The organism is Bacillus sp. SIMBA_031, assembly GCF_046535225.1.
Lineage (GTDB): Bacteria > Bacillota > Bacilli > Bacillales > Bacillaceae > Bacillus > Bacillus velezensis.
The window spans coordinates 461,373-518,902 of the sequence record NZ_JAWRXC010000003.1 but is presented as its reverse complement, the minus strand read 5'-3'; the positions used below and the strand labels follow the sequence as shown (position 1 = coordinate 518,902).

58 protein-coding genes, 1 other RNA gene and 1 riboswitch (2 of these 60 cut by a window edge) are annotated in these 57,530 nt (G+C 48.0%); of the genes, 21 read left to right on the top strand and 38 right to left on the bottom strand.

The window, feature by feature from the left end:
* Together SB724_RS12530 and SB724_RS12525 are read right to left on the bottom strand one after the other, a co-directional pair.
* Positions 1-429: the 5' end (the start) of a FecCD family ABC transporter permease gene (locus tag SB724_RS12530; protein WP_022553761.1), read on the bottom strand. It extends 582 nt beyond the left edge of the window; only the first 429 of its 1,011 coding nucleotides appear in the window; it begins with the start codon at positions 427-429; its stop codon lies off the left edge, out of view.
* Entirely contained in the window at positions 429-1,466 is a 1,038-nt protein-coding gene (locus SB724_RS12525; protein WP_029973587.1) for a FecCD family ABC transporter permease, read from the bottom strand. Before SB724_RS12525 ends, SB724_RS12530 begins: the two co-directional genes overlap by 1 nt.
* Positions 1,467-1,713: 247 nt before the next feature.
* Between SB724_RS12525 and SB724_RS12520 the strand changes: the two genes are divergently transcribed.
* On the top strand, positions 1,714-2,652 hold the full coding sequence (locus SB724_RS12520; protein ID WP_095060560.1) for an iron-hydroxamate ABC transporter substrate-binding protein: 939 nt from the start codon (positions 1,714-1,716) through the stop codon (positions 2,650-2,652).
* 146 nt (positions 2,653-2,798) lie between these two features.
* Positions 2,799-3,713 carry a class I SAM-dependent methyltransferase gene (locus SB724_RS12515; RefSeq protein ID WP_410571350.1) on the top strand — a complete coding sequence of 305 codons (915 nt, stop codon included), beginning with the start codon at positions 2,799-2,801 and terminating at the stop codon, positions 3,711-3,713.
* Positions 3,714-3,763: 50 nt separating this feature from the next.
* Here the strand turns inward: SB724_RS12515 and SB724_RS12510 are convergent, their stop codons facing one another.
* Together SB724_RS12510 and sspJ are read right to left on the bottom strand one after the other, a co-directional pair.
* Positions 3,764-5,176, bottom strand: coding sequence for an amino acid permease (locus SB724_RS12510; protein ID WP_007613722.1), 1,413 nt, complete (start codon positions 5,174-5,176; stop codon positions 3,764-3,766).
* A gap of 110 nt (positions 5,177-5,286) precedes the next feature.
* Positions 5,287-5,467, bottom strand: a riboswitch (Lysine riboswitch).
* A gap of 122 nt (positions 5,468-5,589) precedes the next feature.
* The gene (gene sspJ, locus SB724_RS12505; RefSeq protein WP_021494114.1) at positions 5,590-5,730 is read right to left on the bottom strand and encodes a small acid-soluble spore protein SspJ; all 141 of its coding nucleotides are present in this window, start codon (positions 5,728-5,730) and stop codon (positions 5,590-5,592) included.
* 183 nt (positions 5,731-5,913) lie between these two features.
* Between sspJ and SB724_RS12500 the strand changes: the two genes are divergently transcribed.
* Together SB724_RS12500 and SB724_RS12495 are read left to right on the top strand one after the other, a co-directional pair.
* Positions 5,914-6,396: a metal-dependent hydrolase gene (locus SB724_RS12500; RefSeq protein ID WP_095060550.1), complete on the top strand. Its 483-nt coding sequence runs from the start codon at positions 5,914-5,916 to the stop codon at positions 6,394-6,396.
* 42 nt (positions 6,397-6,438) lie between these two features.
* Positions 6,439-8,295: an LTA synthase family protein gene (locus SB724_RS12495; RefSeq protein ID WP_265973038.1), complete on the top strand. Its 1,857-nt coding sequence runs from the start codon at positions 6,439-6,441 to the stop codon at positions 8,293-8,295.
* Positions 8,296-8,325: 30 nt separating this feature from the next.
* Here SB724_RS12495 and SB724_RS12490 read toward each other — a convergent pair whose 3' ends face one another.
* On the bottom strand, positions 8,326-9,252 hold the full coding sequence (locus tag SB724_RS12490; protein WP_043020702.1) for a substrate-binding domain-containing protein: 927 nt from the start codon (positions 9,250-9,252) through the stop codon (positions 8,326-8,328).
* A 117-nt stretch (positions 9,253-9,369) separates the two neighbouring features.
* Between SB724_RS12490 and modA the strand changes: the two genes are divergently transcribed.
* The 7 genes from modA to SB724_RS12455 all read left to right on the top strand — a co-directional run bounded on the left by modA (position 9,370) and on the right by SB724_RS12455 (position 16,002).
* Entirely contained in the window at positions 9,370-10,167 is a 798-nt protein-coding gene (gene modA / locus SB724_RS12485) for a molybdate ABC transporter substrate-binding protein (RefSeq protein WP_410571346.1), read from the top strand.
* Entirely contained in the window at positions 10,148-10,831 is a 684-nt protein-coding gene (gene modB / locus SB724_RS12480) for a molybdate ABC transporter permease subunit (protein ID WP_007613732.1), read from the top strand. The genes modA and modB overlap by 20 nt, the downstream gene beginning before the upstream one ends.
* A 94-nt stretch (positions 10,832-10,925) precedes the next feature.
* Positions 10,926-11,573 (top strand): response regulator, encoded by a 648-nt coding sequence (locus SB724_RS12475; RefSeq protein ID WP_335495644.1) that lies wholly within the window; start codon positions 10,926-10,928, stop codon positions 11,571-11,573.
* 5 nt (positions 11,574-11,578) lie between these two features.
* Complete coding sequence (locus SB724_RS12470) at positions 11,579-12,682, top strand: sensor histidine kinase (RefSeq protein WP_259425645.1); 1,104 nt, start codon at positions 11,579-11,581, stop codon at positions 12,680-12,682.
* Positions 12,683-12,801: 119 nt separating this feature from the next.
* Positions 12,802-13,737 carry an ABC transporter ATP-binding protein gene (locus SB724_RS12465; protein ID WP_007613736.1) on the top strand — a complete coding sequence of 312 codons (936 nt, stop codon included), beginning with the start codon at positions 12,802-12,804 and terminating at the stop codon, positions 13,735-13,737.
* 23 nt (positions 13,738-13,760) lie between these two features.
* Positions 13,761-14,855, top strand: coding sequence for an ABC transporter permease (locus tag SB724_RS12460; RefSeq protein ID WP_410571343.1), 1,095 nt, complete (start codon positions 13,761-13,763; stop codon positions 14,853-14,855).
* Between the two features lies 1 nt (position 14,856).
* Positions 14,857-16,002, top strand: a complete 1,146-nt coding sequence (locus SB724_RS12455) for an ABC transporter permease (RefSeq protein WP_410571341.1) — start codon at positions 14,857-14,859, stop codon at positions 16,000-16,002.
* A 32-nt stretch (positions 16,003-16,034) separates the two neighbouring features.
* Here the strand turns inward: SB724_RS12455 and SB724_RS12450 are convergent, their stop codons facing one another.
* Positions 16,035-16,865 (bottom strand): aldo/keto reductase, encoded by an 831-nt coding sequence (locus SB724_RS12450; RefSeq protein WP_007410023.1) that lies wholly within the window; start codon positions 16,863-16,865, stop codon positions 16,035-16,037.
* A gap of 221 nt (positions 16,866-17,086) precedes the next feature.
* Between SB724_RS12450 and SB724_RS12445 the strand changes: the two genes are divergently transcribed.
* Positions 17,087-17,572: a hypothetical protein gene (locus SB724_RS12445; RefSeq protein WP_007613741.1), complete on the top strand. Its 486-nt coding sequence runs from the start codon at positions 17,087-17,089 to the stop codon at positions 17,570-17,572.
* A 36-nt stretch (positions 17,573-17,608) separates the two neighbouring features.
* On the opposite strand, the gene SB724_RS12440 is transcribed toward SB724_RS12445, so the two are convergent.
* The 5 genes from SB724_RS12440 to SB724_RS12420 form a co-directional block, all read right to left on the bottom strand.
* Positions 17,609-19,624 (bottom strand): Na+/H+ antiporter, encoded by a 2,016-nt coding sequence (locus SB724_RS12440; protein ID WP_410571339.1) that lies wholly within the window; start codon positions 19,622-19,624, stop codon positions 17,609-17,611.
* Between the two features lie 296 nt (positions 19,625-19,920).
* Positions 19,921-21,636: an assimilatory sulfite reductase (NADPH) hemoprotein subunit gene (gene cysI / locus SB724_RS12435; RefSeq protein ID WP_410571337.1), complete on the bottom strand. Its 1,716-nt coding sequence runs from the start codon at positions 21,634-21,636 to the stop codon at positions 19,921-19,923.
* Between the two features lie 27 nt (positions 21,637-21,663).
* On the bottom strand, positions 21,664-23,472 hold the full coding sequence (locus tag SB724_RS12430) for an assimilatory sulfite reductase (NADPH) flavoprotein subunit (protein ID WP_265973021.1): 1,809 nt from the start codon (positions 23,470-23,472) through the stop codon (positions 21,664-21,666).
* 174 nt (positions 23,473-23,646) lie between these two features.
* Positions 23,647-25,962, bottom strand: coding sequence for an RNA polymerase recycling motor HelD (gene helD / locus SB724_RS12425; RefSeq protein ID WP_410571334.1), 2,316 nt, complete (start codon positions 25,960-25,962; stop codon positions 23,647-23,649).
* A gap of 171 nt (positions 25,963-26,133) precedes the next feature.
* Positions 26,134-26,742, bottom strand: coding sequence for a trimeric intracellular cation channel family protein (locus SB724_RS12420; RefSeq protein WP_007410017.1), 609 nt, complete (start codon positions 26,740-26,742; stop codon positions 26,134-26,136).
* A 222-nt stretch (positions 26,743-26,964) separates the two neighbouring features.
* Between SB724_RS12420 and SB724_RS12415 the strand changes: the two genes are divergently transcribed.
* Complete coding sequence (locus SB724_RS12415) at positions 26,965-27,765, top strand: zinc-dependent metalloprotease (RefSeq protein ID WP_007613764.1); 801 nt, start codon at positions 26,965-26,967, stop codon at positions 27,763-27,765.
* A gap of 33 nt (positions 27,766-27,798) precedes the next feature.
* On the opposite strand, the gene SB724_RS12410 is transcribed toward SB724_RS12415, so the two are convergent.
* The 6 genes from SB724_RS12410 to csoR all read right to left on the bottom strand — a co-directional run bounded on the left by SB724_RS12410 (position 27,799) and on the right by csoR (position 34,358).
* Entirely contained in the window at positions 27,799-28,218 is a 420-nt protein-coding gene (locus SB724_RS12410) for a disulfide oxidoreductase (RefSeq protein WP_014305812.1), read from the bottom strand.
* Positions 28,208-28,879 carry a disulfide bond formation protein BdbD gene (gene bdbD, locus SB724_RS12405; RefSeq protein WP_265973017.1) on the bottom strand — a complete coding sequence of 224 codons (672 nt, stop codon included), beginning with the start codon at positions 28,877-28,879 and terminating at the stop codon, positions 28,208-28,210. The genes SB724_RS12410 and bdbD overlap by 11 nt, the downstream gene beginning before the upstream one ends.
* A gap of 117 nt (positions 28,880-28,996) precedes the next feature.
* Complete coding sequence (locus SB724_RS12400; RefSeq protein ID WP_410571330.1) at positions 28,997-31,108, bottom strand: heavy metal translocating P-type ATPase; 2,112 nt, start codon at positions 31,106-31,108, stop codon at positions 28,997-28,999.
* Between the two features lie 149 nt (positions 31,109-31,257).
* A complete protein-coding gene (locus SB724_RS12395; RefSeq protein ID WP_410571328.1) occupies positions 31,258-33,687 on the bottom strand; it encodes a heavy metal translocating P-type ATPase in 2,430 nt (809 codons plus the stop codon).
* An 83-nt stretch (positions 33,688-33,770) separates the two neighbouring features.
* Positions 33,771-33,977 carry a copper chaperone CopZ gene (copZ, locus tag SB724_RS12390; protein WP_015240581.1) on the bottom strand — a complete coding sequence of 69 codons (207 nt, stop codon included), beginning with the start codon at positions 33,975-33,977 and terminating at the stop codon, positions 33,771-33,773.
* Positions 33,978-34,052: 75 nt separating this feature from the next.
* The gene (gene csoR / locus SB724_RS12385) at positions 34,053-34,358 is read right to left on the bottom strand and encodes a copper-sensing transcriptional repressor CsoR (RefSeq protein ID WP_013353610.1); all 306 of its coding nucleotides are present in this window, start codon (positions 34,356-34,358) and stop codon (positions 34,053-34,055) included.
* Positions 34,359-34,496: 138 nt separating this feature from the next.
* Between csoR and SB724_RS12380 the strand changes: the two genes are divergently transcribed.
* The gene (locus tag SB724_RS12380; protein WP_410571326.1) at positions 34,497-35,537 is read left to right on the top strand and encodes an oxidoreductase; all 1,041 of its coding nucleotides are present in this window, start codon (positions 34,497-34,499) and stop codon (positions 35,535-35,537) included.
* 45 nt (positions 35,538-35,582) lie between these two features.
* Here SB724_RS12380 and azoRB read toward each other — a convergent pair whose 3' ends face one another.
* Both azoRB and SB724_RS12370 read right to left on the bottom strand, forming a co-directional pair.
* Positions 35,583-36,218 carry an FMN-dependent NADH-azoreductase AzoRB gene (azoRB, locus tag SB724_RS12375; protein ID WP_003151719.1) on the bottom strand — a complete coding sequence of 212 codons (636 nt, stop codon included), beginning with the start codon at positions 36,216-36,218 and terminating at the stop codon, positions 35,583-35,585.
* A gap of 357 nt (positions 36,219-36,575) precedes the next feature.
* Positions 36,576-37,427: a helix-turn-helix transcriptional regulator gene (locus tag SB724_RS12370; protein WP_308826131.1), complete on the bottom strand. Its 852-nt coding sequence runs from the start codon at positions 37,425-37,427 to the stop codon at positions 36,576-36,578.
* A gap of 103 nt (positions 37,428-37,530) precedes the next feature.
* On the opposite strand from SB724_RS12370, the gene SB724_RS12365 reads away from it, so the two are divergent.
* Genes SB724_RS12365 through SB724_RS12355 form a run of 3 tightly spaced genes read left to right on the top strand, consistent with a single transcriptional unit; the run spans position 37,531 to position 39,941 of the window.
* Positions 37,531-38,748, top strand: a complete 1,218-nt coding sequence (locus SB724_RS12365; RefSeq protein WP_308826132.1) for an MFS transporter — start codon at positions 37,531-37,533, stop codon at positions 38,746-38,748.
* Entirely contained in the window at positions 38,748-39,164 is a 417-nt protein-coding gene (locus SB724_RS12360) for a carboxymuconolactone decarboxylase family protein (protein ID WP_015418217.1), read from the top strand. Before SB724_RS12365 ends, SB724_RS12360 begins: the two co-directional genes overlap by 1 nt.
* A 3-nt stretch (positions 39,165-39,167) precedes the next feature.
* Positions 39,168-39,941: an amidohydrolase family protein gene (locus tag SB724_RS12355; protein ID WP_410571323.1), complete on the top strand. Its 774-nt coding sequence runs from the start codon at positions 39,168-39,170 to the stop codon at positions 39,939-39,941.
* 164 nt (positions 39,942-40,105) lie between these two features.
* Here the strand turns inward: SB724_RS12355 and SB724_RS12350 are convergent, their stop codons facing one another.
* The 9 genes from SB724_RS12350 to SB724_RS12310 are packed head-to-tail and all read right to left on the bottom strand — an operon-like array spanning position 40,106 to position 47,164.
* Complete coding sequence (locus tag SB724_RS12350) at positions 40,106-41,434, bottom strand: LLM class flavin-dependent oxidoreductase (RefSeq protein ID WP_410571321.1); 1,329 nt, start codon at positions 41,432-41,434, stop codon at positions 40,106-40,108.
* A complete protein-coding gene (locus SB724_RS12345; protein WP_003151715.1) occupies positions 41,431-41,718 on the bottom strand; it encodes a glutaredoxin family protein in 288 nt (95 codons plus the stop codon). Before SB724_RS12345 ends, SB724_RS12350 begins: the two co-directional genes overlap by 4 nt.
* A gap of 11 nt (positions 41,719-41,729) precedes the next feature.
* Positions 41,730-42,737, bottom strand: a complete 1,008-nt coding sequence (locus tag SB724_RS12340; RefSeq protein ID WP_410571319.1) for an LLM class flavin-dependent oxidoreductase — start codon at positions 42,735-42,737, stop codon at positions 41,730-41,732.
* Entirely contained in the window at positions 42,734-43,513 is a 780-nt protein-coding gene (locus SB724_RS12335; protein ID WP_410571317.1) for an amino acid ABC transporter ATP-binding protein, read from the bottom strand. Before SB724_RS12335 ends, SB724_RS12340 begins: the two co-directional genes overlap by 4 nt.
* Positions 43,510-44,217 carry an amino acid ABC transporter permease gene (locus SB724_RS12330; RefSeq protein ID WP_052827850.1) on the bottom strand — a complete coding sequence of 236 codons (708 nt, stop codon included), beginning with the start codon at positions 44,215-44,217 and terminating at the stop codon, positions 43,510-43,512. Before SB724_RS12330 ends, SB724_RS12335 begins: the two co-directional genes overlap by 4 nt.
* Positions 44,218-44,232: 15 nt before the next feature.
* Positions 44,233-44,955 (bottom strand): amino acid ABC transporter permease, encoded by a 723-nt coding sequence (locus tag SB724_RS12325; RefSeq protein WP_007613792.1) that lies wholly within the window; start codon positions 44,953-44,955, stop codon positions 44,233-44,235.
* Positions 44,956-44,977: 22 nt separating this feature from the next.
* Positions 44,978-45,790 carry an amino acid ABC transporter substrate-binding protein gene (locus SB724_RS12320; RefSeq protein ID WP_021494133.1) on the bottom strand — a complete coding sequence of 271 codons (813 nt, stop codon included), beginning with the start codon at positions 45,788-45,790 and terminating at the stop codon, positions 44,978-44,980.
* Positions 45,791-45,815: 25 nt separating this feature from the next.
* Positions 45,816-46,628 (bottom strand): amino acid ABC transporter substrate-binding protein, encoded by an 813-nt coding sequence (locus SB724_RS12315; protein WP_410571314.1) that lies wholly within the window; start codon positions 46,626-46,628, stop codon positions 45,816-45,818.
* On the bottom strand, positions 46,625-47,164 hold the full coding sequence (locus SB724_RS12310; protein ID WP_003151702.1) for a GNAT family N-acetyltransferase: 540 nt from the start codon (positions 47,162-47,164) through the stop codon (positions 46,625-46,627). Before SB724_RS12310 ends, SB724_RS12315 begins: the two co-directional genes overlap by 4 nt.
* Positions 47,165-47,315: 151 nt before the next feature.
* On the opposite strand from SB724_RS12310, the gene SB724_RS12305 reads away from it, so the two are divergent.
* Entirely contained in the window at positions 47,316-48,206 is an 891-nt protein-coding gene (locus tag SB724_RS12305; RefSeq protein ID WP_410571311.1) for a LysR family transcriptional regulator, read from the top strand.
* A gap of 38 nt (positions 48,207-48,244) precedes the next feature.
* Here SB724_RS12305 and SB724_RS12300 read toward each other — a convergent pair whose 3' ends face one another.
* From SB724_RS12300 to SB724_RS12265, 8 genes are all read right to left on the bottom strand, one after another.
* Positions 48,245-49,039, bottom strand: a complete 795-nt coding sequence (locus SB724_RS12300) for an SDR family NAD(P)-dependent oxidoreductase (RefSeq protein ID WP_410563528.1) — start codon at positions 49,037-49,039, stop codon at positions 48,245-48,247.
* A 114-nt stretch (positions 49,040-49,153) separates the two neighbouring features.
* Complete coding sequence (locus SB724_RS12295; protein WP_410571309.1) at positions 49,154-49,459, bottom strand: barstar family protein; 306 nt, start codon at positions 49,457-49,459, stop codon at positions 49,154-49,156.
* 74 nt (positions 49,460-49,533) lie between these two features.
* Positions 49,534-49,896, bottom strand: a transfer-messenger RNA (tmRNA) gene (gene ssrA / locus SB724_RS12290).
* A gap of 167 nt (positions 49,897-50,063) precedes the next feature.
* Positions 50,064-50,534 (bottom strand): SsrA-binding protein, encoded by a 471-nt coding sequence (gene smpB / locus SB724_RS12285; protein ID WP_003151688.1) that lies wholly within the window; start codon positions 50,532-50,534, stop codon positions 50,064-50,066.
* A gap of 139 nt (positions 50,535-50,673) precedes the next feature.
* Positions 50,674-53,007, bottom strand: coding sequence for a ribonuclease R (gene rnr, locus SB724_RS12280; protein ID WP_021494134.1), 2,334 nt, complete (start codon positions 53,005-53,007; stop codon positions 50,674-50,676).
* Between the two features lie 18 nt (positions 53,008-53,025).
* Positions 53,026-53,766: an alpha/beta hydrolase gene (locus SB724_RS12275; RefSeq protein WP_007409986.1), complete on the bottom strand. Its 741-nt coding sequence runs from the start codon at positions 53,764-53,766 to the stop codon at positions 53,026-53,028.
* Positions 53,767-53,884: 118 nt separating this feature from the next.
* Complete coding sequence (gene secG, locus SB724_RS12270) at positions 53,885-54,115, bottom strand: preprotein translocase subunit SecG (protein WP_003151681.1); 231 nt, start codon at positions 54,113-54,115, stop codon at positions 53,885-53,887.
* Between the two features lie 123 nt (positions 54,116-54,238).
* Positions 54,239-54,424 (bottom strand): helix-turn-helix domain-containing protein, encoded by a 186-nt coding sequence (locus SB724_RS12265; RefSeq protein WP_087920807.1) that lies wholly within the window; start codon positions 54,422-54,424, stop codon positions 54,239-54,241.
* 195 nt (positions 54,425-54,619) lie between these two features.
* Here SB724_RS12265 and rghR point away from each other — a divergent pair, with 195 nt between their 5' ends.
* From rghR to catR, 3 genes are all read left to right on the top strand, one after another.
* Positions 54,620-55,030 carry a transcriptional repressor RghR gene (gene rghR / locus SB724_RS12260; protein ID WP_003151677.1) on the top strand — a complete coding sequence of 137 codons (411 nt, stop codon included), beginning with the start codon at positions 54,620-54,622 and terminating at the stop codon, positions 55,028-55,030.
* A 24-nt stretch (positions 55,031-55,054) separates the two neighbouring features.
* Positions 55,055-55,486 (top strand): helix-turn-helix domain-containing protein, encoded by a 432-nt coding sequence (locus SB724_RS12255; protein WP_410571307.1) that lies wholly within the window; start codon positions 55,055-55,057, stop codon positions 55,484-55,486.
* Positions 55,487-55,567: 81 nt separating this feature from the next.
* The gene (catR, locus tag SB724_RS12250) at positions 55,568-55,885 is read left to right on the top strand and encodes a catDE operon transcriptional regulator CatR (protein WP_007613812.1); all 318 of its coding nucleotides are present in this window, start codon (positions 55,568-55,570) and stop codon (positions 55,883-55,885) included.
* Between the two features lie 84 nt (positions 55,886-55,969).
* On the opposite strand, the gene SB724_RS12245 is transcribed toward catR, so the two are convergent.
* Positions 55,970-57,373, bottom strand: coding sequence for a sensor histidine kinase (locus SB724_RS12245; protein WP_163113466.1), 1,404 nt, complete (start codon positions 57,371-57,373; stop codon positions 55,970-55,972).
* Positions 57,364-57,530 carry the 3' portion of a response regulator transcription factor gene (locus tag SB724_RS12240; RefSeq protein ID WP_007613820.1) on the bottom strand. 496 nt of this gene lie beyond the right edge of the window, so 167 of the gene's 663 nt are visible here — the last part of the coding sequence; its start codon lies off the right edge, out of view; the stop codon is at positions 57,364-57,366. The genes SB724_RS12245 and SB724_RS12240 overlap by 10 nt, the downstream gene beginning before the upstream one ends.

Genomic DNA, 57,530 nt, shown 5'->3' with positions numbered 1-57,530 from the left:
CACATAGATGAGCAGAGCAGCCAGAAAAGCCCCCGCCAAAGCGCTCACCGGAAGCAGCCATGTACCGGCCATGCTTAAATCAACAGCTGATCCTTGGAAAAAGAAGATAAACAAAACGACCGCCAAAGACGCCCCGGCGTTAATACCGAGAATGCCCGGCTCCGCCAAGTCATTTTGAGACACGCTTTGAAAAATCGCGCCTGAAACCGCGATTCCGGCGCCGACCAGCAATGACAGCACCATGCGCGGCAGTCTGAATTCAAATAAAACGAGCTGATCCCGGGCATCCCCCTGTCCGAAAAAGACACGCAGCGAATCAAGAGGCGCAATCCGGATCACACCCATGTTTAAGCTGATAAAAAAGACGATGCATATGAGCAAAAACGTAACGGCCATGACCGCCAGCGGTTTTTTCGATTTTACATTCATTACAGCCCTCTCCTTTCCCTGCGCGCCAAATAAAAGAAAAAGGGAACGCCGATAAGAGCGGTTAAAGCGCCGACCGGTGTTTCAAACGGCGCATTGACGAGTCTTGCGGCAATATCACTGAAGACTAACAGAACGGCGCCGAATACCGCCGAACAGGGAATGATCCATCTGTAATCTACCCCGACTAAAAATCGGGTGATATGCGGAATCACCAAGCCGATAAAAGAAATGGCTCCGGCGACTGAGACTGAAGCCCCCGTCAAGAGGACAACGACAAACATTCCGATTACTTTCACAAGCGATGTGTACTGCCCGAGCCCTTTGGCCAGCTCCTCACCCAAGCTCAGCACCGTCACTGAGCGCGCAATCAGAAATGCCAGCAAAAGTCCGATAACCCCGACCGCCAACAGCAGCTGCACGCCTTCCCATTTCACGGAAGCGACTCCTCCGGCGTACCAGAACTTCACATCCTGGGCGACATCAAAACGGATCGCAATCGCACTTGAAAGCCCCGTTAAGAAATAGCCGACTGCCGTACCGGCCAGCGCGAGCTTCACCGGTGTCAGCCCGCCTTTTGAAAACAGGCCGATGCCAAACACAATAAGCGCTCCGATTCCCGCTCCCGCAAAGGACCACAAAACAAGCCCAGCGGCAGAGAGCCCCGGAAAAAAAGCAAATGCCAATGCGATCGCAAATCCTGACCCCGACGTCACGCCCATAATGGAAGGCTCAGCAAGCGGGTTCCGCGTCAGCCCCTGCATAATCGCCCCGGACACAGCTAAAAAAGCCCCGACGAGCGCGGCGGCGGCGGTTCTCGGCAGCCTCAGATCGCGTATGATTTGATGAGATGTATTTTGCGGCTGAAAGTGAAAGAGAGCATCCCACACCGTCCGCAGATGAATATCGGCAGCTCCGATGGAAACAGACAGAGCCGCGCCGATCAATAAAACCGCAATACCGGCACACAGCAGCACAGCCGCCCGGAATGAACGCGCCGTCCACTGGATTTCACTCCCTGATGCCCCTTGAGCCGTCATTGTCTGTTTCTTTTTCAATAGACCCAACACTCGTTCTTCCTTTCTCAAAACAAGAATGGTAATGATAATGATTATCAATGACTTGTTTCAGTATAGCACTTTTATCTTCTCTTTTAATAGACCTAATTTCATATAAAAAAAGAAAGTTTTTCTTAAAAAAGAGCGTGCTTCTCTATGAAAGCAGTGATATAATCACACTGATAATGATTCTCTTTATCACTAATTTTTATGAAAGAAGGAATGTCAGATGTTCCATACATACAAGAAAATCGGCGCAGCGCTGATTGCCATGCTGCTCATCGCCGCTTTGGCAGCATGCGGCAATTCTTCAGACACGAAAGGTTCTTCTGAAAAAGAAGAAACCATCACGTATAAAGCCGAAAACGGCAATATTAAAATTCCGAAGCACCCGAAACGGGTCGTCGTCATGGCTGACGGCTACTACGGCGACTTTAAACAGCTCGGCATCAATGTTGTCGGCGCGCCGCAAAACGTATTTAAAAACCCTTATTACAAAGGGAAAACAAAAGGTGTCACAAACATCGGCGACGGCACGTCCGTTGAAAAAATCATTGACTTAAAGCCGGATTTAATCGTTGTCTGGACGACACAAGGCGCCGATATTGAAAAACTGGAAAAAATCGCGCCGACAATCGCCATTAAATATGACAAGCTCAGCAATATTGATCAATTCAAAGAGTTTGCGAAAATGACAGGCACTGAAGATAAAGCAGACAAATGGCTGGCTGAATGGGATAAGAAAACCGCTGCCGCTAAAACAAAGGTTCAAAAAGCGGTCGGCTCAAAAACCATCTCCATCATGCAGACAAACGGAAAAGACATCTATGTATTCGGTAAAGACTTCGGCCGCGGCGGAAGCATCATTTATGACAAACTCGGGCTGAAGGCCACAAAACTGACGCGGGAAAAAGCCATTAATCAAGGGCCGGGCTACGCCAGCATTTCACTCGAGAAACTGCCTGACTTCGCGGGAGACTACATCTTTATGGGGCCATGGCAGGCCGGCGGTGACGACAAAGGTGTGCTTGACAGCTCAATCTGGAAGAACCTCGATGCCGTCAAACAAAACCATGTCTACCGCATTGATCCGATCGGCTTCTATTTCTCAGACCCGATCTCACTTGAAGGCCAGCTCGACTACATTACAAAAAGCTTAACGAAGTAACCCCGAAGCCGCTGTCACAGCGGCTTTTTATTATGCTTAAAACTTGACAAAAAAATTCATTTATGCTATAATTTACATTTTTGGATTAACATGTATAATAAGATTCTCCCGGCCGGAGATTGATGTAAATAACGGAGGATCTTTATATGAAAGAAAACAAGGCGAGTATGACTTCCCTGCTGTCCGCTTTCGGAAGGGCGTACCACAGTAAACACGACACCCCGGTGATATTTGATGATTTTATGGCACAAGATCTGATTTCTGAAAAAGAGCATTCGGATATCCGCGCTCATCTGATTCAAGGTATATCATTTTTCAGTAAAGACATGGCCCAGAAGCTTCAAGGCCAACCGGATGACATCTTAAAATGGGTGACTCAAGTCCAGCTGTCTCCTACACCGTTAGCCCGTGCCGCATATTGTGAAGAAGTGCTTTTGAATGAAGTGAAGCTCGGGGCCAAACAGTATGTCATCCTTGGCGCGGGGCTGGATACTTTTTGTTTCAGGCATCCTGAGGTGACAAACGCCTTAGACATATTTGAAATCGATCATCCCGCTTCACAGGAAGACAAAATAAACAGATTGAAACATCTGAACCTCGGCATTTCCCATCATCTACATTTTGTACCGATGGACTTCGCCGCTTCGCTTTCTTTCAGCCGTCTGTATCAGAAAGGTTTTTCACGCCAAAAAACCTTTTTCAGCCTGCTCGGTGTGTCATACTATCTTACGAAAAAGCATCTCGCCCGCCTGCTCACACAATTATTTGCCGAAGTCCCGCCGGGAAGCTCTATCGTGTTTGATTATGCAGATGAGTCCCTTTTTGAAGAAAGAGGACTGTCAAACAGAGTGGAAAACATGGTGAAAATGGCTGCTGCAAGCGGAGAACCGATGTTATCGTGTTTCAGTTATAAAGAAATCGAAAAAATATTAGAATCATCAGGTCTGCTTATTTATGAACATTTATCTCCGGCGGACGTCAATGACCGTTTTTTCAGCGGACGCACTGACCATTTAACCGCATTCGAGACCATTCATTATATACACGCCGTCAAAACGTAACCCGCCGCCGCAAACAAAAAGACATCTCACAGACGTGAGATGTCTTTTTGTCATACCGATTGTCTGTTGTTTGCAAATTTCTTTGAGACGAAAGGATATAACAGCAAACCGACGAAGAACAGCCCGATACCGAGAATAAAGGTCGTTAAATCGGCCGTTCCGGTAATAATGACATAAAAAGAATAAATGCAGGCAAGGATGGCGATGATACCATCTCTTACTCTTGAACCCTTTATCTCGTCATACGTTTCACCCGTAAAAATGAGCTTCAGGCTGTAAAACGCTGATACGAGATACGGAATCAGATAAGCGAGCGTCGCCGCCGTCGTTAAAAACGTAAATGCGTCACTGATCGTCCGGGAAATAACTGAAAAGATAAAGATCTGTGACATCACGTTCGTTACGATTAACGACACAACCGGGCTTCCCTGTTTATTCGTTTTTGCAAAAGCAGCCGGAAAGTCTCCTGATTTCGCCGCTTGATACGGAACTTCAGAGCCGAGAAGAATCCAGCCGAGCATCGTTCCGAACAGACACAAAATCGCCAGAATCGCCATGATGACGCTTCCCGCATTGCCGACGATCGCGTACAATACGTCAACAAACGGTTTTTCCGAGCCGACAAGCTTACCATGCGGAAGCACGCCCATCGTAATCAATGTTACGATGATATAGATGCCAAGCGCGATCAATAATCCGGTAATAGTGGCGCGTTTCACGTCGCGCTGCGAACGGGCGCGCCCTGATAAGATGACTGCCGATTCAATTCCGACGAACGCCCATAATGTTGAAATCGCCGCATTGTGGATCTGCCCGCCGATTCCCTCAACTGTGTGAGGACCTGTTTGAACCGGAAAATAAAAATGATCGAAAAACGACGTTTGAAACACAAATAAACCTGCAATGATAAAGAAGATAAATCCTAATACTTTTGAAAACGTCGTGACGAAATTTAATTTACTCGCACCGTTAATGCTGGTGACGAGAATCGTGTGAGTGCCCCATAATAAAACCGTACATACGGCAAACGTCAGCAGCTGGCCGAGCGTAACCGCCTGACCGCCGATCGAAAACATTTCACGCTTATCCGTTAAAATCGGGAAAAATGATGTTAAATATCCGGCAAGGCTCGTGATGATCGCCACGTTGCTGATCCAGCTCGCCACCCAGTAGCCCCACACCATCGTGAAGCCCGCTGCATTCCCTTTTTTCCGATCGCTGAACAGCGCACGCGCATAGCTTTGCGGCCCCGCCGTCAGCTCAGGCTTGCGGATGGATAAGTGGCCGAAGACCAGCGCGATCATTAACACACCGGCTCCCGTTAAAAGCCATGCCGATGTGGCGCCGAACGGGCTCGCGATTTTTGCGAGCGAACTCGGAAGCGAAAAGATGCCCGAGCCTACCATATTTCCTACGACAAACGCCGTTAATAACCAAAAACCCCATTTTTTCGTCTGTTCCATTCCTGTACCTCCTGGTTGTTCATTCGTACGGACCAGACCCCGAGATCATATTTACACGCAAAAAAAGCCTGAACAAAAGTCCATGCTTAAAGAAACACACACACCCTTGATCTCCGGATAGCCCTCCGCGAAAAAGCACGCGGCAGTCCTGCACTTATTCAGATACAGTCCCAGCATAAAGAAGGATCGGCTTTCTTTACACTTCGGCGCTGATGCCTTTAACACATGTTTTGCGGCCCCTATCAGCCTGGCATGTGCGACTCATCATCAAGCGCAACCTCTACCTCACCGAGAAAGAGTGAGGATTTTTATCATTCAATTCTACTCAGAGGTTATCAGAGATAAAAAGATCTGTCAAAGGGAAAAATTAGATGGAAAACGGATAGAGCGTTCGCCCTACCCGTCTTATATGGTCAGCGGTTGTTTTTTTTCTTTTGAACAGCTTCTTGAAGCGGATCGTCTTTCAGAGCTGCACCGGCGTCGTCAAGCGCGCCTTGAATGACGTTTTTGTTTTTATCGCTGTTTTTTCCTTTTTCTTTGTTAAAGAAAGCCATCTGTATCACCTCTTTATCAAATATAGGTACACCTATAATGTGTCTTTTTCCGCGGCAGAATATGCGGAATCCGCGTCTCCTTCCTTTTGGCGGAACAGGTAAAGTTTGTTGATCAAACATGCATTCTCTTGATATATTTGTAATTCAGGGGATTTTGGCAAAAATAAAAAGGAGAAGCGAAAAATGACAGGAAAAACACACATCATGGGAGGCATCGCTTCTTGTTCCGCAATTGCATATTATTACGGGTATGATCCGGTCCTTATGACCTCAGCGGGTGCCCTCGGGGCGCTGATTCCCGACATATGCCATACGAAAAGCAAAATCGGCAGAACGCTGCCCGTTCTGTCCAAAATCGTAAGCACGGTGTTCGGCCACAGAACGTTTACACACAGTCTGCTGTTTATGCTTATTATGTTTTTCATTACGGCAACCTATATTCCGAATCAGAGCATTTCCGCCGGACTGATGATCGGAATGGCGAGTCATCTTGTGCTTGACGCATGGACCGTCAACGGCATTAAACTGCTGTTTCCGGCCGCCATCCGCTTCCGTCTTCCCCTTTATATGAGAACGGGGAGCTTTTCGGAGCAGCTTGTGCTGGCCGGCTTAACGATTGTATCCTGCTATTATTTATACGAACTGGTTCACGGCCGCATCTCTTAAACAAAAAGCGTCTTTTCGCTTTTCGGGTGAGGAGTCATACATATGAAGAAAACCTTTTTCAGTAATCATCGGTTTTTATGCCTGTCCATCCTGTTCATGTGGATGAAAACCTATGCCGTTTATAAGCTCGGTTTTGATCTGCAGAACAATTCGGTTCTTGAGGAATGTCTGCTTCTCATTAATCCGCTGAGCTTCATTGTGCCGCTGTTCGGCATCGCCCTGCTGCTGACAGAAAAAAAACAGCGGATCTTTCTGCTTTCGGCAAATGTGATGCTGACGGGAATTTTAATCGCGAATACGGTGTTTTACGGGTTTTATATTGATTTTATCACCATACCGGTTTTGTTTCAGGCGAGCAATATGGGTGATATGGGAAGCAGCGTCCAAGAGCTGTTTCACCCGCTTTATATCGCTTTATTTTTGGATATTGCGGTTTTGTTTTACCTTGGTAAAAGGCATAAAGCCGATAAAGGAAAAGCGGGCGCCCGTACCGTTAAAGCGTATGCGTGGGCATCAGCCGGCCTCATGCTGTGCAACCTTGCACTGTCTGAGGCCGAGCAGCCGAAGCTGTTCAAGCACCCTTTTGATCGTGAAGCGCTCGTAAAAGGAATCGGCCTGTTCCACTTTCATTTGTATGACACCATTTCGCAGACGCTGAATGCAGGAGCTAAAGCGTTTGCCGATGAAGACAGCCTTGCGGCGGTCGCAAATTACACTCAAGCCGACTACAGCAGGCCGTCCGAATCAAAGTTCGGGCTCGCCAAGGGACGCAATGTGATTTTTGTTACGCTCGAATCAACACAGCGTTTTGTAATGGATGAGCGGGTCAACGGACGGGAGATTACCCCGTTTTTAAATAAACTGCGGAAAAAAAGTTATGACTTCACTCATTTTTATCAGCAGACTGAACAGGGAAAAACCTCAGATTCAGAATTCATTACTGCGAATTCGCTGTATCCGTCTTCAAGCGGCGCCGTTTTTTTTACAAAAAGCGGCCACCGGTTCAATACGATGTACCATATGTTAAAAGACCGTCAATACTATTCAGCCGTTCTGCATGCCAATCATAAGGCCTTTTGGAACCGGGATGAGATGTACGGGGCATTCGGAATCGACCGTTTTTTCGACGCGGATGAATTTAAGGTGACTCAGGAAAATTCAACAGGCTGGGGCCTGAAGGATAAGGAGTTTCTCGAACAGTCAGCGAAAAAATTAAAGAAGCTTCCGCAGCCGTTTTACGCTAGCCTGCTGACTTTGACCAACCATTTTCCTTTTGAAATTGAAAAACAGGATCAGCTCATTGAGGAACCGGACACAAGCAGCGAGTTATTAAACCGCTATGTGACGACGGTCCGCTATGAAGATGAGGCCCTGAAACACTTTTTCAAGAAGCTGAAAAAAGAAGGCCTGTATGACAACGCGATGATCGTCCTGATGGGAGATCATTACGGTATATCCGAAGCCCATAATCAAGGACTTGCCGAATTCTTAGGGAAAGAGGAAATCACTCCGTTTGATACGGTTCAGCTTCAGCGCGTGCCGTTTATCATTCATATTCCCGGGGTGACCGACCGTGCGCCGGAAACGATTGCTTCAACCGCGGGACAGGTTGATGTAAGGCCGACGCTGCTTCACCTGCTCGGCATTGAAACGAAAGGCAGCATTCAGTTCGGCAATGATCTGTTTTCCGGAGAGCGGACCCCGTTTGCGGTGCTGAGAAACGGCAGCTTTATCACGGATGATCATATTTATACAAAAAATACGTGTTACAGCCGTAAAACGGGCGAACCGCTTTCTGACATGAGCGCGTGCAGCGATGAGAAAGAAAAAGCGGAACAAGAGCTGATGCTTTCCGATAAAATATTAAACGGCGACCTGCTGCGGTTTTATAAGCAATAAAAAAATCCCTCCGTTATATGGAGGGATTTTTCACGTTTCATATATGAGCCGTCCGGTCATTTTCGTATCATATCCGGATAATTGAGAAAGCTGAGACTTGAATTCCTCAGAATTGAGGATGTCCTGCACGCTTTGAACAAGCTCCCGGTTTTGTTTTAAGACGACCACATCGTACTGCTCACTGATCACCGGGATAAAGTCCGTGCCTGCCATATGCGCCGCATGCTGCGACCCGACTCCGATATCCGCCTTTCCGCTTGATACTTGTGAAGCCGCTGACAGATGATCCGTGACAATGTCATGGTAGCCGGCGACATCAGACGGCGTAATGCCGAATGATCTGAGCTGTTCATCCAGCAGGACCCTCGCGCCTGATCCTTTTTCGCGATTGACGATACGGACATCCTTTCGGCTCAAATCCTGAAAGCCCTGAATGTTCAGCGGATTGCCCTTTTTCACATATAATCCTGCCTGACGAAGCACGACATGAAAAAGCGCAAACGGCTCCCCTGAAAGGATGCGCTTCACATACGGGATGTTATACTGCCCCGTCTCCCCATCGTACAAATGCAGACTGACGATGTCACAAGCCCCGCGGTACATCTCGATCAGGCTGTTCAAACTGCCGCTGTACTTACGGAGCGGAGCCGCCTGTATTGTTTGTTCCAGCTGTTTGCTGAGGAGGTCCATCGACACATCCTGCCCGCTGATGATAACGGACTGCCTTTTTTCCGGCTCCCGCCCGCGGGACGGGTCAGGCGCTTCTGCTGCGGATGGCTTTTTTGACATTCTCATGTTTGCTTTATATTGTTTTAAGTCCTCTTCATCGACCCTCATCTGTCTTCCGACCCTATACGCCGGAATGAGTCCTTTTTTTATCAAATCATATACTGTCAGTTTGGAGACCTTCAAAAGGCCCGCAACTTCTTCTATTGTATAGGAAGTGGCTTCTGTCATATTATCACGCTCCGTTTTTATTATAACTGTTCAGATATTGAAAAAAAACCGCACCATCACGTACAATTGCGTTATAATTAGTTTGATCTAATGATATTTAGCTATAAGGGGTGCACAATGTTGAAAAAGAAAGCGACACTACTCACAACTGCGGCTATGGCCGTTTTCCTCGCAACTGCGGGCTGCTCTTCCGGACAATCGTCCAAAGGCGGACAAAACGAAAAAGTCACGCTGACCGTTTCTGCGGCAGCCAGCGCTCAGGATGCACTTGAAGAAATCCAGACCAACTACGAAAAATCACATTCAAACGTAACCATTCAAGACAACTTCGGATCATCAGGCACATTGCAAAAACAAATTTCACAAGGCGCGGGAGCTGATTTATTCTTCTCGGCAGCCGAAGATAAATTCGAAAAGCTCGTTCATGACGGAGATATCGATAAAAAGGACAGCACGGATCTTTTGAAAAATGATCTCGTCATGATCGTGCCTGAGAAAAACAGCGCACACCTGACACACCTGAATGACCTGAAAAAAGACAGCACGGAAAAAATCGCGCTCGGCACGCCTGAATCCGTTCCGGCCGGACAATACGCCAAACAATCATTGACGGCATTATCCCTGTGGGACAAGGTAAGAGATAAAGTCGTCTATGCAAAAGACGTTCGCCAGGTGCTGTCTTATGTTGAAACCGGAAATGTCGATGCCGGGCTTGTCTATAAAACAGACGCGCTGATTTCGAAAAAGGTGAAAATCACCGATGAAGCGCCGGCGAAAACGCACGATCCGATCGTGTATCCGCTCGGCATCGTCAAGGATACAAAGCACCGTAAAGAAGCAGAAGCGTTTTATCAGTATCTGCAGTCGGATGAAGCGATGAAAGTGTTTAAGAAATATGGATTTACTGCCAAGTAACATTACGGCTTCGGAGTTTTTCACTCCCGTCGTACTGTCGTTTCAGGTGGCTTTGGCGTCGGGCTTCGCCGTCATCATTCTCGGGACGCTTGCCGGCGCCTGGATGGCGAAAGCGCGATTTCCCGGAAAAACGGCTGTGGAGACGCTGTTTATGCTCCCGCTCGTTCTTCCGCCTACCGTTGTCGGGTTCATTCTCATTATCATTTTCGGAAAACACAGCTTTATCGGCCGGGCGATTGAGCGGATTTTTCACCAGCCCGTCATTTTCACGTGGTCGGCCGCGGTGATCGCTTCGGCCATTGTCGCCTTCCCGCTTATGTATCAGTCCGCTAAAACGGGCTTCGCCGCGGTTGATGCCGACATCGAGGGAGCGGCGAAAGTAGACGGAGCCGGCAGGTGGCAGGTCTTCACCCGCATTTCCGTCCCGCTTGCCTTTCCCTCCCTCTTGACCGGAAGCATTCTCAGTATTGCAAGGGCGCTAGGTGAATTCGGGGCGACTTTAATGTTTGCGGGAAATATTCCCGGCGTCACCCAAACGCTGCCGACAGCGATTTACGTCGCGATGGACTCCGGCAATGAAACACTCGCCTGGGTGTGGGTGATCTGTATTGTGATCATTTCTTTTCTGATGCTGTTTTTCATCCAATTGAAAAAACCCGCTTGACCGATCCGCCTTCCGCGCACCTTTCGCCGGGAGGCTTTTTGATTTAAAATCGGATGGTATATAATGAAACAAAAAACACACAAAGGGTGCGGCCATGAAGATTAATGTCATTATCGCGGATGATAATTCTTTCATCAGAGAAGGAATGAAAATCATTTTGCATACATATGAGGAATTTACTGTATCGGCAACGTTGGAAAACGGATTCGAGGCGGCAGAGTATTGTAAACACAATCCCGTCGATATCGCCTTGTTGGACGTCCGCATGCCGGTGATGAACGGCGTCGAAGCCGCAAAACGGATCGCGGAGGAAACGGATACGAAGCCGATGATCCTGACAACATTTGACGACGATGAGTATATTTTAGAAGCGATTAAAAACGGCGCGAAAGGATATTTATTAAAAAATACCGAACCGGAACGGATCCGCGATGCGATCAAAAGCGTCTTCAACGGGCACAGCATTCTTCAGGACACCGTGCTGGATAAAATAAAAGACAGCCTTACCCGGCCGGCGGAAGCCGCGCATCAGATTGATGAAAGCCAGTTTACTGAAAGAGAGCTCAGCATCATGTCGCTTATTGCGAAAGGATTCTCGAACAGGGAAATTTCAAAACAGCTTTTCATTTCTGAAGGGACGACGGCCAATTATATTTCCTCTATTTTAGGGAAAACGGGGCTTGAGCACAGAACGCAGATCGCGATTTATTATATCACTGGGAAGGTGGATAACGGGCGTTGAACGGTATGGATTTTTGGATGCTGATGAGCAGACTGATCGCCATTTTTTATACGGCTTTTTTGTTCGTATCGGCAGACCGCCTTTACACACCGTACGCCGTCTTGTTTCTGCTGCTTTATCTGTCTTTGGGCATTGCGGTCTGCATGATCAGGCCGCCCGCTTGGAGGCGCGGGATCACCCTGCTGGCGCTGGCATTGACCGCCTGGCTTTCCGCCTTAGGCCATCCGGCGTTTCTGTTTCTTTTACCGCCCGCCATTTTTGCCGTTCTTGCCGAATATCCGGTTCACCGCTATGTGTTCTGCCTGCTCGTGTTTTTGCCGTTTTTATTTATCCCGTACGGCGACCTTCCGACTTATATCGTCATGACCTTGTTCTGCTTGGCGATATTCGTTTTGGCCGCCCGGTCCAGCGACCGGCTGAAAAAATATGAAGAGCAGTCAGACAGCATGCGCTCAAGCATTGAAAAACTGACGAAACAGCTGCACAGCAGCACAGAATATATCAAACAATCGGAGTATACCGGCAAACTCGAAGAAAGAAACAGATTGTCCCAAGCCATCCATGACAAAATCGGCCATTCCATGACAGGCGCGCTCATTCAGATGGAAGCGGCGAAACGGATGCTCGGCTCCCATCCGGACAAAGCGGCTGAACTGCTCCAAAACGCCATTACCATTTCCAAAGAGGGCATAGAGGATATCCGCATTACGCTGAAAAATATGAAACCGCCCGCTGAACAAATGGGCATTCACAGATTAAGAACGTTTATTGATGAATTTTCGGCCAAAAACGGGATGCCGGTTCCGTTTACGCATCAAGGCGATTTGGACAGGCTGACGCAAATGCATTGGAGAGTCATTCAGGAAAACGTAACCGAAGCCTTGACCAATGCAATGAAATACGCCGATGCCACGCAGATTTTCATTGATATCCATGTGCTGAATAAAGCCGTGAAAGCGGAAGTGAAAGATAACGGAAACGGCGCCGTCCGCTTTAAAAAAGGCCTCGGCATGCTCGGTATGGAAGAACGGGCGGCCGTCCTGCACGGAACCGTTATTTTTGACGGCACGGCCGGTTTTTCCGTCACGACATTGCTTCCGGTTGAATAAGTGAATGTTTTCATGTGAAAAATATGAAGATTCTCATGTCAAAGGAATGAACAGCTGCACTAACGGCTGTTCATTCTTTTTTTTATAATAAGAACATCACAAGACATAGAGGTGGAAACATGAACATTTTGGAGCTCAAACAGCTGAGTAAGAAATTCGGTGATTATACCGCCGTTGACCAAATGTCGCTTGCCGTAAAAGAAGGTGAGATTTTCGGGTTTCTCGGCGCAAACGGAGCCGGAAAAAGCACGACGATCAATATGATCTCAGGTCTTTTAAAACCTTCAGGCGGAGACATTCTGTTTCTCGGAAAAGATATTTTCAAATATAGCAAAGCAACGAAAATGAATATCGGCATCGTCCCTCAAGACCTCGCGATTTACGAAGAATTAAACGCCTATGAAAATGTGAAGTTCTTCGCCGGGCTGTACGGCCTGAGAGGGGCGGCTCTGAAAGAACGGGTCGAGGAAGCCCTGACATTCGTCGGCTTGAGCGATAAACACAAATATTTGCCGAAGCATTTTTCCGGCGGAATGAAACGCCGGCTCAATATCGCCTGCGCCCTTGCCCACCGGCCGAAATTGATCATCATGGATGAACCGACGGTCGGCATTGACCCGCAATCAAGAAATTATATTCTGCAATCAGTGAAAAAGCTGAATGAAATGGGCTGCACGATCATCTACACGAGCCACTACATGGAGGAAGTGGAAGAAATATGCACGCGCATCGCCATCATCGACCACGGAAAAGTCATCGCAGAAGGCACAAAAGAACAGCTGACCTCCATCATTACCGACACGAAGGACGTCGTGATTGAGCTGTCATCCGGAAACGGCATCAGCCTCGGCGATATTCAGGAGCTGCCCGGCGTCAGAGCCGCCGCACTGGAAGAAAACAGTGTGAAAATCAGCTCTGACACAGGGGTCAACAATTTAAACCGCCTGATCCGGTACTTCATGGACAAAGGAATTGAAATCCGCTCCTTGCAGGAACAGGCCCCTGACTTAGAAACGGTATTTCTCACGCTGACAGGCAGAAGCCTGCGCGACTGACCTCACTGAAAGGAGGATTGCAAATGAATATTCTGCACATCGCCGGGAAAGAAATCAAAATCAGTTTCCGCGACAGACGGACTTTTATTTTCATGCTTGCTTTTCCGATCGTCTTCATGCTGATTTTTACTGCGGCATTATCAAACGCCTTTGATTCAGAGGTGACGGTCGGGAACATCAAGGTCGTATATACGGACCAGTCAAACGGCCCTCTTTCTCATGATTTTACTGAGTTTATGAAAGCCGCCAAAAAAGAGCATGTCTATTTTCAAAAAGCGGACACGGAGGCAAAAGGCAAAAACGAGGTTCGAGAAAATCAGGCGGATGCTTTCGTCACTGTAAAAAACACCGGTTTTCAAGTCTTTACAAATGACCGGAGCGGCATAAACGGCACGATCGTCCAAGGCATGCTGACCGCTTTTACCAATCAATACAAAGCAGGCGCCGCCGCTTACAAGGCGCATAAGGCGCCTTCCGCCGGACAAATCAAAAGCGATTATATGAAGCAGACGTCTTTACACAAAGCGAAAGAACCGAAAGCGAAAGATTTTTACGCAATATCCATGACGACGATGATCGGGCTGTACGCCTCGATTTTTGCAAGCAGCTTATTCCGCGGGGAAAGAATACGGCACACCGCAGATCGCCTGATCGCCGCCCCGCTCCGGAAAAGCGATATCTTTCTCGGAAAGATGCTCGGCATTTTGGCTGTGAATGTTCTGACGATTCTTGCCGTTGTCGCCTTCAGCAAATTTATCTTAAAAGCGAATTGGGGCAGCCACATGGGCCTTGTGCTTTTGATTCTCGTTTCTGAAATTCTTTTGGCCGTCAGCTTCGGGCTCAGCCTGAGCTATTTGACCAGAAAACCCGAAAGCGCCAGATTAATCACCGTCATCATCGTTCAGGTGATGTCCATTATCGGCGGCGCCTATTACAAATATGAAGGCGGAGGAATTTCCGCCCTGTCGCCCTTATCCTGGATCAATAAGGCGATTAACAACATCATTTACGCAAATGATGTATCAGCGGCATGGCCTGCACTCGGTTTAAATACAGCATTGGCGGTACTCTTTTTGCTGATCGCCGCATTTACGTTTCAAAGACGGGAGGGACTGTAATATGAAAAACTTCTGGTGGCTGTTTGCGCACACTCTCAAAGGGATTACAAAAAGCAAAAAACAGCTCATTCTTTATATCGGGGCTCCGCTGATCGGCGTCTTCCTCTCCTTCATGACCAATGCCAACGGCGGAGCCGAAACGCTCAATATCGGCATTCTCAATCAAGACGGCGGAGAAGTGGCACAGGATACGGTCACGTTTTTAAAAGGACTGGATCATGTGAAGATTTCGGAGGAAACGGCTGCGTCCGCCACATCCAAGATCGCTTCAGGAAAAATGGAGGCGCTCATTACGTTTGAAAAAGGCTTCTCCCAAAGCGTAAAAGACGGGAAACCGGCTCACATCGGCATGACCTCGCTGAAAGGCGCCCAGGTCACCGGATATGTCAGCTCTTATTTGTACAATTATATGAACAGCGCCGCCTCAATCGGCAAATCTTCCGGCGGAGACGCAAAAGCCTTTCAGGCGATGTACGCCGATTTCAAGCATTCTCCGATTCAAACGGAGTCCGCTGTTTTACAAGATACATCGAACCATAAAGAAATGACCTACTCAGTCATCGGGTATCTCATTATCATTATGCTCTATTCCGCCGGCAACCTGACGGAACTGATGATTAAAGAGCGGGAAAACAGGACGTACTACAGGCTTCTGTCAACGCCGATCACATCAAAGCAATATGTACTGGCAAACGCGGCGGTGAATATCATTATCATGGCCGTCCAAATTCTATTCGCCGTTCTCTTTATGGGCGCCGCTTTTCATATTCATCCGTCATTCCCGCTGTGGCAGCTGTTCATCCTGATGATGCTGTTTGCATTAAGCGCGATCGGGATCGCCTTTATTACCGTCGGTTTTTCCAACAGCAGCGCTTCGGCATCGGCGCTTTTGAATTTGATCGTCGTGCCGACATGCTTGCTCGCCGGCTGCTTCTTTCCGGGCAATATTATGCCGAAAACGGTGCAGACAATCGCCGAATTTCTGCCTCAGCGCTGGGTGCTCGATACGGTCGATCAATTGCAGCACGGCCGCACGTTCCAAAGCCTGATGCTGAACATCATCATTTTGGGAGCCTTCGCCGCCGCCCTGTTATTAATAGCCGCATACAGGTTCAGCGTAAAACGTCAGACACAGACATTTATGTAAAGAAAAACAGCCCCGTAAAGGGCTGTTTTTTCTTAGAACAGAAGCTCGTCCGGATTCGGGCCGACACGCTCGTCTTTGTTCAATGCGCTGATCTTTTCCATTTCTTCCTGTGACAGTTCGAAATCAAAAATATCGGCATTTTCTATGATGCGGTGCTCTTTAATCGATTTCGGAATGGTAACGACTTCGTTTTGAAGATCCCAGCGCAAAATCACTTGAGCAACCGATTTGTTATGTTTTTCCGCAATTTGAGACAGCACTTCGTTATCGAGGAGCTGTCCCTGCATCAATGGAGACCAAGCTTCCACTTGAATGCCCTGCGCTTTGCAGAAATCTCTTACTTCTTTTTGAGTCAGGCGCGGGTGGAATTCAATCTGGTTGACCATCGGCTTGATTTCAGCATCTTTCAGCAGTTCTTCTAAATGATGCACTTGGAAGTTGCTGACGCCGATGGCGCGGATTTTGCCGTCTTTGTACAGCTTTTCAAGAGCGCGCCATGTGTCTTTATATTTATCCTTGCCCGGCCAGTGAATCAGGTAAAGGTCGAGGTAATCGAGGCCGAGGCGCTCAAGGCTTTTCTCAAACGCGTCAAGTGTCGTTTCGTATCCTTGATCTTCATTCCACACTTTTGACGTGATGAACAGCTCTTCTCTGGCAACGCCCGCGGCTCTGATGCCTTCGCCGACACCCTCTTCATTTTTATAAATAGCCGCCGTATCAATGCTGCGGTAGCCGTTTCTGATTGCCGCTTCGACGGAGTCCGCCGCTACGCTTCCGTTTTCCACCTTGAACACGCCAAGGCCGAACCACGGCATTTCAACGCCATTATGAAGCTTTACAGTATCTTTTAAGCTTTTTGCCACGTTGAACCATCCTTTCTAGTCATTATGTAAACGGTTATTATTATCTCACATTTCCGCCGTAAGAAACCAATTATACGCTCATCGTTATCATAAAAACCATCTTTAGTGCCCAAGCACCACTGACGTTATTATTTTCCTATTTTTCAAAAATTACGGTTAGTTGGGTAACTGTCCGGGTAAATCGCTACTGTAGCCACCACACAATTGAAGGAGGAAATCATATGAAACGTATGCGTATCCCGATGTCCGTTGCCCTTGGCGCCGCTTTGTCTCTGACTCCTCTGTCCTTTGTATCCGCAAAAGAAACCCCGGTCCCTCAAAACATGGCACAGCAATCATCAGATGTCTCAGCAAAAGATGTCGGATTAAACATTGATGTTGACCTGCTCGGCATCGGCAATTCGATTGCTGACGCGATTAAGTCGGCGCAAAACCGTGACGGCTTCGTCAAAAACTTAATGGAATCTTCATTCTACGCTTCCGGACAAAAATATAACGTCATGGTGTTTAATTTAAGCCAGGAATATGAAGATCATTTTAACGGTGTTCAGTTTTACGGTTCCGCCGTTTATGACGGCATCACGTACGGCATTTGGGTGTTTGAAGACGGAAGCTTCACCAACAAAGGAGATGGCGGCTGGATCAACTGGGCCTTCAGAGGCTGGTTTGACCGCGACGGCGATCACGTCGAATTCCATCGTCCGTAATCAAAAAAAGTCCGGCGAACAGATGCCGGACTTTTTTTATTCACCTCCGTCAAGCATGGCCGCTTCCACATCATTGATGTATTGGCGAAGCTCATGTGACATATCGCGGGAAATTTCCCGCTCTTCGAATAATGTTTGGATTTCGTTGCGGATGGCCTGCACGGCCCGCAGTTTGATTTCGAGTTTTTGATTTTCAAAACGGCGGCTCGGACTCTGTTCGTGATACGAGTGCCCCAGCCTGAAAATCAAGTGATTGTAAAAGGAAATGACGGCAAGCGTCACATCTTTATTTTCTTCAGTCATGTGTTTTTTCAGGCTTTCAATGGCCGCTTTTGCCGTTTTAACCCTTGTGGTGCGGATGAGGCCTTCTTCATTTAAAATCGACATTTCCGGCTTTTTTTGTTCACCGAAAAAGATCCAGTACATCAGGCGTTTCAGCTTTTTCTTAGATAAGCCGACTTTAAACGGATTCGTATACAGCACTTCCAGTTCATCAAACCGTTCCTGAAGGCTGTCTGCCGTTTCTTCCGGTATTTCGCCCCGCTCAATCAGCCGCAGCAATTCTTCCTGTTCAGCCTGTATCCCTTGGGCGCGGACTTTCCGCTCATCTTTTTTCGTGCGGTTTTTGACGGTGGACTGCTGAAATCTGAGATTTTTCATTTTCTCATTGTATTCGGCAATAACCGCAAAAGAAGCCGTTTTGTTTGTCTCATTCATATTTTCTTTAATGGCCGTTAAGGCAGCCTTTATCAGCTTCCGTCTCGCTGTCAGCAATTTGACTTTCTTCTCTTTCACATTGTCTTCCGGCTTATCTGTCAAAATCGGCAGTACGATTGTCGCCAGCACCAATGTGCACATAATAACACCCGCGGCTAAAAAGAGAATCAAATTCCGTTCAGGAAACGGTGAGCCGTCAGAGAGCACGTAAGGAATGGAAAAGGAACCCGCGAGCGTGACCGCTCCCCTGACGCCTGAAACCGAAATCAGCAGGGTCGAGCGCAGGCCGGGTTTATAAATGCTCTGATCCTTGTTAAAAAACCACTTGCCGTTCCAAAAAAACAGCACCCACAAAAACCTGAGAATCATTAACGTCAGCGTAATGACGATAATGTACCCGATGACCATCATATTGTTAAACGCGGTATCATTAAAGATGACAGAAACCACATCCGGTATTTGCGCACCTAAAATAACGAAAACAAGACCGTTCAGAATGAACAAAATAATATTCCACGTACTTGAAGAGACGATTTGCAGTTTGACCATCGTTGATTCAAGACGGTCTTGCTCCACCGCATGCGTGATGCCGCCGGCCACAACGGCTAAAATGCCGGAAACGCCGATTTCTTCAGCCGCGAGATAGATGACAAACGGCGTCAGAATTTGAATCAGCATATGCATCGTGACATCCTGCATGCCGAGGCGGCGCAAAAACAGCCGGAAACGGATAATCAAAAAAGAAATGACGACACCGCTGAGTAAACCGCCGGCTGAAATCAGAACGAAACTGAAGGCGGCCTGTGCCAGCGAAAATGCGCCCGTCACGGCAGACGCAATCGCAAATTTAAAAGCGACCAGGCCGGATGCGTCATTCATCAGTCCTTCTCCTTCAAGGAGACGCAGAATGCCTTTTGGCATCTTCACTCGCCCTGACAGCGCGCTGACCGCGACAACGTCAGTCGGTGACAGTATCGCCGCCAGCCCGAACGCGGCAGCCAGCGGAATGCTCGGAATCATCCAATGAATCGTGTAACCGCCGACAATCACCGTGGCAAACACGAGCCCGAGCGCAAGCAGCAAAATCGGCGCTCTTAAATTCCAAAGTTCCGCACGCGGCGTCCGTTTTCCATCGTTAAAAAGCAGCGGAGCGATAAACAAAACAAAAAATAATTCGGTATTCAGTTCAAAATGAAGCCCCTGCGGAAATGACGCCGCAATGATACCGAGCGCCACCTGAATCAGAGGCACCGGGATAAAGGGGACAAACCGATTTACGATATTTGAGATCGCGATGATGGTTAAAAGTACGAGTACGACTAAAAATATGTCCAAAGCATGACCTCCTTCATCTGCTGCATCATATCATTATTGCCTGTTCTCTGCCTTTGCCAAAGGCCGGAGCCGATGATCGGGCAGATTCAATATATTTTCCGCACGCAACCATTCTTCTTTTATTTTACCCGTTTTTATTTAAAATTTCTCATAACGTGCTCACGGCGAACTTTTTTTGCCTTCAGCTACATTTTTTCCGGAAAAAGAAAAAGCCTGTTTTCTCTGAAAACAGGCTTTTTCGCAAGCTGCGTCATCTGTTTCATGACGCGGTGCAGCGTTTGTTTTAAGTGCTCATCTTATTCGTGAAAATTCGTGCCGTCTGTCGTCGCTTTAATGATGCCCGTGCGGATGACGAAATCGCCGAAGTGTTCGCCTTCCTCACGCTCTTTCGCGTAGCGCGGGAGAATGGTGCGAAGCTCACTCAGAATTTCCTCTTCACCGATATTTTCCCGGTACATTTTGCTCAAACGGCTGCCGTCAAACGCCGCTCCTAAATACATATTATATTTTCCGGGCGCCTTTCCGATAAATCCGATTTCGCCAAGCGCATGGCGGGCGCAGCCATTCGGGCACCCGGTCATACGGATGGTGATTTCTTCATCCCGCAGCCCGTTTTCGTCAACAATGGCTTCAATCTTATCAATCAATTTCGGCAGATACCGCTCGGCTTCGGCCATGGCGAGCCCGCATGTCGGAAGCGCGACGCAAGCCATTGAACTGCGGCGGAGGGCGGAATGCTGCCGGCCGTCTGTCAGACCGTATTGTTCGATTAATGCGCTGATTTGTTTCTTTTTCTGGCTCGAGACATTGCCGATAATCAGGTTTTGATTAGAGGTGAGACGGAAATCTCCCGTATGGACTTTGGCGATTTCACGCAATCCCGTCATCAGCTTATAATTCTCATAGTCCGTGACGCGGCCGCCTTCGATAAACATCGTAAAGTGCCATTTCCCTTTTACACCCTTCACCCATCCGTAACGGTCGCCGTTATGGTCAAAATGATAAGGTCTCGCTTCATCCAGCTGCCAGCCGAGGCGGTTTTCCAGCTCGGCTTTTACGTTTTCCAGCCCGAGACGGTCAACAGTGTACTTGAATCTGGCGTTCTTTCTGACGGAACGGTTTCCGTAATCGCGCTGAATCGTAATGGTTTTTTCCGCTACATCATACAGCTGCTCCGGTTTGCAGAAGCCGATGACTTTTGAAAGCTGCGGATAAGTGGCCGTATCGCCGTGCGTCATTCCCATACCGCCGCCGATTGCAACGTTGAATCCGATAAGTTTGCCTTCCTCCACGATGGCAATGAAGCCGAGATCTTGAGAAAAGACATCGATATCATTGGACGGAGGCACGGCGATTCCGATTTTGAATTTCCGCGGCAGGTACAGCGGCCCGTACATCGGTTCCGTTTCCGTGTCAGGAGTGCCCGCCACACGTTCCTCATCAAGCCAGATTTCATGATAGGCTCTCGTGCGCGGAAGAAGGTCATCGCTCAATTTCTTCGACCATTCGTATACTTCCGCATGAATTTCAGACTGGTACGGATTTGAAGCGCACATGACGTTTCGGTTGACATCTCCGCAGGCCGCAATGGTATCAAGCAGCGCCGCATTGATTTTCTGAATCGTTTTTTTCATGTTCCATTTTAAAATTCCGTGCATTTGAAACGTTTCACGCGTTGTCAGCTTCAATGTATTGTTTCCGTATTTTTGCGCCAGTTCATCCATGACAAGCCATTGTTCCGGAGTTGACACGCCGCCTGGCATCCGAACGCGCAGCATGAACTGATAAGCCGGTTCAAGCTTTTGTTTTTGACGTTCATTACGGAGATCGCGGTCATCCTGCAAGTAGCTTCCGTGATGCTTCATCAGCCGGTTGTCATCGTCCGGGATGCCGGCTGAAATCCGGTCGAGCATGACTTCTTTCAATGTGCCGCGCAAATAATCACTTTTTTCTTTAATTTCCTCAACATCACTTGGAGGGCCTTCCGGCGCTTTTAAAATGTTGTTCACCATGCTGAATAAGCTCCTTTCAAACCAAAATCAATATACGTCACGCTGATAGCGTTTTTTCTGCTGCATGTCTGCCAGGAAGCTTTCCGCTTTTTCACGGCTCATGCCGCCTTCTTCCTGAATAATATCGAGAAGCGCCTGGTGCACGTCATGCGCCATCTGCTGTTCATCACCGCAGATGTATACGGCGGCTCCCTGCTGCAGCCATTCATACAGCTCTTTGCTTTGTTCTTTCATGCGGTGCTGCACATATACCTTTTCTTCTGAATCCCGGGAAAAAGCGACGTCCATTTTTGTGAGAACACCGTTTTGCAGCCATTTTTGCCATTCCGTCTGGTACAGAAAATCAGTGACAAAGTGCTGATCCCCGAAAAACAGCCATGTTTTCCCCTCAGCTCCGGTTTCTTCACGCTCCTGCATAAAGGAACGGAACGGCGCGATGCCTGTCCCCGGCCCGACCATAATGACCGGTGTATCCGGATTGTCCGGCAGCTTGAAGTTTTGGTTGTGCTGAATGTATATCGGAAGCGTATCTCCCGGCTGGAGTCTTTCCGCACAAAGAATGCTGCAGACGCCTTTTCGTTCTCTGCCGTGCGCGTCATATCTGACCGCTCCGATTGTCAGATGCACCTCTTCCGGATTCGCTTCTAAACTGCTTGCGATCGAATAGAGCCGGGCCGGCATTTTACGCAGGATGGAAAGAAAGTCTTCCGCTGTCGCTTCCCACGGCCCGAAATCCCGGACGAGATCAAGCAGATCACGGCCGTTGATGTATGCTTTCAGCTGCTCTTCATTTCCTTCGGCCAGAAGTTCACTCAGCTTTTGGTCAGCCGTAAACTGTGCGGCCTTTTGCAGGAACGGTTTTGTTAAGACGGTTATTTCAAAATGAGAAGTAAGCGCGTCTTTCAAAGGGAGACGCTCTCCTTGTTTATTCACCGCCACTTCCTGTTTTGGGTCCCATTTCAGCTCATTGATCAGCTCATCCACAAGCGCCGGATCATTTTCCGGATAGATGCCGAGGCTGTCTCCGGGCTGATACGCGAGGCCCGACCCTTCAAGCGAAAGCTCGAGATGGCGTGTTTCTTTATTCGAACCGCGTCCGTTCAGATTGATGTTCTCAAGAACCTCCGCCCGAAACGGGTTCGTTCTGGAATAAACGGATTCACCGAGAGCCGGCGTCTCGGCAGGCGCTTCGGCTGTTTGATTTCCCGCTCCTTCGTTCAAACCGCCGATGACCGCGTCAAGCCATTCCGAAAACGGCTCATCATAATCAAGATCGCAATCAACCCGCGGCGCAAGCTGGGTGCCGCCGAGCTCTTGAAGACGCTCGTCAAACTCTTTGCCGGTCTGGCAGAAAAATTCATACGAGCTGTCCCCGAGCGCCAAAACGGAGTAACGGAGCGCTTCAAGCTTCGGCGCGCGTCTGCCGTGAAGAAATTCATGAAAGGCCAGCGCGTTATCCGGCGGATCGCCTTCTCCGTGCGTGCTCACCACGATCAGTAAATTGTTTACTTTTTTCAGATTATTCGGCTTAAAATCGTTCATCGACGCGACGGTGACCTGGAATCCCCGTTCCTCAAGCGTCTTTACCGTCTGTTTCGCAAGACCTTCCGCATTTCCCGTTTGCGATCCGTATAATACGGTCACTTCTCTTGAGACTGCCGGGCTTTCTGCTGGAGCCGGAGCAGCGGGTGCGGCTGTTTCACCGGATTCGGACCGGGCCGCAGCCAAATAACCGCTCAGCCAGATTTTCTGTGATTCTGTCAAGGTCGGCAGAAGGCGGTTAAGGAGCTCTGCCTGCTCCTGATTAAACGGACTGTTCATGACCTGAAGTTGCAACGATATCCACCTCACAAGGAATTAAACGTAACGTACGTTATTTCTATAGGAATTGTCAAAATAATATTCTAATTGAAACTTTACCGAAAGTTTGTATGTAAGTAAAATATATAATCATGATGACAATGATTAAGATTACTAATGATAAAAAGCCCTTTGCACTTGGCAAAGGGCTTACACGAATAAGCCGGCGGGCACTTCTTTTATAAAAGGAGAGGGTTCTCCCGGAGACAATACGGTCAGATGATGCATCGCGCGCGTACAGGCCGTATATAACAGCTTACGGTCATGTTCGCTTTTGTACTGGGCAGCAGAGGCGTCAGCGGCAATGACGGCGTCAAACTCAATGCCTTTTGCCAAATAAACGGGAATGACGCATACCCCTTTTTGAAAAGGCTGGTTTTCTTTATTGATCAAACGCACACCGCTCCCGGGACTGACCGCCTGAAATACTTTTTTGGCTTCCGCGGCCGTTTTGCAGATGACGGCGACCGTCTCCCAGCCTTTTTGTCTGAGCTCCCGGATTGTATCCGCCAATTGTTCCTGCCGCGCTTTTTCTGTATCCGTCCGCAAAACACGCGGTTTTTCCCCGTTCCGGTTAAAAGGCTCAATGTCATCGCCGTCAGCCAGCAGCGCTTTCGTAAATTCAACAATCTGCCGCGTCGATCTGTAAGTCCGTTTCAGGCTGACATACTTTTCTGCACCATTGCGAAAGCAGCCGGCGAGGGAAGAAGGGCCCGTAATGGTGTGGGCATAAATCGACTGGCTGACATCACCGAGCACCGTCATCTTTGCCGCTGGGAAGATGCTTTGAATATACGTGAGCTGAAATGGGGAATAATCCTGCGCTTCATCAATGAAGACGTGCTTCATTTGTGTGTTTTTTCTTTTTCCTTCTAACAGATCCTGCAAATACAGATACGGAGCGGCATCTTCATACGGAAGTGACCGTTCTGCAAATGCGTTTCTGGTCAAAGCGCCGATGCTCTCCCAATGATCGGGCTTTTCATCAGCTCCCCAGTCTGAAAACAGCCCGAGATACATCCGTTTTATATCGAGAAAGCCGAGCCGTCTGACGGCCTGCTTAATCGGTTTAAAGGCTTTGCCGACAATAATGGCGCCGAGCAGGCGCTGTTCGCGCTGATGGTCGTCAAATGCAGGTTCATCATCTGCCGCCTGCTTCTTGAGTGTTTGATAAACTTCAGCATAGTCTTCCTTATCAAGCAGCTCGCTCTCCTGCAAGACCCATTCCTTCTTACGCTCCTTTTTTTCGAGAGCGCTGATTTCCGCGAGAAGCCATTCCGCCGTCAGCTCCGCTCTGTTCGGAATCGGCAGCTGCTGATCAAGCGAATAAAAATAGTCTTCAATCCGCTCTTTTGAAATCAGGATGTCTCCCCGGAAGCTGATCTGTTTACACATCAGGCCCGAGCCGGAAAGCGAGCCGGCATAGCGGTCAATCATGGCCTGGAAAGCTGATGACGCTTTGTAAGCAATGGCTGCGATCCTTACGGAAAGTGCGTCCTGGTTTTGTTCAGTCAGGCAATATTCAAGCTGCTCGTACGGGCTTTCACAATCAAACTTTCGTCCAAGCCGGCGGATGATATATTCCTGAAAGGTGGCCTGCTCCATATTCTCTTCTCCCAATTCCGGCAATACGGCGGACACATAACTGTTGAACAAAATATTCGGGGAAAACAATACAATCTGACGGGCATCAAGCACCCCGCGCCCGCGGTACAGCAAGTAAGCGGCCCGCTGAAGCGCCGCGGATGTTTTCCCGCTTCCGGCGGCTCCCTGAACAATGAGATATTTGCTTTTTTCATCCCGGATGATTTCGTTCTGTTCTTTTTGGATGGTTGACACGATGTTTTTCATATGCTGTCCGGAATGACCGCTCAGCACCTCTTGCAGCATTTCGTCACCAATCGTCATATCCGTGTTAAACATCGCTTTAAGCGTCCCGTTTTTAATGATAAACTGCCGCTTCAGTGTGATGTCTCCCTCTATCGTTTCTTCCGGAACTTCATAGCGGGCTTTTCCCGGGGAATATTGATAGTAAAGAGATGAGATGGGCGCGCGCCAATCATAAATGAGAAATTGCTCGTTGTTTTCATCCATCAAAGAAGTCAGCCCGATATAAATCCGCTCGGAAGAGGACTCCCCTTTTTCCGTAAAATCGACACGGCCGAAGTAAGGAGAGGTTTTCAGCTTTTGGATTTTTTGAAGCTGCCGGTATTGAAGCCGATGAGTCCGTTCACGTTCAGAAAGCATTTCTGCCTGCTGTTTAATGCTTGAAAATGTCTCAGCCGCTTCGTGGGCATCATCCATATTCACGGTGACATCATCCCAAAACGTTTTTCTCAGCCCGACAATATCCTGCTTTAATCCGCCCGATGAGGCTTCAAGATGAGTTTGTTTCTGTTCCAGTTCCTTCATGACAAAATTGATTCTTTCCTGCTCTTCTTTCCACTCTTTATCACGTTTTGCCATCAGCGGCACCTCCGACATCAAGCTGACAAATCCGGCTTTCATCATACAAACATATATGCAACATATTATTCAGCATTATGGTCAAATACCCTTTTTCTTATCATATCGGGCGTCTTTTTTTATCAGAAGCCGTTATGAAAAAAAACCGATTTCGTTTGTGAAATCGGTTTTTTACTGATCTATATGATAGGAACGATTCGGAAGGCGCCACCTGAACACATAACTGCAGATGCGGCATGCCACAAGCACAAGAAACAGCACATACAAACCGGCGGCATCCCCGGCCCAGCCGAGGCCCACGATTAACCCTCCGAGCGCGGCCCAGACTGCATAAATTTCCGCCTTGAGCACAAGCGGCTTCCTGCCCGCGAGCAAATCCCGTATGATGCCGCCCCCGCTGCCGGTCAGCACCGCTGCCGCAATCACCGCACTGAGCGGATGGCCCATTTTCACGGCATATAAAGCGCCTTGGATGGCAAACGCCGAAAGCCCGATGGCATCGGATAGGTTGCCCCATTTACTCCAATGTCTTAACAGCAGCTTCGGAAACAAAAAGACAATCGTAACTGATGCGAGAGCGATTTGAAAAAACGCGCCTTGCTCCCACAAGGCGGAGACCGGGACACCGATCAGCAGGTTTCGGATGGCTCCGCCGCCGAACGCCGTTACAATCCCCAAAATATACACGCCTAAAATATCATACTCCTCTTCCATCGCAACAATCGCTCCGCTGACCGCAAACGCAATGATGCCGATTACACTAAGCAGCTCCCAGGCCATTCCATATGCTCCTTTTTATTTGTTAAATTTTCTGACGACCATTAGATTTTATAATCGCTTTCTCTTAAAATCAACCTTATTTTTGAAAGATTCTGATTCCTAACCCGGGACAACCTCACCCGCAACGGCTGGGAGCAAGAATATTTACCTATTTTATACTATTTTGGGAGGTTTATTGGAAGTTTCATTGAATACTTTCTCTAACAAAAAGGGGGTTATGAGATGAAAATCAGTTCACTTGTTTTTCCTGTTTTATTGGCCGCCGGATTAATTCCCGGCCTGCCGTCAGCCGAAAGCCATACGCATTCGCACACTCATGCGGAGCCGGCGAAAACGGTGTATACGGACCCGCTTCCGAAAGCCGATCATTTTAAAGATTTGAAGGGACCGGTCCAAGTTGAACAGACGGTTGACACAAAAATTCTGGATGAAAACGGCAAGCAGGTCGGCACGAAACGATTTAATGCCAATGTCAGTCAGGATAAAGCCTCAACTAAAGCCGGCACGGGCTCTCAGAAGGTCAGAGTTTTGGCGGTGGCGGACGCTGAATACCGCGCCAAATACAGCGACTGGCAAACGCGAATCGTCCAGATCGTGGAGCAGGCGGATGTCGCTTTTAACCGTGATCACAACATTGATTTCGTCGTACAGGCCGTGCAGGCTTGGAATTCTTCCGGCTCAAACAGTTCTCAGATTTTATCGAATCTCCAAGGCAGCTTCAGAAATCAAAATTATCATTTTGTCGTCGGTTTTACCGCAAAATCAAGTTTTGACGCCGGCGGTATCGCGTATGTATATAACGGCAAACCGAGCGGCCCGGCTTTCAGCGTGAACCTTGATCAAGGAACGGCCAACACGGCGAAAGCGGCACAGCACGAGTTTTCCCATAACTTCGGACTTCAGCATGACGCCCAAGGCAGCGGCATCCGCTGCGTCATGAATTATGATTATGCCTATTCCGTTGATATTTGGGACAGCTCCCATAACAGACAGATTGCGACAAACAAAGCTTGGTACAAATAATAGAAAAAGAGCCGCTCCCATGGAGCAGGCTCTTTATTTTGCCGTGCGTTCCGTTTTGACAAAACACATGCAGATCATAATGAGAATAAATGCCGTCAATGCCAGGAAAGGAATGGTAATGAAACCGAACCAGTTTATATATTCAGATGAGCAAGGCACGCCGTAGACACACGGCTTGATGCCGCTGAAACCGGGCACCTTCTGCTCAAGGTAATGCATGATCGATATAAACGCGCCGATGACGGCCATCGGCAGCACATATTTTTTCACGCGCGTGTCACCCTGAAAGGTGGCGATTCCTAAAATCAGGACAAGCGGGTACATGAGAATTCTTTGATACCAGCACAGCTCGCACGGTATGAATTTTCTGATCTCGCTGAAATATAGGCTGCCGAGCATGGCAGCAAGAGCTATCACCCAAGAAGCATATAAAAATACGATTCTATTTTTCATTTTTCAGCTCTTTCTTAATCGTTTTTGAAATCTCATCATATTTAGAGAAGTCATTAATCACCTTGTCATTTACATAAATCGTCGGTGTCGCCGTAATGTTTAATTTATCATTCAGGTCAGTGTCAGTTTTCAGCTCTTTTGCAAATGTCTCTTTATCAAGGTTTTCCTTCAGCTTGTCAGGATCAACCTTTTTCGCGGTGCTTTTGACCGTTTTTTCAAGCAATGCAGGCGTGACCCATTCCTGTTCGCTTGACGGCTGCTCTTCAAACAGCTTTTCATGGAAAGTCCAGAATGATGCCGGGTCTTCTTTCCACACTTCTTCTGAAGCAAGAGCCGCCAGACGCGAGCCGCTTCCGTGGTACATGACGTTCACAAATGAAAATTTCACGTCGCCTTTATCGATAAAATCTTTTTTGATTTTCGGAAAGATATCGCTGTTAAATACTTTGCATGAAGGACATTTGTAATCTCCGAATTCAACTACCGTAACAGGCGCGCTGTCTTTGCCGAGCACGGGCTGTCCTTTAATGGAAGGCTGTTCGGCGACTGTTTCGCCCGCTTTTTCCGTTTGGTTGTTAATAATTACGATGGCCGCAAATAAAACGACAACGATTAACGTCAGTATCACCGCAAATTTCGCAGACGATTGTTTCTTTTTCACTCAGACACCTCATTGTTTTTAAAATAAAAAAGAAGCGGATGCCGGATGGCCCGCTTCTCTATTTTACCAAGACAACCTTGTTTAAGAAAACCCTGAAAAACGAATTATCTTTGACAATTATTCCGCTTTCACTCTCATGACGCGCATCGCGTTGGCAACGGCGATCAGCGTGACGCCTACATCTGAAAAGACCGCTTCCCACATGGTGGCGAATCCGAATGCGCCAAGCAGGAGAAAAATGATTTTTACGCCTAAAGCAAATCCGATGTTCTGCCAGACGATCCGGCGTGTGCGGCGTGCAATCCGGATGGCTTCGGCTGCTTTTGACGGCTGGTCTGTCATCAGGACGACATCGGCCGCTTCGACGGCGGCATCAGAGCCGAGAGCCCCCATGGCAGCTCCGATGTCAGCTCTGGCAAGCACAGGCGTATCATTAATCCCGTCACCGACAAACATCAGTTTTTCATTCGGTGAAAGCGCCGCTTCAAGTTCTTCGACGCGGTCTACCTTGTCACCCGGCAAAAGCTCTGTGTACACGTCATCAATACCGAGCTCTCGGCCGACAGCTTCTCCGGTCTGCTTTGAATCACCCGTCAGCATCACTGTCCGCTTCACGCCGAGCGCTTTTAAATTGGCAATGGCCTGTTTGGCGTCCTCTTTGATTTCGTCGGCGATCACGATCGCCCCCGCATACTGCTGATCAACGGCGACATAGACGACGGTTCCGTTATTTTCAGCTGTGCCGGAAGCGATTTGTTCTTTTGCCATCAGTTTTTGATTTCCGGCCAAAATCGTTGATCCGCCGGTTTTCACCCGAATGCCGTGTCCGGGTATTTCTTCATATTCTTCAATCTCGTCTGCCGCTAACGGTTGATTGTAAGCTTCACGGATGGAAGAAGCAATCGGATGATTGGAATGGGCTTCTGCGAGCGCGGCCGCATGAAGCAGGCTGTCTTTTGTAAACCCTGCCGCCGGCTTGATATCAGTAACGGCGAAATTGCCTTTCGTTAAGGTTCCCGTTTTATCAAACACGGCGTATGCCACCTGATTGAGCGCTTCTAAATAGTTGCTGCCTTTCACGAGCACCCCTGCTTTAGACGCAGCTCCGATACCGCCGAAAAACCCGAGCGGAATGGAGACGACGAGTGCGCACGGACAAGAAATCACAAGGAAAATCAGCGCGCGGTACACCCAGTCGGATAGCGCGGCTGAAGGCACGAGAAGCGGCGGTAAAAAGGCGAGAAGCACCGCAACAATGACAACGGCCGGTGTATAGTACTTGGCAAACTTCGTAATAAAGTTTTCCGTTTTCGCTTTACGTCCGGCCGCATTTTCGACCAGATCCAATATTTTTGACACGGCAGAGTCTTCATATCCTTTAGAGGTTTCAATATGCAGCACGCCGTTCTGATTCATAAATCCGGCCATCACATCTTGCCCCGGCTCCGCTTTTCTCGGCACGGATTCGCCCGTTAAAGCGGATGTATCAACCATCGAAGAACCGCTCAGCACCTTTCCGTCCAGCGGAATCCGTTCTCCGGGATTCACGACGATGACCTGTCCGACTTTGACGTCCTGCGGCGGAACGGCAGCCATGCCGTTTTCCGTTTTCACATTGGCGTACTCAGGACGGATGTCCAATAACGCGCTGATCGATTTTCTGGATCGGCTGACGGCCGCTCCCTGAAACAATTCACCGATTTGGTAGAACAGCATGACCGCGACGCCTTCCGGATACTGATGAATTACAAATGCGCCGATCGTGGCAAGCGCCATCAGAAAATGCTCATCAAATACCTGGCCGCGGACAATGTTTTTTCCCGCTCTGGCTACGATATCGCCGCCGATGATCAAATATGAAGCAAAAAAGAGCAGAAACTCAAGGACGGCGCCCGTGTGCGCGAAGTAAGCGATGACGGCCAAAACGGCTCCCGATGCCAATCTCACTAACATCAGCTGCAGCTTTTTGCGGTACTCATCCTCGCCGGGTTTGTCTTCATGTTTCGCACGGACGGTCACATGAGGATCAATGGACTTTACTTTTTTCGCAACCTCATCTTTCATCCATTGCTCGTTTTTGCCGCCGGCTGAGACCGTGATGGTGCTTGCCGCAAAATTGACAGCACAGCCGTCGATGCCGTCAATGGCTTTTACGCCGTTTTCTATTTTTTTTGCACAGTTGCTGCAATCAAGTCCGTCTAATACAAATTCACCTTTGGCTGCTTTCATTTTCGACTCACCCTACTTTCCGTAATAGGATTCCCATAACATCAATACAGCTAAACGATTTTATATATATGAACATATACTCATATATGTGTTTTCTCTATTATATGCAGGCTTTGAATAAAGTGTCAATAAAAAAGACAAAACAGGCCTCAGCCCATTTTGTCTTTTTTCACCTTCTGTAAACGCAAAGCATTAAGCACGACCGATACTGAGCTGAACGCCATGGCAGCGCCTGCCACCCACGGGGCCAGAAAGCCGGACGCCGCAATCGGAATGCCGATGCTGTTGTATCCCAATGCCCAGCCTAAATTCTGCTTGATGTTTCTCATGGTCAGCCTGCTCATGCCGATGGCGTCGGCAATGCCGTTCAGGTCACCGCGGATCAGCGTAATATCCGCCGCTTCCATTGCGATATCTGTGCCGGTGCCGATGGCCATTCCGATATCGGCCACAGCCAGCGCCGGAGCATCATTGATGCCGTCACCGACCATCGCCACACGTCTGCCTTCTTTTTGCAGCCGGGAAATTTCCGCCGCCTTTTGTTCGGGAAGCACTTCGGCGATCACGCTGCCGATGCCCGCGGCTTTTGCAATGGCCTCCGCGGTCTTTTTGTTGTCACCGGTCATCATGATGACGTCAAGCCCCATATCATTCAGGCGTTTCACCGCGGCCGGAGATGTTTCTTTGATTGTATCGGCGACTGCGATAAGCCCCGCCGCTTTGCCGTCTGCCGCAATAAGCATCACCGTTTTTCCTTCCGCCTCCAAGCGGGCCATTTGCGGAAGCAGCGCCTCATGTTCAATGTGTTCTGATTCCATCAGCCGTCTTGATCCGGCTAGAATCGTTCTGCCGTCAGCCTCTGCATAGATTCCGGAACCGATCCGGGCTTGGAACCGGGTGATTTTCGGGATGGCAATCCCCCGTTTTTCGGCTCCTGACACGATGGCTTCTCCAAGCGGGTGCTCTGATCCCGTTTCGGCGGCCGCCGCCAGCCGCAGGAGTTCCTCTTCGTTCATTCCCTCTGCCGGTACGGCATCTGTCAGAACAGGTCTGCCGTTTGTCACCGTTCCTGTTTTATCCAGTACGATTGTCGTCAGACGCTGTGTTTTTTCTAAATGCTCTCCGCCTTTAAAAAGAATGCCGAATTCAGCTGCGCGGCCTGAGCCCGCCATAATGCTCGTCGGTGTGGCGAGCCCGAGTGCGCACGGACAGGCAATGACAAGCACGGCGATGAATTTGCCGATCGCTTCAGAAAACTGTCCCGGCGCGGCCCATACATACCAAATGAGAAAAGTCAGCACGGCCAGCCCCAGCACAATCGGGACGAAAATGCCTGAAATGTGATCCGCGAGCCGCTGAATAGGGGCTTTTGATCCTTGGGCTTCTTCTACGATTTTAATAATGTGTGCAAGCGCGGTATCTTTCCCGACATTCACCGCTCTGATTTTGAGAAAGCCGTTTGCATTGATCGTCGCCCCGGTGACGATGCTTCCGGGAGACTTATCGACAGGCATGCTCTCTCCCGTAATCATCGATTCATCAATCGCGGAATAGCCTTCAATCACTTCGCCATCGACAGGGACGCGTTCTCCCGGTTTCACATATACGATATCCCCCGTCCGGACCTCGTCAATCGGAATCACCTGTACCTTCCCTTCCCGCTCAACCGCCGCCGTCTTCGCCTGAAGCTTCATTAACTTTTTAATCGCTTCTGATGAGCGGCCTTTCGCTTTCATCTCTAAAAGCTTTCCAAGCAAAATCAAAGTCAGCAAAATGGCGCTCGTTTCATAATAAAGCCCCTCAACATGTCCGTCTCGTCCGAGAGACGCAATCGTCATGTACAGGCTGTATGCGTAAGCGGCCGTCGTTCCGAGCGCAACGAGAACATCCATATTGGCGCTTTTGTTTCTCAGCGCCTTGTACGCTCCCATATAAAAAGGCCAGCCGATGACGAGCTGCACCGGGGTGGCAAGCGCGAATTGCAGCCACGGATTCATCAGGATATCCGGCATCCAGATAAAAGAAGTGAAAGAAAAATGGCTGACCATCGACCATAGAAGCGGAAAGGAGAGAACGGCAGAAAATATCAGCCTGATCAGCTGCTTTCGCTGCTCTTTCTCCTTTTGGGAAAATCCGCCGTCTCCATCAACCGCTTTCTTCTCGTCTAATCTGTAGCCGAGTTTTGCCACGGTCTCTTTCAGCTCTTTCGGTGTCACCTCTTTCGGATTGTATTCAACGGTGACCGTTTCCAGAGCGAAATTCACCGGTGCGCTGTCAACTCCCCCTATTTTGTTCAGGCGCTTTTCAATCCGGTTGGCGCAAGCGGCGCATGTCATGCCTTCAATCTGAAACTCGGCTTTTTCCGTCACAACATGGTAGCCGAGTTTTTCAATTTTTTCTTTTATGGCGCCAGCTTCGATTTTGTCAGGCTGATAGGAAATATTTGAGGTTTCAAGCGCAAGATTGACGGAAGCGTCATTGACGCCGTCCATCCGTTTCAGCCCTTTTTCAATTCTTGAAGCGCAGGCGGCGCATGTCATGCCCCCCACTTGAATGGTCATTTCTTTCGGTTCACTCAATGTCCTCATCTCTCTTCATAAACCCCACAGGGGTATAATTATGATAAAAGAAAACCGCGCCCGTTTCCGCAGCGCGATAAATCCTATACGACGTCATAACCTTGATCTTCAATCGCGTCTTTTATATCTGATACGGAGACTTTGTTCTCATCAAACGTCACGTCCACCTGTCCGGCTTCCAATTTCACCTGAACCGCCGTCACTCCGTTCAGTTCTCCTACTCCGGTCTCTACTGCTTTGACACAGTGCTGACAGGACATGCCTTCGACTTGCAGTGTTTTTTGTTCCATGATGATTCCCTCCACGTCTTGTTTTTTCTTCTTCATGTTACCATACCCCTGTAGGGTATTTCAAAACATTTTATTTTACGATTTTGCGATTTTTTTCACAACATCAAGCAGCTCGGCAATCGCCTGCTCCCCGTTTCCGCTCTCAATGGCGCCGGCTACGCAGTGATGGGCGTGATCTTCCAGCAGATGAAACGCGACTTTCTGCATGGCCGCCTGTACGGCTGAAATCTGCACGAGAATATCCACGCAGTATCGTTCGTTCTCCACCATATTCTGAATGCCCCTGACCTGGCCTTCAATCCGTTTCAGCCGGTTCAGAATCTGGTCTTTTTCTTTGGCGCTTTTATGATTTAACGATTGATGCTCGGTATGTTTGTCCATTTTCCACCTCGGTTTTTTTCTTCGTTATCTTCATTATACAGACTTGAAAATCCGGTGTAAAAAATTTTCAACACACAAGTTTTACCAGTACTCCCGCGGGGTATATATTGTTATCACATATCATGAGGGGGAAATCCATTGAAAACGATACAGGTTGGCATATTGGGATATGGTTTGTCGGGTAAAGTTTTTCATGCGCCGCTTTTGGACGTCCTTGATGATTATCAGATCAAAAAAGTCATGACCTCCAGAACGGAGGAGGTCAAACGTGATCTGCCGGGGGCTGAAACCGTGCGCGCGATTGAAGACATTACCGGTGATCCTGACATTGATCTCGTCATCGTTACGACACCGAGCGGAATGCATTATGAATCAGCGATGAAATGCCTCCTGGCGGGAAAACACACCGTCGTGGAAAAACCGATGACGGCGACTTCAGCAGAAGCAGAGGAACTGAGAAGAACGGCTGAAGATAAAGGCGTCTTACTGAGCGTGTACCACAACCGGCGGTGGGACAATGACTTTTTAACAATACAAAAGCTGATTCGGGACGGGGCGCTTCAAGACATTCATACATATCAAGTCAACTACGATCTGTACAATCCGGTTGTACAAGAAAGATGGCGCGAAAAAAACGGACCCGCCACGGGAACGCTGTATGATCTCGGTTCACATATTATTGACCAGACACTTCTGCTTTTCGGAATGCCGGAATCCGTCACCGCACATGTGATGAAGCAGCGGGACAATAGTGAAACCGTTGATAATTTTCTGGCCGCGCTCCATTACGGCAAACTTCAGGTCATTCTTCAATCCGGCTCCATGAATGCAGCAAGCGGCCCGCGCTACCAGATTCACGGACGGAATGCAAGCTTTATCAAATACGGAAAGGACGGACAGGAAGAGGCGCTTTCAGCCGGACAAAAGCCGATCGACGACAGCTGGGGCGCCGATGACCCTGACAACTTCGGAGAGCTGACAACCGCAGCGGATGAAAAAAGGCATACAGAAACAATCCCCTCTGAGAACGGCTCTTACCTTACGTACTACAAACTGCTGGCTGACAGCATCTTAAACGGAAAACCGCTTCCCGTTACGGCAAAAGAAGGCATCGATGTCATCCGTGTCATTGAAGCGGCGATGAAAAGCAGCGAACAAAAACGGACGATTGCCCTTTAATATAAAAAACCTCCCAGCCGTGTCAGCTGGGAGGTTTTTTTAAGATCAGAATGATTTTCCGGCTTCTTTCGCTCGGGCAATCGCATCTTCTTTAATTTGCTGTGCTTTATTCGGTTCAGCATTATGGCCTTCAACGATTAATCCGTCAAAAGAAGGAACGCCGAAGAAGTTCATCATGATGCCGATGTAACGGTGGCCCATTTCCATGTCAGCCGCCGGCCCTTCAGAGTAATAGCCTCCGCGCGCCTGAATGTGGAGCGCTTTTTTGTCAGTCAACAGACCGATCGGGCCTTGCTCTGTATATTTGAATGATTTTCCGGCTACAGCCACAGAATCAAGGTACGCTTTCATAACAGGCGGGAATGAGAAGTTCCAAAGCGGTGTGACGAATACGTATTTGTCAGCTGACGCGAATTGATCGCTCAGCTCGTTCAGACGGCCGACTTTCGCTTTTTCGTTTTCAGAAAGCTCTTCAAAACCTGTGCCGGATTGAAGTTTTCCCCAGCCGCTGAATACATCCGCGTCGATATGAGGGATGTTCTCTTTGTAAAGGTCGATATGTACAACCTCATCATTCGGGTTTGATTCTTTATAAGAATCGATAAACGCTTTTCCTGTCGCCATACTGTAAGATGTCTTTTCATCATGAGGATGAGCAGTGATATAAAGTACTTTTGCCATTGTAAACAGCCCTTTCGTTTTCAGATTACACACACATTTATTATGAAATATGAATGTTTTTTTATACTGATCAGTTCTGTAATAATTATAGTTACAAAAAAATCATTTAGCAACAATAATATCTTGAAATCAGTATATTTTTTTAAAAAAGGCTGTAAGAAGCACCTTCAGCAAATCGAAAAAAACCCGCGTTAAGCAAATTTCGACAAAGAAAAGACCGATTTTGACCATGTTAAGGCTAAATCGGCTGTTTCATTTCAAACTTAGTTGTGTGGAATTTATCCATGCAAAATGTTCCTGCTCTTATATTAGAGACAAACGAATTCCGCTTAATACGTTTGAATTTATCACACTCTTTTATTGCAGGTCTGCTTGCCAGTTTAACAAACGCTTCATTTTCTGTTCTGTTTCACCTTCTTGGCGGGGTTGGTAAATGGTTAATTTTAGTTCAGGAGCATCGTACACTTGAAGAGTAATATGATCCATAATCATTTCTCCAACTAAAGGATGCAGCAGTGTTTTTTTGCCGCAAGGAGTACCTAGAACTTCATGCTTGGACCACCAATTACGAAACTCAGGGCTCTTATTGGTAAGTTCTTTAATGATATCTTTAAACCACTCATCACCGACAAAACGTGTATAGGCTAAACGAAATTGAGCAATCAAGCGTTGCGCATGATCTTCCCAATTAAGAAAGAGCTCTCGGTATTCTTTAGACGTAAAGCAACGCCAGACTGCATTACGATCTCGATCATTCATTTTATCAAAATCACCAAAAACCACGGCAGCAGCTTTATTCCAGTTTACTATGTTCAATTTTTCGTCGGTTACATATGTAGGGCAGTATTCTAATTGACTCAATACATTTTTCAGGACGCTATTTACGCTTTCAACGAGAGGTCTTCCCACCTTAGATAGCAATGGCTGATTTGCTAATAAAAATAGATGCTCTTTTTCCTCTTCATTTAACCTGAATACACGCGAAATAGCCTCCAATACGTCTGAAGATACCTGTATATCACGCCCCTGCTCTAACCATGTATACCAGGTTACTCCTATTCCTGCCAGCTGAGCTGCTTCTTCTCGGCGCAGTCCTTCTGTTTTTCTGCGCGGACCAATAGGTAAACCAAAGTCTTGAGGAGATAATCGTGCCCGTCGTGTTTTTAAGAAATCCCCTAGTTCTTTCCTTCTTTCTTTGTCACTTAACATGAACTTCTCCCCTTATGAGTAGTAGTTTTAATAATAGGATAAACACACTCCTATTCCCATTATAAACCTTCATCTATTCTAATAAATGAAGGAGGTGAGTTTTATGGTTTTCAAAAATAGGGCTGAGCCTTTCCCGAAAGGATTAGTTCTCCTCATGGCTGCAGCATGCGGTTTTACAGTCGCTAATGTCTATTTAAATCAAACGCTCTTAGTCAGTATGGCAAATACTTTTCACGTTTCTGAAAACTATATAGGAATTGTAGCAACATTAACTCAAGTGGGATATGCATTGGGAAATCTTTTATTGGTACCATTAGGTGACATTTTTGAACGGAGAAAATTGATCCTAAGTTTATTATCTATTGTATGTGTGATTTTAGCCGCAACTGCTTTATCAATGAATGTAACGTGGCTGATTGCAGCAAACTTAATTCTTGGATTTGTTACCATAGTCCCTCAAATTATTGTTCCTCTTGCTGCTAATTTAGCTTCAGAAGAGAACAGAGGAAAAGTGTTAGGGAATGTTGCCATTGGCTTAGTGTGTGGGATTTTAGGCGCTCGATTTATCAGTGGTTTTGCAGATTCCCATTTTGGATGGAGATCAATGTATTGGGCTTCTTTTGCTGGCACAATGATAATGATCATTTTAATGGCAATGTATCTTCCAAAAAGCAAAGGAAATCATGCAATGCAGTATAAAACATTACTTGCATCTTTAGGCCCGTTATTTAAAAAAGAAAAAGTGTTGCAAAAAGCTTGCCTGAGTCAAGGAATGATGTTTGGTTCCTTTAGTGCCTTCTGGACAACTCTTATTTTTTTATTAAATACTTCTCCGTATTCTTATGGGAGCACCGCGGCAGGTTTAATAGGTTTAGTGGGAATAGCTGGAGCCTTTGCAACTCCCATGATTGGCCGGGTGATCGATAAAAAAGGATCAAAATTTGCTAATACCTTATGTATGTTTATTTCTTTAATCGCTTTTCTGACCTTAATATTCTTAGGATATTGGTTACCGGGATTAATTCTTGGCGCACTATTAGTAACAGTTGGCACGCAAGCAAATCAAGTTGCTTGTCAAGCTGCTATCTTTCAACTATCTCCTGAAAAGAGAAGCAGATTAAATGGTTTATACATGGTATCTACATTCTTAGGCGGATCTTTAGGATCATATCTAGGTGTACTTGCTTGGAGCAAATGGCATTGGTATGGAGTATGTACAGTTGGGATACTCATGATAGGTATTGCTTTTAGTTCCTTATTTAGCTTACCTAAAAAAACAACAGTAAAAAATAGAGAATTCGAGAAAGGAAGTCACATTTAATGTCTGAAAATACAGAAAACTTCAAAAAAGGATTGGAAGTTCTATCAAAAATAGATCCGCACAACTACCAAAACATCGTGAACAGTTTTAAAGATTCAGCAGCACCTGACTTGGGAACTTTGGCTGTGGAATTTAATTACGGTCAAATTTTTTCTAGACCGGGATTAGATTTAAAATCCCGCCTTCTTGCAGCAGTTGCTGGTCTGACTGCTTTAGGAAATACGGAACAATTAAAATTTTATATTAACGGAGCTTTAAATGTCGGATGGACCGAAGAAGAAATTGTGGAAGCTATGATGCAAATGTTAATTTATGCAGGCTTTCCTGTCGCATTAAATACCATTTTAACAATAGCTACTGAAGTATTTTCTAAAAGACGAAATCAGCTGTCAGCCAATTTATTGGAAGGAGAGTAAAAAATGATTATTGATAGTCATGCCCACGTAGTTCTACCTGTAGAAAAACACATTGAAATGATGGATTCAAGCGGGATAGATAAAACTATTTTATTTTCTACGCTTGTTCATCCAGAAAAAAGTGAAAGCTACGATGAATTTATTCAGGAAATGGATGTACTGAATCAAATTTTAAATAACCTAGAAGCACGATCAAAAGCTTTAGAAGAATTAAGGGATGCTATCGCAAAATATCCTGACCGTTTTATTGGATTTGGATCAGTTCCCCTTTTAAGTTCCTCCGGGGAACTGCATGATTGGGTTGAGAAGATTGTAAAAGATTATAAAATGAAGGGACTTGGAGAATTCACCCTTGGTTCAGGCCAAATTAAAATGCTTGAGCCTGTATTCCAGGCAGCTAGTGATTATAATTCCTTTCCGATTTGGGTGCATACATTCCATCCACTCAATTTAAATGATATTCGGGAATTGTTCGCTTTAACTCGAAAATATCCCACTGTCCCTGTAATCTATGGCCATTTGGGAGGAATTCATTGGCTGCAAGTTATTGCATTAACAAAAGAAACAAAGAACGCCTACCTGGATATTTCTGCATTTTATACAACCTATGCATTATCTTTGGCTATAAAAGAACTCCCAGAGAAAACTTTATTTAGTTCTGATTTTCCATATGGTGATCCATTCTTAAATAAGTTGGCAGTTGAACGCCATGCTTCAAGTGAAGAAGTCATACAACGAGTACTAGGCGGGAACATTGCTAATCTCTTAAAGATTTAACTTATTTTTATAACAATTTCTTAGGGAATATAAGTTTGAAGGATTGCATTCAACATTCTTTACGTCTTTTAAATAGTAAAGAGCCGATTTAGTCTTAACGGGGTAATTTCGGCTCTTTTCTTATCCAAAATGCTGGCGGGTTCCTTTAATGACGGGCAGAAACCTCAGTTTCTGCTCAAAATCGGATTGGGTCTGCAGGCCGGAATATCCAATCCGAGATTCCCCCGCAGTGTATCGGCCGGATAGCTTTTTCGGTACAGCCCCTTTTCCTGAAGGATCGGTATGACATGATCCACAAAGGCTTCAAGCATGCCCGGGATGTCAGAGTGAATGATAAACCCGTCCGCCGCTTCCCGCTGAAACCATGTTTCAATTAATGACGCCACACGTTCCGGTGTCCCAATAAAGTTGGTTCGCGGAAACGCGGCTTCGCGCGCCACTTGACGCAGCGTAAGATTCCGGGCTTTTGCCTCTCTTTTGATACGGTCTGTCGTGCTTTGAAACGCGTTTTTCCCGACGTCGCCCAAATCAGGAAACGGCTCATCCAATGGAAAACGGCTCAGATCATAATCGTCAAAAAATCTGGCCACATACTTAACAGCGTTCTCTATGGGAATCAGCTCGGCGAATTCTTGGTATTTCGCTTCCGCTTCTTCCTGTGAGCCGGCTATAATCGGACTGATTCCCGGAAAAATCCGCAGCTTGGAAGCGTCCCGGCCGTAATCCGCCGCCCGCTTCTTCACATCATTATAAAAAGCCTTCGTTTCCTCAAGTGAATTGGAGTGCGTAAAGACTGCATCTGCATTCCTCGCGGCAAACGACCGGCCGGTTTCTGAAGACCCCGCTTGGAAAACGACCGGCTCTCCCTGTTTGGACCGGCCGATATTCAGCGGGCCCTCCACTTGAAAATACTCGCCTTTGTGATACAGGCGATGCAGTTTGTCAGGGTCAAAAAATTGCCCGGTTTCTTTGTTGCGGACGAAGGCATCTTCTTCCCAGGAATTCCACAGACCGCGCACCACGTCCACATGTTCCTGGGCGATGGCATAGCGCCGGCTGTGGTCGGGAAGGCTTTCTTTGCTGTGATTGCGCGCGGCTCCCGCCTGCGGAGAGGTGACGAGATTCCAGCCCGCCCGGCCGCCGCTGATATGGTCAAGAGACATCAGCTGTCTTGCGATGGTGAACGGCTCAGTGAACGATGTGGAAAATGTGCCGATTAAACCAAGATGGGTTGTAGAGGCGGCAAGCGCCGATAAAATGGTGATCGGCTCAAAACGATTTAAGAAGTGCGGGATGGACTTTTCAGAAATGAACAAGCCGTCCGCAATAAAAGCAAAGCTGAACAGCCCTCTTTCAGCAGTCTGCGCTTTTTGCCTGTAAAACGCTGCATTCGTGCTTGCTGTCGGATCGGCGTCGGGATGACGCCAGCCGTCCGTTGTGCCGCCGACACCGTGAATCATGGCTCCGAATTGAATAAGATCCGTCCGGCTCATTTTCTCTCCCCCTTTTTCCCCTCGTAATCGGCAAGCGCCCGTTCTACATGTTCAATGCCGACTTGAGTAACGGCCTGATACACACGGCTGTCACCGCTGCCGATTTCAACGACGGGGACATGACGGATGCCGTACTTCGTCTGCAGCACGTCACGCAATTCATCCCGCTCTGTCACATCAATTGTTTCGTATGCAACGGCTTTTTCCCGCAAATATCCTTTCACTTCATCGCAATAGGAGCAGCCCTGTTTGCTCCAGACCACTACGTTTACTTCATGACTCATGTTCATCCCTCCTATAATCGTGGGGCCGGCTGCACCGCTTCGCTTAACAGCCGGTAAGACAATCGTTTTTCCTCAGCGTTTTTGATAGGCGACAGAATCACAAAATCAGTAATGCTGTATTGAACGGATAATCGTCGCAGCTCGGCGGCAGTCTCTTCTTTTGTCCCGGCAATCACACCCGTCTTTTGTGTGATCAGCTTATACGGCTGCGTGACTTGTTCAAGAAACGCTTCCGCTTGTTCCCTGGAACCGACATTCACCTTTTTGCCGTCTTCGAGAATGATTTTGACCGACTCACGCGATACCACGTGTTTTTCAGCTTCTGCTTTTGTATGCGCGGTAAAGACCATCGGCGCAAGGTGAAATTCCGCCTTCGACCCTTTCGGCAGATGCTCGTCAAAGGCGTGGCGCGCTTTTTCTAACGCAGCCTCTTCACCGTTTATGAAATAGGCGAAAACGAAGGAAATGCCGAGTTTGGCCGCGGATATCGCGCTTTCCGCACTGCCGCCGAGCAAAAAGATGTCAGGCGCATACTCAGTATGCGGCGCCGGACGCAATGACGCATAGCGGTGCGAGTCCGGAAAATCATTTCGGATGAAATGAGTCAGCTCCTCAAGCTTTTCTTCAAACAAACGGGCGGGCTGGATAAGCTCCCGCTGCAATGCATCGGTTGACAGCTGAAATCCGCCGGGCGCTTTGCCGACACCGAGCGCCACACGGCCGGGAGCAAGGGCGGACAGAACCCGAAACTGCTCCGCCACTTTATAGGGACTGTAATGCTGCAGCATCACCCCGCCGGATGCGAGACGGATTTTTTTCGTGCTTGCGGCAAGATACCCCAGAACAATTTCCGGCGCTGATCCCGCTATCTCTTCATTGTTATGATGCTCCGCCGCCCAGAAACGGTCATATCCGTATTGTTCGGCCTCCTGAGCCAATTTCACCGTTTGCCGCAAGGCTTCTTCTGCGGTTTGGTTTTCCGCGGTGACACTTTGGTCTAAAATGCTTAAACGAATCATACGACAGGCTCCTTTATGCGCTCTTTTATGTCATAACCGTAATCAGGCAGCATGCGGCGGAGGAACTTCTTCGTTCTTTCTTTTTTCGTCTTGTAAAAGACTTCCTCAGGCGTTCCTTGTTCCACGATTGCTCCTTCATCCATAAACACAATTCGGTCGGACACTCTTCTGGCGAATTCCATTTCATGTGTGACAATGATCATGGTGGCTCCGGTCCGCACAATGTTAAGCATCACCTCCAGCACCTCGCCGACAAGCTCCGGATCGAGGGCTGCGGTCGGTTCGTCAAACAGCATGACATCAGGATGAATGGCAAGCGCCCGGGCAATCCCGACCCGCTGCTTTTGGCCTCCCGACAGTTGATTCGGATAGGCGTGCAATTTATCCTGAAGCCCCACCTTGGCCAGTTCCCGCTCGGCAATGGCGTACGCATCTGGTTTTTTCATTTTCCTTGCGACCGTCAGGCCTTCCATGACATTTTGAATCGCCGTTTTATGCGAAAACAAATGATATTGCTGAAAAACCATCGCCGTCTGTTTCCTCAGTCTGAGAATGTCTTTTTTGGCAGGCTTTTTGCAGTTAATGACTTCACCGTGCAGCGAAATGGCGCCCTCATCCGGCCGCTCAAGTAAATTAAGGCAGCGCAGAAAAGTGGTTTTCCCGGAACCGCTCGGGCCGATGATGGTCACGACTTCTCCTTTCCGGACACTTAAATTGATCCCTTTTAACACGTGATGACTGCCAAAATGTTTTTGAATGTTTCGGATTTCGATCATAATGCGCCTCCTTGATATCTGGCCGCCCTTTTTTCCGCCAGACTGTTTACAGCTTCGAGAATCAGCGTTAATCCCCAATAAATCACGGCCGCCCCGATAAATGCTTCCAGAAACGCATAGTTATCGGATGCCGCAATCGTCGCCGTTCCTGTAATTTCAGGCACCGCAACAATTGCCGCGATGGAAGTGGTATGCAAAAAGCCGATTCCTATATTGGTGAAGTTCGGGAGAGAAATCATGAACGCCTGCGGCAGAATTACGCGCCGAATCATCTGGCCCCGCGTCAGACCGATTGAATATGCCGCCTCCGCCTGCCCCGTATCGACGGCCATGATCCCGGATCGGAGAATTTCCGTCATATAAGCGCCTGCCGTTAATGACAGTGCCATGATGACAAACACGGCGACCGGAATCTGATTGGCCGACCAGCCGAGATGAAACGCGCGGCTGAATTGATCGGCAATCAGCGGAACCCCTAAATAAATCAGCATAATATGGAGAATCGCCGGGGTGCTGCGAAAAAAAGACACGTAAAACGATGAGCAGGCCAGCAGCCATTTGATGCGGAATATACGCACCGTGATATTGCCGAGAGCTATGAAAAATCCGGCAATAATCGGAATGACCGTCATTGCCAATGTAAGCGGAACGGTTTTCATCATTTGTTTTATCGCAGTGCCGATAAATGGAATGTCCAGCTCCACTGTTCTCCCTCCTTTTCAGCCGTGCGCGCTCATGTCAAAAACCGTCACAAGGCGCGTCTCATCTTTCTTGATTCGTTTTTCAGCCCATCTGAAGACACATTCAAATAAAAGGGCGGCCGCATAATACAGAACAGAAAGCGAGATATACACTTCTAAAGAATGATTGCTCGATGTAATCAAGGTCTGTCCTCTGCCCGACATATCCATCACCCCGATCGAAAAAGCGAGTGATGTATCTTTTAAGAAACCGATCACCATATTCCCGATGTTGGGAAAGGCCTGCACAAGCGCCTGCGGCAGAATGATGCGCCGGAATGTCTGCCCCCCGTTCAGCCCGATGCTGAACGCCGCCTCCGCCTGCCCGCGGTCGACGCTGTTCACACCTCCCCTGATGATTTCGGCCGCTCTTGCCGCGCTGCTCAGCGCGTACGTGGCGATGGCCGCATACAAAGGGTCCATTTTGGAGGTATCAATTCCGGCGAGCGCCGTGAGCGCCGGAATGCCGTAAAATACAATGAACAGCTGCACCATGATGGGCGTTCCTCTGAAAAAAGAGATATACAGCTTCGCAAACTGATTCAAAACGGGAATGCGATAGATGCGGGGCAGCGCCAAAAGCAGCCCCAATAGAAAGCCGAACAGCAAAGACACCGCCAATATATACAGCGTGACGGGCAAATACCCGAGCAATGTCGGCACAAAGGATGAGATCATACTGATATCAAACGCTTTTTCCATTGCCGATCCCTCTCTTTTTCACTTAATATTGCTCCTTTGAATAATCCGCGCCGAGCCACTTTTCACTCAGCTTTTTAAGCGTGCCGTCATCAATGATTTCCTGCAGGGCTTTATCAATGTCATCGCTCAGCGTTTGTTCATTTTTGTTAAACATAAAGAACACTTTGGCATTTGACAGCACCCCGCCGACTGTTTTTTCTTTGATCGCGCTCGTTTTGTTTTGAAAATCGACGGCAAACGGTGTTGAAATCGTCGCATCAGCGCGGCCGGATTTCAGCTGATTGGCCGCATCGTTGGAGCCTTGGCCGGCATAAGCGATTTCAAACGGACTGCCGTGTTTTTCATTCCATTTTTTCAGCACAAGCGCGCCGTTTGACGTCGGACTCGTAATGACCCGCTTCCCTTTCAAGTCATCAATGCCGTGAATGTTCCCGTTTTCTTGAAGCACCGTGATTTTCAGCGGGAAGTTGTTATACGCGACTTGATTGAACAGAAATTTTTTCTCCCGTTCAGCGCTTTTCTCCATTTGATGGGCTACGATATCGACTTTATGCTGGCCGAGGCTGACAAGCAGGTTGGAGAAATCCATCGTTTTAAAGGTGAAGCGATAGTCCGGCAGGCGCCTGTCAAGCTCTTTCACCAGCTCAACGTCGTAGCCCGTCAATTTGCCTTTATCATCAATAAAGCAAATATTCGGAAATTGAGTGCCGGTGCCGACCGTGATGTTCTTCACATTTTTCTGATTGCCTGATGCCGCCTCCCCGCCCGCGCCGCAGGCTGATAACGCCGCCGTTGCGGCAATTGTTAATGACATGACCGCCAGTCTTATTTTCATGTGATCGCCCCGTTTTCTGCTTCAGTTATTTCGTGAAACTTGATTTTGAATAATCCGCGCCGAGCCATTTTTCACTCAGCCTTTTCAATGTGCCGTCCTTCTCCAGCTTTTGAATCGCCCGATCTGTATCGTCCGCCAGGGTTTGGCTGTTTTTATTGAACATAAAATACACCGCGGTATCCAGCAGCACATCACCCACCGTCTTTTGTTTGAACCCGTGCGTCTTATTTTGAAAATCGACGGCAAACGGCGTGGATACGGTGGCGTCAGCGCGTCCCGTCTCCATTTGGTTCGCTGTGTCATTGCCGCCCTGCCCGGCGTATTTCAAATGTATCGGGCTGCCGTGGGTTTTGTTGTATGCCGTCATATAATCCGCCGCGTTTGACGTCGCGCCGACGATGACGGTTTTCCCTTTTAAATCCCGGAGCGTGTGTATCGCGTCATTATCCGCCTTCACCGTGATGTACATCGGCGAGTAGTTATACGGGATCTTGTGATACAAAAAGCGTTTCTCCCGTTCCTTATTTTTCGCCATATTGTGCGCGATCACGTCAATTTTCCGGTTTCCGAGACTTGTGAGCAGATTCGAAAAATCCATCGTCTTAAAGACAAATTTGTATTGCGGCAGCTGTTTATCAATGGCTTTCATCACTTCAATGTCATAGCCGGTCAGCTCGCCTTTTTCATCCATAAAAGCAATGTTCGGAAAATCAGTTCCCGTGCCGACAATGACGGTCTGCACGCCGCTCCCCGCTTTTGTGCTTTCTCCTTGCCCGCACCCGGACAGCACGCCGAGCAGCAGAAGCAGACAGCCGGCTCTGATCCGTTTTTTTATCATTGCGCCCAGCTCGGAGTGCCTAACAGCGACGCGTCAAACCGCTCCGGTATGAGCACCTTTCTCATCATGACTCCGATGTCTCCGTCTTTCTCCTGCTCAAAATACACTTCATACCCCCTCCGTCTGTACATATCTACAAGCCAGGGATGCTTGCGGGCCGAAGTGCCGAGCGTGATGGCCGGGGCCTTCAGCGTATCCCGCAGCACGTGTTCCTCTACATAAGTCAAAAGTTTGCTGCCGATGCCCTGCCCCTTCAGCTCAGGAAGCGTCGCAAACCACCAGACAAAGGGATATTTAGACGGAGGCGTGTCACTCTCCCACGGAAAACGGATCGTAATGGTTGAAAGAAGCCGTCCGTCCCGTTCGAGCACGACGGCTGAATGATTTTCAATATTTTCTGTTACCATATCGATGTCGGCCCGCGCCGACGGCCAGTCAATCTCCAAATTGCGGATCGGCTGAAACGCGCTGTACAGCAGCTCTAAAAACTCCGGCGCATCCTTTTTCTCAGCCAATCGAAATATGTCTTCACTCATTCCGGTCACTCTCCCCGCAAAAATATATAATTCCAATTTGTTTACTAAGCTTTGATTGTTTATACTATAAAGCAAACTGATTTATTTGACTAATCAAAAAAAGTAAAGGAAAGGTTCAAGAAAATTAATGAACAGCCGGGAGGGGATTTCGTTGGAATTACGCACCATTAAAACATTTCATACCATCGTACAGTCAGGCAGCTTTTATAAAGCCGCCGAAATTCTGAACTACTCACAGCCGACGATTTCAATGCGGATTAAACAGCTGGAACAGGATGTAGGCGCACAGCTGTTTGAACGGGGAAAGAAGCTGAAGCTGACAAGAGCGGGGCGGCTGTTTCATGAGCGGGCCGGGCAGCTTCTCGCGCAATACGAGGTGCTTGACCATACTCTGGCCGATATCAGACAGGGCCAGGCAGGCCTTATTCAGATCGGCATATCCGAACCGACGGCAAGCCTGATCTTCCCTGCCGTACTGCGGGGTTTCTTAAATGATTATCCTGATATGTCGGTCAATGTCAGCGTGGACGATGCCAATACATGCAGCCGCAAACTGCTGGAGGGCGCCATTGATTTTGCCGTATGCGGCGAGCCGGAGCTGATTCTGGAAAATTATTTCGATCCGTTTTTCCATGACTCGCTCAATGTCATCGTGTCAGACAGACATCCCCTTGCCGCCAAAGCAAGCGTTAATCTCGAGGATTTAGAAAATGAATGCCTGATTTTTACGCCCGCCAATTGCCCGATCCGGATTCAAATTGAACAGCACCTGCAGCGGGCCATCGGCAGCCGCTATCGAAAAATGGAGCTGACCAGCAGCATGGCTCATCAATACTATGTCAGGGAAAATATCGGCGTCTCAATCTTTACGGCGACGGCGCACTCAGAACCGATCGAGGGCACGAAGGTCATTCCGATCAATAACTTGACAATTTCACCGCCGGTCGGGCTGTTGACAAACCAAAAAGAAGAGCATTTTGACTGCGCCACAAAAGATTTAATCAGCAGGATCATCAGCCGGTTTCAGCGTGATCCGCATTAAAAAAACCCCCGCTTTACGGGGGTTTTTGTACGTTCATCTTATATAATGCTCCGCACCAAGCCGCCGTCGATCCGCAATGCAGATCCGTTAATGGCAGACGACAGCGGGCTGCTTAAAAAGGCGACAAAGTGAGCGATTTCTTCCGGACGGATCAATCGCTGAATAATGGACGTCGGACGATTTTCCTTCATAAATCGTCTCTCCGCCTCCGCCGCGGTCAGGTTTTCACCGGGGTAAAGCGACTCGAGCATTGTTTCGACGCCCTCTGTTTTCGTGGAGCCGGGCATGACTGTATTCACCGTCACATTCGTCCCTTCCGTGAGCTCGGCCAGACTGCGTGACAGCGACAGCTGCGTCGTTTTCGTGGCGCTGTAATGGGCCATTTCCTGAGAAGGCATGACGGCCGCTTCACTCGCGATAAAGATCACCCGCCCTTCCTTCCGCTCAATCATCCGCTTTGCATACCGGCGTGTCAGCCGCACGCCGCTCATGATATTCACCTCGAAAAACCGGAGCCACTCTTCGTCAGGAATATCAAAGTATTCCGCAGGTTCAAAGATTCCTAAATTGTTGACGAGAATATCCACATCCGGATACTGCTGAAAAATCGCGCCGCATCCTCCTGCCGTGCCTAAATCAAATGCGGCCGGATAGAGACGGGCATCCGGCGTCTGTTTCTCTAGTTCCCGGATCGTTTCGTTCACCTTTTCTTCACGACGGCCGTTAATGATCACGGCCGCACCTTCTGCAATCAGCGAAGCCGCAATCGCCTTCCCGATGCCTGATGTAGATCCCGTCACAAGCGCCGTCTTCCCTTTCAACTGCAAATCCATCATCCATTCCTCCCTATCGCAAGTCTCTTCTTATATATGGACAGAAATCAAAAGCCTGAAACCTTCCGTCCCTATTATCGGATAGAAAAATGGATGAGGGGAAGTACGCACTTTTTAGTGCCTGTCCGTTGTCCCGGCTGACGGCTGATCAATTTGAATGAAAAATTCACCATCTAATTCTGCCTGAGCCTTTTTTAATATCCTTAATACATCATCAGCATCCGAACCCAATTCCTTCTGACTGATGTCAAAATTCTTCCACACCAAAGTCAGCGGATATTCTATCCAGCCTGTCAGACAATCCCATAAGGCATTCAGATTTTCACCATAAAAGTCCGGGAAATCTAATTGATCTTTTAAGATTCGGTGTAAAGCTTCTGTGCTGGTAACATCTTTTCCGTCTATGATGGCGATTTCCATTTACATTCACTCCTTTTTTTCGGCATGAAAAAACCGCAGTGCGTCATGTGACGGCACTGCGGTTCCTCTGTTATGTATGGAGACGGTGGGAGTCGAACCCACGTCCAGAAACATCGATTACTTAAGCGTCTACGAGCGTAGCCTGCATATTTCGTGTTTCACTCGTCTTCGTGCCTGCGGGCGGGCCTTCCGAGAGCTAGTCTGTCAGTCTCTTCTTACGTTCTCAGACGGGAACGCAAGCGTAGCCTACTTGGATGTGCTCTTCACGGACACATAGGCAATGTCAGGAAGAGCTCGCTGCGTTTATTAGGCAGCTAGTGCTAAGTTTTGGTTAAAACTTTTAGTTTTGCCAGTTATATTTAGGTGCGTGTTAACGAGATCGCCTCTCGGCTCGCAGCTCAAGCTCGATCCATCCCTGTCGAATCCGTAACGTCCCCTTGTTAAGGGTATACGGGAGATCTATCAAGCTCTTGCTCAACTGGCTGTACTGTTATTATATCATGATCACAGACAAATTCAATTGGGAATGTCTTCAATAAACAGCCTGTGAATCTGATGTGTGAACAGTATAGCATAGGGCAGTCATCACATCAAGGCTCAGGCATCAGAAGCCTTTTTGTCTGTCTCTGAACGCTCTTTCGATTTCTCTTTTGGCGTCTTTTCGTTTTAAATCTTCGCGTTTATCGTATGTTTTCTTCCCTTTTCCAAGGCCGATTAACACTTTGGCAAAGCCGTTTTTCAAGTACAGCTTCAGCGGCACGAGGGAATAGCCTTTCTCTTTCGTCAGGCCGATCAGCTTATTGATTTCTTTCCGGTGCATCAAAAGCTTTCTCGTCCGGAGCGGGTCGTGGTTATAGCGGTTTCCCTGCTCGTACGGGCTGATGTGCATGTTGTGGAGGAACACTTCGCCGCGCTCGATTTTCGCAAAGGAATCCTTCATGTTTACGCGGCCGGCGCGGATGGACTTAATCTCTGTTCCCTGCAGCACGATGCCTGTTTCATAGGTTTCTTCTATAAAGTAATCATGGTTTGCTTTTTTGTTTTGTGATAATACTTTGCCTGATCCTTTTGGCATGCCTTATCCTCCTCTCTCCGCAAAAACCGTTCATGTGTGCGATACGCTTTATTTTAGCAAATGGAGCGTTCCGCGACAATGAAAATGCGGCTTGCGAAAGAAAGCAAACAGAGCATTTTGCCCCATTTGCTTTTCGCATTTACTTCTTCTTTTTGCGTTTTTGTTTCGGCGCGTTTTGGAAACCGCGTTTTTTCTTTTTCTTCTTCGGTTTTGTAAACCATTCCCCTTTTTCCTCCGATTTCGGCGGTGAAGCCGGGGTATTGCTGTTTAACACGCGTTTCCGCGCCGGTCTGCCGCGTTTTCTGCGGTCGCCTGTCGTTTCTCTCGGACGGCGGGTGCCTTTCATGCCGACAATTTCAAAGTCGATGTTTCTCTCATCTTTATTGACGTCGACGACTTTGACCGTGATTTCGTCTCCGATGCGGTAAACGTTGCCCGTGCGTTCACCGATCATGGCGAAATGCTGCTCGTCAAAACGGTAATAATCATCCGTCATAAAGCTGACGTGCACAAGCCCTTCAATCGTATTCGGCAGCTCGACAAACATTCCGAAATTCGTGACGGAACTGATCATGCCGTCAAATTCCTCGCCGATTTTATCAAGCATATATTCCGCTTTTTTCAGATCGTCCGTTTCCCGCTCTGCATCAACGGCGCGACGTTCCATCGTTGACGTATGATCAGCGATTTCCGGAAGGCGTTCGGCCCACTTTTCTTGAGTCGCTTCGTCCGATTGTCCGTTGATCAAATACGTTCTGATCAGCCTGTGAACGATTAAGTCAGGATAACGGCGGATCGGCGATGTGAAGTGCGTATAAAATTCAGTCGCCAGCCCGAAATGGCCCAGGCTTTGCGGGTCGTATTTCGCCTGCTTCATGGAACGGAGCATGACGGTTGAAATCACCGTTTCTTCCGGACGGTCCCGCACTTCATCAAGAATGCTTTGCAGCGCGCGCGGATGAATGTCTCCGGCTTTCCCTTTGACGATATAACCGAATGTCGTGACGAACTCCAAGAACTTTTGCAGTTTTTCGGCGTTCGGCTCTTCGTGAATCCGGTAAATAAACGGCACGTTCATCCAATGGAAGTGCTCGGCCACCGTTTCGTTTGCGACAAGCATGAATTCTTCGATCAGCTTTTCCGCTACTGAGCGCTCTCTGATGACGACGTCTTTAACGGCGCCTTCCTCATCGACGAGCACCTTCGCCTCTTTGAAATCAAAATCCACGGCGCCGCGGTCCATCCGTTTCGCCCGGAGAATTTCCGCCAGACGTTCCATGTCTTTAAACATCGGGACGAGCGGCTCATATCTTTCTTTCAGCTCGGCGTCGTCTTCTGTGAGAATCCGGTTGACATCTGAATAGGTCATTCTTTCCGTCGTTTTGATGACGCTTTGGAAGATCTCGTGCTCTGTCACCTGTCCCTGCTGGTTGATTGTCATTTCGCAGGAAAGCGTCAGCCGGTCGACCTTCGGATTTAAAGAACAGATTCCGTTAGACAGTCTGTGCGGAATCATCGGAATGACCCGGTCAACCAAGTACACGCTTGTCCCTCTTTCCAGCGCTTCTTTGTCAATCGGGGAATTCTCCGTGACGTAATGGCTGACATCGGCAATATGAACGCCGAGCTTGTAGCTGCCGTTATCAAGCTTTGTCACGGTGACGGCGTCATCCAGATCCTTCGCATCCGCGCCGTCAATGGTGACGATGACCTGATCGCGGAGATCACGGCGGTCTTTGATGTCTTTTTCATCGATGGTATCGGGCGTGCTTGTTGCCTGCTCCATCACTTCAGCCGGAAAATCTCCCGGCAGGCCGTGCTTATGGATGATGGATAAAATATCGATGCCCGGATCATTTTTATGGCCGAGTATTTCAACGATTTCTCCTTCGGCGTTCATTCTGCCTTCAGGGTAGCTTGTCAGTTTGACGACGACTTTATGGCCTTCCGCAGCGCCGTTATTGGCATGTTTCGGAATAAAAATATCACTCGTGATTTTCTTATCATCCGGGATGACAAAGCCGAAGCTTTTCGTTTCTGTGTATGTGCCCACGACGCGGTCGATGCTTCTTTCCAGGATGCGGATGACCGTGCCTTCCTGTCTCGATCCGCTTGACTGGGAATTGAGCCGCACCATGACGATATCGCCGTTCATGGCCGTATTCAGCTCATTCGGCGGAATAAACACGTCGCTTAAAGAGGTATCCTCCGGCAATAGAAACGCGAATCCTTTCGCATGCGCGGAAATTTTTCCTTTTACTAAATTCATTTTTTCCGGAAGCCCGTAGCGGTTGCTTCTGGTGCGGACGATCTGTCCCGTCTCCTCGAGCGCCACCAGCGCTTTTACCAGCTCTTTAAATTCATCTGCTTCCGTGATGTTCAGCATCTCCTCGAGTTCCTGAACGGTAAGGGGCTTGTACGCCTCTTCCTTCATAAACGCGAGAAGACGGTCCATAAACGCTTCTTTTTCCATTATTCGACCTCCTGTTTGTTACCAATCAAGTTTCTCTAAAAATTCGTACACATCCTGATGAACGAGGTCCCGTTCTTTATCGAGCGTAATGACATGGCCTGATTCTTCATACCATTTCAGCTGTTTGTCGTCCGTTTCCACCTCGTTGTAAATGATGTTCGCACTTTCTGTATTAATCATATGGTCATGCCGTGCCTGAACCACAAATGTCGGGGAATAGATCATGTCGACGTTTTTGCGCACATCGGCAATCAGCTCCTGAAGCGATTTGAGCGTATTCATCGGTGTTTTTTCAAACTCCTTCATTTCCTTTTCAATCTGCTCCGGCTGTTTTCCTTCGAATTTTTTATAATTGCGCGCGTAGGAGAGAACTCCTTCGTACATAACCTCTTCACTTTTAATGTGCATCGGCGCACACATAGGAACAATTCCCTTTATGGGTACAGTGTAACCCAATTTCAATGAAAAAACCCCGCCAAGCGACAGTCCGCAGGCCGCAATGTTTTCATAGCCTTCAGACCGTAAATATTCATAACCGTCCATGACGTCTTTCCACCAATCTTCAGGCCCCGTATGTACCAGCTCTTCCGGCGGAACGCCGTGCCCTTTATATTGAGGCGCGTGACACGTGTAGCCGCGCTCATTCAAGTAGCGGCCGAGCATTCTGACGTCTGCCGTATTTCCCGTAAATCCGTGCAGCAGAAGCACCGCTTTGTCTCCGCCTTTAAATGTAAATGGTTTTGGTGTCACAATTTTCATGCTCATAACCCCTTTTTTGCACATTCAATTTAGTTTTCCACAGTTTTGCGAGAAACAAACGCCGTCTCTCAACAAGAAAAAGGCCTGATATTAAATCAGACCTTATACAAACATTGCCTTATACGATATACGCCAGCGAAATCGTCAACACGAAAAACAAGACTGCCAGCACAACGGTTGTGCGGTGAAGAATCAGATCAAGGCCCCTTGCTTTCTGTTTTCCGAAAAGCTGCTCCGCCCCGCCTGAAATTGCACCCGATAAACCGGCGCTTTTGCTGGTTTGAAGCAATACGACAATAATAAGTGCAATACTGACGATAACCAATAAGGTAATCAATAATGTGTGCATCCCATACACCTCCAGACTGACTGGCCTACATTGCTTCTATTTTACATGAAAAGCAAAGGCATGTCACGCCGTATCGGTATACATCATGTCAGAAAAACGGAAATGCGTTTGAATCTTCCATCATCATTGACTTTTGTCAACAAAGTCGTAGTAAAAAAGATCTTCAAATTTCATGTCAAAGTAATAGAGCATTTTTCCGATGACCAGCTGGCCCGGTCTCCGCTCTCCATTCAGTACACGGCTCAGTGTGGCGGGAGATATTCCGATCTCCAGGGCGAGCTGGTTTAACGAGTAGTCATTATTGACCATATACTGCAGCACATAATCTCTTCTGATCTGTATCTTTTCGACCACTTTCTTCACCTTCCGTTCTGTCAAATACTTTCTTTCTTATACATAAGATACGGCTTTTGTTAACTTTTGTCAATACTTTTCCAGTCCAGCTATTCCCTTTAGTCAATAAACATACTAGAATATAAATAGACCGCGGGAGGGGGAGAGACTGTGGAAAGCTTCGGGAAACAATTGCGGACATTGCGGGAAAAAAGGCATCTGACAGTGAACCAGCTGGCAACGTATTCAGGCGTCAGCGCCGCGGGAATCTCGCGGATTGAAAACGGCAAACGCGGGGTGCCGAAACCTGCAACCATTAAAAAGCTCGCAGATGCGTTAAAAATCCCGTATGAGGAACTGATGCAGACGGCGGGATACATAGAGACCGTCCAGGAAACGAGAGCCCCGTACGACACGGGCTGCACCTTGCTGGAAAAAGCCGAAACGTATGAGCTGCATGATTTATCCCTTTTGGAGCGGGAGAACTGGCGGCACCTGTCGAAAGAAGACTTGGTTCTGCTTGATAAATACTTTGCGTTCTTATCGGCGGAAGCCAAAAAAAGAACAAACGAAGACTCATGACTTTGCACATGTGAGGCGATCTTATTGAACACATTCGGAAAGCAATTAAGAGAGCTGCGCCGCGCCCGGAAGCTTACCGTCAATCAGCTTGCCGTCTATTCCGGCGTCAGCTCGGCGACGATTTCCAGAATTGAAAACGGGCACCGCGGCATTCCTAAACCCGCGACCATCAGAAAATTGGCGGACACATTAAAAATTCCGTACGAGGAGTTAATGGCGCGGGCCGGACACATCAAGGCATTTCAGGAGGAAATCCGCGAAACCTCCGAAAGCTATCAATCCATCTGCGCCATCTATCAGACCGCCGTTGCCAGAGGCGCGGAGCATCTGCCGCTGTTTGACAGCAAAAAGTGGCAGCACTTCACAAAAGAAGATATTGAAAGCGTCAGCAAATACTTTGATTTTATCGCGGCTGAAGCGAAAAAGCGCTCCCCGGATTCCTCATCCTCTTTTTGATCCTCTCCTCAACTTAACAAGCGCCAGACGTACGTTCCCTCCGATTTTGCGGTATAATAGCAGAAGACGAGGTGAAAAAGCATGAACCAATCAGAAATGTGCCCCAGATTCGAAAAAGCGGTCGACATCCTAAGTAAACGCTGGGTGGCTCTAATCGTCTTTCAGTTATTGAACGGACAGCAGCGATTTAGCGAAATTGAAGCGGCGCTTCCGAATTTAAGCGGAAGAGTCTTGTCAGAACGTCTGAAAGAACTTGAAACAGAAGGTGTCATCAAACGGGATGTTATCCCCGAAACGCCTGTCCGCATTGAGTATTCTTTAACGGAAAAAGGCTGCGCATTAGCCCCTATTTTAGAGGAAATTTCCAAGTGGTCTTCACAATGGATTGATCCTTCCTAATAAACTCTTTTCCGCATAAGCGGCTGATCTCTCAAACGGACAGCCGTTTTTATTTTTACTTTTCTTAAACAGAAAAACAAGCCCTCAGGCGTGCAGGGCTTGTTTTTGTCTGACGCCTTCCAGCGGAATTCGAATCTCCGCCCGGGCTCCTCCAGACTCCTGATTTTCAAGTATTAATTCGCCGTGGTGAAGATGTACGACATGATGGGCGAATGTAAGCCCCATGCCGTGGTGCCCCGCCGAATGTCTGCTTTTATCCTCCGTGTAAAAAAGCTGTGTCGCTCTTTTCAGCGCTTCCGGCGAGAACCCGCTTCCGCTGTCGGATACGGCAAGATGGAGGGCGGAATCGGTGCACAGGACGTCCACACGGATTTCCCCTCCTTCCGGCGTATAGTCGACGGCATTTGCCGCGATATTCATGACCGCCCTGTGGAGCAGCTCATGATCGATCGGCGCTTCTATTCGGTCAATTCCCCGTTCGCTGAGGACGAGATCAACCTGTTTCGGCCCCGCAAGCGCCGCCGCGTCACGATATATGTTTTGAATCCACTCTTTGAGGTCGGTATATTCCACATGAACGGCAACTGCCTCCTCCGCTTTAGAAAGCTGGATCAGCTGTCCGACATAATGCTCGATTTTGTTTCCGGCATCCAGAATATACTGCGCATATTCCGCCTGCTCCTCATCAGGCTCTGTTAACTGAAGCAGCTCGGCATTTCCTTTAATAATCGTTGCCGGAATTTTAATATCATGCGCAAGCGCGCCGATTTGTTCTTTCTTTATCCGCTCCGCCTCCCATTGCGCCGCCAGAGATGCCTGAAGCGCGTCTTTCATTTTCAGCAGAGAGTCAATGACATCGTCAAATTCCTTTATGCGCGACCTTTTTGGATTGATATTTAAATTCTGTTTTTGAATGCTTGCCGTAATGGAGCTGAGTGTGCTGAAATGCCGTCTCAGCTGATTGGCGAAACGCGTCGTCACGATAAAAACGGTCAAAAGAAGCAAAGTGATCAGAATCGTAAGACCCGTCCATTCATAATTCGGCAGATAGCGCCTTAACAGCGGCGACTGAAATTCCGACCTAAGTGAATATTGGAGAACGCCATATTCATCTTTCCGATTTATCACCATGAATCCTTTTTGGGCATAATTAAAATACGGCTGATGCTGAATCTTTTTTCTGGCGTTGGCCGCATCTTGTTCCGTCATCGTTCCTTTTGTCATCCGCTTTGTTTTTTTATCAAAAACGGCGTATGTCATACCTGCGGGGATCATGTCTTCTGTTATCTTTTCCGCTGATTTCAGGCGGGGTTTGATCTGTTCCGCCTCATGCTCGCTGTAGTTTGCGGGCAGGATCGCTCCGGCATTCATAGCAATGGCATTTAAGGCGACACATAATGCCGCCACCCCCATCGTGCTCAGACACAGCGTGATGGTAAATTTAACAAGCTCTTTGCGGATGCTGGATTTTCCTTTTGCTATTCCCATTTGTATCCGACACCCCACACCGTTTTGATCGGATCAGCCCCGTGTTCTTTACATTTTTTCCGGATGGTTCTGATAAACTCCGTAATGGTTGAATAGAGCGCATCGCCGTCCAAGCCGTACACTTCCTCGTAAATCTGCTCCCGTGAGAATGTTCTGT

Bases quoted from the DNA above. Each gene is read 5' to 3' on its own strand.
- SB724_RS12320 (WP_021494133.1), bottom strand. From the start codon at position 45,790: ATGAAAATAAGACTGGCGGTCATGTCATTAACAATTGCCGCAACGGCG.
- SB724_RS12295 (WP_410571309.1), bottom strand. From the start codon at position 49,459: ATGGAAATCGCCATCATAGACGGAAAAGATGTTACCAGCACAGAAGCT.
- SB724_RS12300 (WP_410563528.1), bottom strand. From the start codon at position 49,039: ATGGATTTGCAGTTGAAAGGGAAGACGGCGCTTGTGACGGGATCTACA.
- SB724_RS12495 (WP_265973038.1), top strand. From the start codon at position 6,439: ATGAAGAAAACCTTTTTCAGTAATCATCGGTTTTTATGCCTGTCCATC.
- SB724_RS12370 (WP_308826131.1), bottom strand. From the start codon at position 37,427: ATGTTAAGTGACAAAGAAAGAAGGAAAGAACTAGGGGATTTCTTAAAA.
- SB724_RS12345 (WP_003151715.1), bottom strand. From the start codon at position 41,718: ATGAGTCATGAAGTAAACGTAGTGGTCTGGAGCAAACAGGGCTGCTCC.
- SB724_RS12490 (WP_043020702.1), bottom strand. From the start codon at position 9,252: ATGACAGAAGCCACTTCCTATACAATAGAAGAAGTTGCGGGCCTTTTG.
- SB724_RS12460 (WP_410571343.1), top strand. From the start codon at position 13,761: ATGAATATTCTGCACATCGCCGGGAAAGAAATCAAAATCAGTTTCCGC.
- SB724_RS12275 (WP_007409986.1), bottom strand. From the start codon at position 53,766: ATGAAAATTGTGACACCAAAACCATTTACATTTAAAGGCGGAGACAAA.
- SB724_RS12315 (WP_410571314.1), bottom strand. From the start codon at position 46,628: ATGATAAAAAAACGGATCAGAGCCGGCTGTCTGCTTCTGCTGCTCGGC.
- SB724_RS12465 (WP_007613736.1), top strand. From the start codon at position 12,802: ATGAACATTTTGGAGCTCAAACAGCTGAGTAAGAAATTCGGTGATTAT.
- SB724_RS12525 (WP_029973587.1), bottom strand. From the start codon at position 1,466: ATGACGGCTCAAGGGGCATCAGGGAGTGAAATCCAGTGGACGGCGCGT.
- SB724_RS12500 (WP_095060550.1), top strand. From the start codon at position 5,914: ATGACAGGAAAAACACACATCATGGGAGGCATCGCTTCTTGTTCCGCA.
- SB724_RS12310 (WP_003151702.1), bottom strand. From the start codon at position 47,164: ATGAGTGAAGACATATTTCGATTGGCTGAGAAAAAGGATGCGCCGGAG.
- smpB (WP_003151688.1), bottom strand. From the start codon at position 50,534: ATGCCAAAAGGATCAGGCAAAGTATTATCACAAAACAAAAAAGCAAAC.
- SB724_RS12350 (WP_410571321.1), bottom strand. From the start codon at position 41,434: ATGAGCCGGACGGATCTTATTCAATTCGGAGCCATGATTCACGGTGTC.
- SB724_RS12325 (WP_007613792.1), bottom strand. From the start codon at position 44,955: ATGGAAAAAGCGTTTGATATCAGTATGATCTCATCCTTTGTGCCGACA.
- secG (WP_003151681.1), bottom strand. From the start codon at position 54,115: ATGCACACATTATTGATTACCTTATTGGTTATCGTCAGTATTGCACTT.
- SB724_RS12335 (WP_410571317.1), bottom strand. From the start codon at position 43,513: ATGATCGAAATCCGAAACATTCAAAAACATTTTGGCAGTCATCACGTG.
- SB724_RS12445 (WP_007613741.1), top strand. From the start codon at position 17,087: ATGAAACGTATGCGTATCCCGATGTCCGTTGCCCTTGGCGCCGCTTTG.
- SB724_RS12510 (WP_007613722.1), bottom strand. From the start codon at position 5,176: ATGGAACAGACGAAAAAATGGGGTTTTTGGTTATTAACGGCGTTTGTC.
- azoRB (WP_003151719.1), bottom strand. From the start codon at position 36,218: ATGGCAAAAGTACTTTATATCACTGCTCATCCTCATGATGAAAAGACA.
- SB724_RS12455 (WP_410571341.1), top strand. From the start codon at position 14,857: ATGAAAAACTTCTGGTGGCTGTTTGCGCACACTCTCAAAGGGATTACA.
- SB724_RS12470 (WP_259425645.1), top strand. From the start codon at position 11,579: ATGGATTTTTGGATGCTGATGAGCAGACTGATCGCCATTTTTTATACG.
- SB724_RS12410 (WP_014305812.1), bottom strand. From the start codon at position 28,218: ATGAAAAATAGAATCGTATTTTTATATGCTTCTTGGGTGATAGCTCTT.
- cysI (WP_410571337.1), bottom strand. From the start codon at position 21,636: ATGGTGAACAACATTTTAAAAGCGCCGGAAGGCCCTCCAAGTGATGTT.
- SB724_RS12515 (WP_410571350.1), top strand. From the start codon at position 2,799: ATGAAAGAAAACAAGGCGAGTATGACTTCCCTGCTGTCCGCTTTCGGA.
- SB724_RS12360 (WP_015418217.1), top strand. From the start codon at position 38,748: ATGTCTGAAAATACAGAAAACTTCAAAAAAGGATTGGAAGTTCTATCA.
- SB724_RS12420 (WP_007410017.1), bottom strand. From the start codon at position 26,742: ATGGCCTGGGAGCTGCTTAGTGTAATCGGCATCATTGCGTTTGCGGTC.
- SB724_RS12400 (WP_410571330.1), bottom strand. From the start codon at position 31,108: ATGAAAGCAGCCAAAGGTGAATTTGTATTAGACGGACTTGATTGCAGC.
- SB724_RS12245 (WP_163113466.1), bottom strand. From the start codon at position 57,373: ATGGGAATAGCAAAAGGAAAATCCAGCATCCGCAAAGAGCTTGTTAAA.
- modB (WP_007613732.1), top strand. From the start codon at position 10,148: ATGGATTTACTGCCAAGTAACATTACGGCTTCGGAGTTTTTCACTCCC.
- csoR (WP_013353610.1), bottom strand. From the start codon at position 34,358: ATGGACAAACATACCGAGCATCAATCGTTAAATCATAAAAGCGCCAAA.
- SB724_RS12520 (WP_095060560.1), top strand. From the start codon at position 1,714: ATGTTCCATACATACAAGAAAATCGGCGCAGCGCTGATTGCCATGCTG.
- modA (WP_410571346.1), top strand. From the start codon at position 9,370: ATGTTGAAAAAGAAAGCGACACTACTCACAACTGCGGCTATGGCCGTT.
- catR (WP_007613812.1), top strand. From the start codon at position 55,568: ATGAACCAATCAGAAATGTGCCCCAGATTCGAAAAAGCGGTCGACATC.
- SB724_RS12415 (WP_007613764.1), top strand. From the start codon at position 26,965: ATGAAAATCAGTTCACTTGTTTTTCCTGTTTTATTGGCCGCCGGATTA.
- SB724_RS12340 (WP_410571319.1), bottom strand. From the start codon at position 42,737: ATGATTCGTTTAAGCATTTTAGACCAAAGTGTCACCGCGGAAAACCAA.
- rnr (WP_021494134.1), bottom strand. From the start codon at position 53,007: ATGGAAAAAGAAGCGTTTATGGACCGTCTTCTCGCGTTTATGAAGGAA.
- sspJ (WP_021494114.1), bottom strand. From the start codon at position 5,730: ATGGCTTTCTTTAACAAAGAAAAAGGAAAAAACAGCGATAAAAACAAA.
- SB724_RS12355 (WP_410571323.1), top strand. From the start codon at position 39,168: ATGATTATTGATAGTCATGCCCACGTAGTTCTACCTGTAGAAAAACAC.
- SB724_RS12475 (WP_335495644.1), top strand. From the start codon at position 10,926: ATGAAGATTAATGTCATTATCGCGGATGATAATTCTTTCATCAGAGAA.
- copZ (WP_015240581.1), bottom strand. From the start codon at position 33,977: ATGGAACAAAAAACACTGCAAGTCGAAGGCATGTCCTGTCAGCACTGT.
- helD (WP_410571334.1), bottom strand. From the start codon at position 25,962: ATGGCAAAACGTGATAAAGAGTGGAAAGAAGAGCAGGAAAGAATCAAT.
- SB724_RS12365 (WP_308826132.1), top strand. From the start codon at position 37,531: ATGGTTTTCAAAAATAGGGCTGAGCCTTTCCCGAAAGGATTAGTTCTC.
- SB724_RS12265 (WP_087920807.1), bottom strand. From the start codon at position 54,424: ATGGTCAATAATGACTACTCGTTAAACCAGCTCGCCCTGGAGATCGGA.